The sequence below is a fragment of the Pseudaeromonas sharmana genome (genome assembly GCF_042649925.1).
In the GTDB taxonomy this organism is placed as follows: domain Bacteria; phylum Pseudomonadota; class Gammaproteobacteria; order Enterobacterales; family Aeromonadaceae; genus Pseudaeromonas; species Pseudaeromonas sharmana.
This window is the reverse complement of the sequence record NZ_JBHSAF010000014.1, coordinates 1-57671: the sequence shown is the minus strand read 5'-3', so window position 1 is coordinate 57671 and position 57671 is coordinate 1. Positions and strand designations below refer to the sequence as shown.

At 56.0% G+C, this 57671-nt stretch carries 50 protein-coding genes, 3 tRNA genes and 1 riboswitch (1 of these 54 running past the window's edge); of the genes, 23 read left to right on the top strand and 30 right to left on the bottom strand.

The window, feature by feature from the left end:
- The 3 genes from dinG to ACFOSS_RS10100 all read left to right on the top strand — a co-directional run.
- Positions 1–846, top strand: partial view of an ATP-dependent DNA helicase DinG gene (gene dinG, locus ACFOSS_RS10110; RefSeq protein ID WP_377152226.1) — the final stretch only. 1221 nt of this gene lie to the left of the window's left edge; 846 of the gene's 2067 nt are visible here — the last part of the coding sequence; its start codon lies off the left edge, out of view; its stop codon occupies positions 844–846.
- A 79-nt stretch (positions 847–925) separates the two neighbouring features.
- Entirely contained in the window at positions 926–1621 is a 696-nt protein-coding gene (locus ACFOSS_RS10105) for a YccT family protein (RefSeq protein ID WP_377152224.1), read from the top strand.
- A 65-nt stretch (positions 1622–1686) separates the two neighbouring features.
- Complete coding sequence (locus ACFOSS_RS10100; protein WP_377152223.1) at positions 1687–3009, top strand: SLC13 family permease; 1323 nt, start codon at positions 1687–1689, stop codon at positions 3007–3009.
- 511 nt (positions 3010–3520) lie between these two features.
- Here the strand turns inward: ACFOSS_RS10100 and mukB are convergent.
- The 4 genes from mukB to cmoM are packed head-to-tail and all read right to left on the bottom strand — an operon-like array spanning position 3521 to position 10806.
- Positions 3521–7966: a chromosome partition protein MukB gene (gene mukB, locus ACFOSS_RS10095; protein ID WP_377152221.1), complete on the bottom strand. Its 4446-nt coding sequence runs from the start codon at positions 7964–7966 to the stop codon at positions 3521–3523.
- A 2-nt stretch (positions 7967–7968) separates the two neighbouring features.
- Positions 7969–8688: a chromosome partition protein MukE gene (mukE, locus tag ACFOSS_RS10090; RefSeq protein WP_377152220.1), complete on the bottom strand. Its 720-nt coding sequence runs from the start codon at positions 8686–8688 to the stop codon at positions 7969–7971.
- The gene (gene mukF, locus ACFOSS_RS10085; RefSeq protein WP_377152218.1) at positions 8669–10009 is read right to left on the bottom strand and encodes a chromosome partition protein MukF; all 1341 of its coding nucleotides are present in this window, start codon (positions 10007–10009) and stop codon (positions 8669–8671) included. The genes mukE and mukF overlap by 20 nt, the downstream gene beginning before the upstream one ends.
- The gene (cmoM, locus tag ACFOSS_RS10080; protein ID WP_377152217.1) at positions 10006–10806 is read right to left on the bottom strand and encodes a tRNA uridine 5-oxyacetic acid(34) methyltransferase CmoM; all 801 of its coding nucleotides are present in this window, start codon (positions 10804–10806) and stop codon (positions 10006–10008) included. Before cmoM ends, mukF begins: the two co-directional genes overlap by 4 nt.
- A 93-nt stretch (positions 10807–10899) precedes the next feature.
- On the opposite strand from cmoM, the gene elyC reads away from it, so the two are divergent.
- The 3 genes from elyC to pfkA all read left to right on the top strand — a co-directional run bounded on the left by elyC (position 10900) and on the right by pfkA (position 13720).
- On the top strand, positions 10900–11664 hold the full coding sequence (elyC, locus tag ACFOSS_RS10075) for an envelope biogenesis factor ElyC (protein ID WP_377152216.1): 765 nt from the start codon (positions 10900–10902) through the stop codon (positions 11662–11664).
- Positions 11665–11801: 137 nt separating this feature from the next.
- Entirely contained in the window at positions 11802–12557 is a 756-nt protein-coding gene (tpiA, locus tag ACFOSS_RS10070) for a triose-phosphate isomerase (protein ID WP_377152215.1), read from the top strand.
- A gap of 200 nt (positions 12558–12757) precedes the next feature.
- Positions 12758–13720 carry a 6-phosphofructokinase gene (gene pfkA / locus ACFOSS_RS10065; protein WP_377152214.1) on the top strand — a complete coding sequence of 321 codons (963 nt, stop codon included), beginning with the start codon at positions 12758–12760 and terminating at the stop codon, positions 13718–13720.
- 110 nt (positions 13721–13830) lie between these two features.
- Here the strand turns inward: pfkA and ACFOSS_RS10060 are convergent, their stop codons facing one another.
- The 5 genes from ACFOSS_RS10060 to fadI form a co-directional block, all read right to left on the bottom strand.
- Positions 13831–14703 (bottom strand): DMT family transporter, encoded by an 873-nt coding sequence (locus tag ACFOSS_RS10060; RefSeq protein WP_377152213.1) that lies wholly within the window; start codon positions 14701–14703, stop codon positions 13831–13833.
- Positions 14704–14780: 77 nt separating this feature from the next.
- Positions 14781–15779 carry a tRNA dihydrouridine(16) synthase DusC gene (gene dusC / locus ACFOSS_RS10055; protein ID WP_377152212.1) on the bottom strand — a complete coding sequence of 333 codons (999 nt, stop codon included), beginning with the start codon at positions 15777–15779 and terminating at the stop codon, positions 14781–14783.
- Positions 15780–15783: 4 nt separating this feature from the next.
- Positions 15784–15996, bottom strand: a complete 213-nt coding sequence (ybcJ, locus tag ACFOSS_RS10050; protein WP_377152211.1) for a ribosome-associated protein YbcJ — start codon at positions 15994–15996, stop codon at positions 15784–15786.
- Positions 15997–16143: 147 nt separating this feature from the next.
- Positions 16144–18246 (bottom strand): fatty acid oxidation complex subunit alpha FadJ, encoded by a 2103-nt coding sequence (gene fadJ / locus ACFOSS_RS10045; protein WP_377152210.1) that lies wholly within the window; start codon positions 18244–18246, stop codon positions 16144–16146.
- Complete coding sequence (gene fadI, locus ACFOSS_RS10040) at positions 18243–19556, bottom strand: acetyl-CoA C-acyltransferase FadI (RefSeq protein WP_377152209.1); 1314 nt, start codon at positions 19554–19556, stop codon at positions 18243–18245. Before fadI ends, fadJ begins: the two co-directional genes overlap by 4 nt.
- A 181-nt stretch (positions 19557–19737) precedes the next feature.
- On the opposite strand from fadI, the gene ACFOSS_RS10035 reads away from it, so the two are divergent.
- From ACFOSS_RS10035 to ACFOSS_RS10000, 8 genes are all read left to right on the top strand, one after another.
- Positions 19738–20694 carry an AAA family ATPase gene (locus ACFOSS_RS10035; protein WP_377152208.1) on the top strand — a complete coding sequence of 319 codons (957 nt, stop codon included), beginning with the start codon at positions 19738–19740 and terminating at the stop codon, positions 20692–20694.
- Entirely contained in the window at positions 20691–21575 is an 885-nt protein-coding gene (locus ACFOSS_RS10030) for a DUF58 domain-containing protein (RefSeq protein ID WP_377152207.1), read from the top strand. The genes ACFOSS_RS10035 and ACFOSS_RS10030 overlap by 4 nt, the downstream gene beginning before the upstream one ends.
- Complete coding sequence (locus ACFOSS_RS10025) at positions 21575–22030, top strand: DUF4381 domain-containing protein (protein WP_377152206.1); 456 nt, start codon at positions 21575–21577, stop codon at positions 22028–22030. Before ACFOSS_RS10030 ends, ACFOSS_RS10025 begins: the two co-directional genes overlap by 1 nt.
- Positions 22018–22983 (top strand): VWA domain-containing protein, encoded by a 966-nt coding sequence (locus tag ACFOSS_RS10020; protein WP_377152205.1) that lies wholly within the window; start codon positions 22018–22020, stop codon positions 22981–22983. The genes ACFOSS_RS10025 and ACFOSS_RS10020 overlap by 13 nt, the downstream gene beginning before the upstream one ends.
- Complete coding sequence (locus tag ACFOSS_RS10015; RefSeq protein WP_377152204.1) at positions 22976–24448, top strand: VWA domain-containing protein; 1473 nt, start codon at positions 22976–22978, stop codon at positions 24446–24448. Before ACFOSS_RS10020 ends, ACFOSS_RS10015 begins: the two co-directional genes overlap by 8 nt.
- A complete protein-coding gene (locus tag ACFOSS_RS10010) occupies positions 24442–25989 on the top strand; it encodes a BatD family protein (protein WP_377152203.1) in 1548 nt (515 codons plus the stop codon). The genes ACFOSS_RS10015 and ACFOSS_RS10010 overlap by 7 nt, the downstream gene beginning before the upstream one ends.
- A 168-nt stretch (positions 25990–26157) precedes the next feature.
- On the top strand, positions 26158–27447 hold the full coding sequence (locus tag ACFOSS_RS10005) for an outer membrane protein transport protein (RefSeq protein WP_377152202.1): 1290 nt from the start codon (positions 26158–26160) through the stop codon (positions 27445–27447).
- Positions 27448–27635: 188 nt separating this feature from the next.
- Positions 27636–28850, top strand: a complete 1215-nt coding sequence (locus ACFOSS_RS10000; RefSeq protein WP_377152201.1) for an EAL and HDOD domain-containing protein — start codon at positions 27636–27638, stop codon at positions 28848–28850.
- A 17-nt stretch (positions 28851–28867) separates the two neighbouring features.
- Here the strand turns inward: ACFOSS_RS10000 and ACFOSS_RS09995 are convergent, their stop codons facing one another.
- Together ACFOSS_RS09995 and ACFOSS_RS09990 are read right to left on the bottom strand one after the other, a co-directional pair.
- On the bottom strand, positions 28868–29461 hold the full coding sequence (locus ACFOSS_RS09995) for a thymidine kinase (RefSeq protein ID WP_377152200.1): 594 nt from the start codon (positions 29459–29461) through the stop codon (positions 28868–28870).
- Between the two features lie 73 nt (positions 29462–29534).
- Complete coding sequence (locus tag ACFOSS_RS09990; protein ID WP_377152198.1) at positions 29535–31112, bottom strand: Na+/H+ antiporter NhaC family protein; 1578 nt, start codon at positions 31110–31112, stop codon at positions 29535–29537.
- Positions 31113–31204: 92 nt separating this feature from the next.
- A riboswitch (Lysine riboswitch) is annotated at positions 31205–31380 on the bottom strand.
- Positions 31381–31677: 297 nt separating this feature from the next.
- Here ACFOSS_RS09990 and ACFOSS_RS09985 point away from each other — a divergent pair.
- Together ACFOSS_RS09985 and rrtA are read left to right on the top strand one after the other, a co-directional pair.
- A complete protein-coding gene (locus ACFOSS_RS09985) occupies positions 31678–32082 on the top strand; it encodes an H-NS family histone-like protein (RefSeq protein WP_377152197.1) in 405 nt (134 codons plus the stop codon).
- Positions 32083–32134: 52 nt separating this feature from the next.
- Entirely contained in the window at positions 32135–32737 is a 603-nt protein-coding gene (gene rrtA / locus ACFOSS_RS09980; protein WP_377152196.1) for a rhombosortase, read from the top strand.
- Here the strand turns inward: rrtA and pyrF are convergent.
- The 6 genes from pyrF to cmk form a co-directional block, all read right to left on the bottom strand.
- A complete protein-coding gene (pyrF, locus tag ACFOSS_RS09975; protein WP_377152195.1) occupies positions 32715–33413 on the bottom strand; it encodes an orotidine-5'-phosphate decarboxylase in 699 nt (232 codons plus the stop codon). The genes rrtA and pyrF overlap by 23 nt on opposite strands.
- 11 nt (positions 33414–33424) lie before the next feature.
- On the bottom strand, positions 33425–34588 hold the full coding sequence (gene lapB, locus ACFOSS_RS09970) for a lipopolysaccharide assembly protein LapB (protein WP_377152194.1): 1164 nt from the start codon (positions 34586–34588) through the stop codon (positions 33425–33427).
- The gene (locus tag ACFOSS_RS09965) at positions 34588–34881 is read right to left on the bottom strand and encodes a LapA family protein (RefSeq protein ID WP_377152192.1); all 294 of its coding nucleotides are present in this window, start codon (positions 34879–34881) and stop codon (positions 34588–34590) included. The genes lapB and ACFOSS_RS09965 overlap by 1 nt, the downstream gene beginning before the upstream one ends.
- A 30-nt stretch (positions 34882–34911) precedes the next feature.
- A complete protein-coding gene (ihfB, locus tag ACFOSS_RS09960; protein ID WP_377152191.1) occupies positions 34912–35196 on the bottom strand; it encodes an integration host factor subunit beta in 285 nt (94 codons plus the stop codon).
- A gap of 86 nt (positions 35197–35282) precedes the next feature.
- Positions 35283–36953: a 30S ribosomal protein S1 gene (gene rpsA, locus ACFOSS_RS09955; protein WP_377152189.1), complete on the bottom strand. Its 1671-nt coding sequence runs from the start codon at positions 36951–36953 to the stop codon at positions 35283–35285.
- A 112-nt stretch (positions 36954–37065) separates the two neighbouring features.
- Complete coding sequence (gene cmk / locus ACFOSS_RS09950) at positions 37066–37755, bottom strand: (d)CMP kinase (protein ID WP_377152188.1); 690 nt, start codon at positions 37753–37755, stop codon at positions 37066–37068.
- A gap of 234 nt (positions 37756–37989) precedes the next feature.
- Here cmk and ribA point away from each other — a divergent pair, with 234 nt between their 5' ends.
- Positions 37990–38610, top strand: a complete 621-nt coding sequence (gene ribA / locus ACFOSS_RS09945; protein ID WP_377152187.1) for a GTP cyclohydrolase II — start codon at positions 37990–37992, stop codon at positions 38608–38610.
- Between the two features lie 46 nt (positions 38611–38656).
- Here the strand turns inward: ribA and ACFOSS_RS09940 are convergent, their stop codons facing one another.
- The 6 genes from ACFOSS_RS09940 to ACFOSS_RS09915 all read right to left on the bottom strand — a co-directional run bounded on the left by ACFOSS_RS09940 (position 38657) and on the right by ACFOSS_RS09915 (position 43946).
- Positions 38657–39406 (bottom strand): amino acid ABC transporter ATP-binding protein, encoded by a 750-nt coding sequence (locus ACFOSS_RS09940; RefSeq protein ID WP_377152186.1) that lies wholly within the window; start codon positions 39404–39406, stop codon positions 38657–38659.
- Between the two features lie 12 nt (positions 39407–39418).
- On the bottom strand, positions 39419–40513 hold the full coding sequence (locus ACFOSS_RS09935) for an amino acid ABC transporter permease (protein WP_377152185.1): 1095 nt from the start codon (positions 40511–40513) through the stop codon (positions 39419–39421).
- A 1-nt stretch (position 40514) separates the two neighbouring features.
- Positions 40515–41705, bottom strand: a complete 1191-nt coding sequence (locus tag ACFOSS_RS09930) for an amino acid ABC transporter permease (protein ID WP_377152184.1) — start codon at positions 41703–41705, stop codon at positions 40515–40517.
- 75 nt (positions 41706–41780) lie between these two features.
- Complete coding sequence (locus ACFOSS_RS09925) at positions 41781–42770, bottom strand: amino acid ABC transporter substrate-binding protein (RefSeq protein ID WP_377153890.1); 990 nt, start codon at positions 42768–42770, stop codon at positions 41781–41783.
- Between the two features lie 371 nt (positions 42771–43141).
- On the bottom strand, positions 43142–43807 hold the full coding sequence (locus tag ACFOSS_RS09920; protein WP_377152183.1) for a TIGR01621 family pseudouridine synthase: 666 nt from the start codon (positions 43805–43807) through the stop codon (positions 43142–43144).
- Positions 43808–43858: 51 nt separating this feature from the next.
- Positions 43859–43946 (bottom strand) — tRNA-Ser (locus ACFOSS_RS09915).
- Positions 43947–44132: 186 nt separating this feature from the next.
- On the opposite strand from ACFOSS_RS09915, the gene yccS reads away from it, so the two are divergent.
- Both yccS and ACFOSS_RS09905 read left to right on the top strand, forming a co-directional pair.
- The gene (gene yccS, locus ACFOSS_RS09910; RefSeq protein WP_377152182.1) at positions 44133–46283 is read left to right on the top strand and encodes a YccS family putative transporter; all 2151 of its coding nucleotides are present in this window, start codon (positions 44133–44135) and stop codon (positions 46281–46283) included.
- 39 nt (positions 46284–46322) lie between these two features.
- Positions 46323–46652: a TusE/DsrC/DsvC family sulfur relay protein gene (locus tag ACFOSS_RS09905; RefSeq protein WP_377152181.1), complete on the top strand. Its 330-nt coding sequence runs from the start codon at positions 46323–46325 to the stop codon at positions 46650–46652.
- Positions 46653–46681: 29 nt separating this feature from the next.
- On the opposite strand, the gene ACFOSS_RS09900 is transcribed toward ACFOSS_RS09905, so the two are convergent.
- The 5 genes from ACFOSS_RS09900 to sohB form a co-directional block, all read right to left on the bottom strand.
- Complete coding sequence (locus ACFOSS_RS09900; RefSeq protein WP_377152180.1) at positions 46682–46879, bottom strand: DUF2517 family protein; 198 nt, start codon at positions 46877–46879, stop codon at positions 46682–46684.
- Positions 46880–46989: 110 nt separating this feature from the next.
- A tRNA-Cys gene (locus ACFOSS_RS09895) sits at positions 46990–47063 on the bottom strand.
- A 5-nt stretch (positions 47064–47068) separates the two neighbouring features.
- A tRNA-Gly gene (locus ACFOSS_RS09890) sits at positions 47069–47144 on the bottom strand.
- A gap of 177 nt (positions 47145–47321) precedes the next feature.
- Positions 47322–49961 carry a type I DNA topoisomerase gene (gene topA, locus ACFOSS_RS09885; RefSeq protein ID WP_377152179.1) on the bottom strand — a complete coding sequence of 880 codons (2640 nt, stop codon included), beginning with the start codon at positions 49959–49961 and terminating at the stop codon, positions 47322–47324.
- A 163-nt stretch (positions 49962–50124) separates the two neighbouring features.
- Positions 50125–51153 carry a protease SohB gene (sohB, locus tag ACFOSS_RS09880; RefSeq protein ID WP_377152178.1) on the bottom strand — a complete coding sequence of 343 codons (1029 nt, stop codon included), beginning with the start codon at positions 51151–51153 and terminating at the stop codon, positions 50125–50127.
- Positions 51154–51379: 226 nt separating this feature from the next.
- On the opposite strand from sohB, the gene ACFOSS_RS09875 reads away from it, so the two are divergent.
- Positions 51380–52135, top strand: a complete 756-nt coding sequence (locus tag ACFOSS_RS09875; RefSeq protein ID WP_377152177.1) for a YciK family oxidoreductase — start codon at positions 51380–51382, stop codon at positions 52133–52135.
- 82 nt (positions 52136–52217) lie between these two features.
- Positions 52218–53174: a LysR family transcriptional regulator gene (locus ACFOSS_RS09870; RefSeq protein WP_377152176.1), complete on the top strand. Its 957-nt coding sequence runs from the start codon at positions 52218–52220 to the stop codon at positions 53172–53174.
- On the opposite strand, the gene ACFOSS_RS09865 is transcribed toward ACFOSS_RS09870, so the two are convergent.
- Positions 53136–54311, bottom strand: coding sequence for a sugar efflux transporter (locus ACFOSS_RS09865; protein ID WP_377152175.1), 1176 nt, complete (start codon positions 54309–54311; stop codon positions 53136–53138). The two genes, ACFOSS_RS09870 and ACFOSS_RS09865, sit on opposite strands and share 39 nt — an antisense overlap.
- 98 nt (positions 54312–54409) lie before the next feature.
- Between ACFOSS_RS09865 and ACFOSS_RS09860 the strand changes: the two genes are divergently transcribed.
- Together ACFOSS_RS09860 and ACFOSS_RS09855 are read left to right on the top strand one after the other, a co-directional pair.
- Positions 54410–55549 carry a MalY/PatB family protein gene (locus tag ACFOSS_RS09860; RefSeq protein ID WP_377152174.1) on the top strand — a complete coding sequence of 380 codons (1140 nt, stop codon included), beginning with the start codon at positions 54410–54412 and terminating at the stop codon, positions 55547–55549.
- 142 nt (positions 55550–55691) lie between these two features.
- Positions 55692–56684, top strand: a complete 993-nt coding sequence (locus tag ACFOSS_RS09855; RefSeq protein WP_377152173.1) for a TAXI family TRAP transporter solute-binding subunit — start codon at positions 55692–55694, stop codon at positions 56682–56684.
- Between the two features lie 94 nt (positions 56685–56778).
- On the opposite strand, the gene ppnP is transcribed toward ACFOSS_RS09855, so the two are convergent.
- On the bottom strand, positions 56779–57060 hold the full coding sequence (ppnP, locus tag ACFOSS_RS09850; protein WP_377152172.1) for a pyrimidine/purine nucleoside phosphorylase: 282 nt from the start codon (positions 57058–57060) through the stop codon (positions 56779–56781).
- Between the last annotated feature and the right edge of the window lie 611 nt (positions 57061–57671).

Sequence of the window (57671 nt, the reverse complement as noted above, 5' to 3'; positions counted from 1 at the left end):
CTGCTGCTCGCGGACTCGGACACGCGCCCGGTCGCCAAGTGGATAGCCCATCCCGAACGCAAAGAGTATCTGTTGCAGGCGGTACCACTGGAGATGGCCGCCTGGCTCAAGCATCACCTCTGGAACCGCTGTGCCGGGGCCATCGTCCTGTCGGCGACGCTGACGGCGCTGAACAGTTTTGACTATTTTTGCCGCCAGGCCGGCATCTACCCGGAGGACGACGCCCAGCTACTGAGGCTCAAATCACCGTTTGATTACCAACGCGCCACCCTGTTAATCCCACAGATGCGTTGTGAACCGACGGATGCCGAGTATACCCGCGAACTGATTGCGACCTTGCCGCGCTTTCTACATAAGCAAATGGCCAGTCTGATCCTGTTTGCCTCTTATTGGCAGATGCAGGAGGTGGCTGCTGGGCTTCGCGAAGCCGGCTTCAGCCTCCTGGTCCAGGGGGAAGCCTCCCGACAGGCATTGCTGCATCTGCATCGTGAGCGCTGCGATCAAGGCACCCCCAGTATCTTGCTGGGCACCGGCAGTTTTTCCGAAGGGCTCGATTTGCCGGGGCAGCAGTTAACCAACCTGGTCATCACCAAGCTGCCCTTCGCCGTTCCTGATTCGCCGATCGAAGCGGCGCTGGCCGAAGCCGTCACGCGACGCGGTGGTAACCCCTTCTTGCAAATTGCGGTACCAGAGGCCTCGCGCAAGCTGATTCAGGCCTGTGGCCGTCTGATCCGTCAGGAGCAGGATGAGGGGCGCATCGTTTTGTTGGACCGGCGGGTGCTGACACGCAGCTATGGTCGCAGCCTGCTTGCCTCGCTGCCGCCCTTCAAGCAGCAGATAGAATAAGCGCTCGGCCGGATTGCCGTCAGCGAGCAAAAAGGTAGAATCAGGGCAGCCGTTCTGGCCCCAGTACAAAGGAGTGTTTATGCGTTACCTTGTCATCCTCGTTACCAGCTGCATGGCGCTGCTATCCAGTCAGATCGCCAACGCCGCCAGTTTCGACATCGCCCGCCCCTATGTCTTGCAGTTAATCGATGGCAAGCCGACTGAAGGCAAACTGGTCAATGCGCGCCAATTGACCCTGGCCGCCGGCAAACACCAGCTGGTACTGCAGTTTGAAGGCAGTTTCCGCGATCAGAGCGAGACGCGACTCATCCGCGGCGAGCCGATTGTTTACAACCTCGACCTGCAGAGCGATGACATGCTGGCCATGCAATTTACCTATCCGCGCAACTATGAAGAAGCCGAGAAGTTTTTGCAGCAGCAAAAAATTGTGGTCATCAACAAAAAAACCAACCAGCCTGTCGCGGTAGACTCCTTCGTGATGCCAAAGAAACAGGGGTTACAGATTGGACGTGATTATCAGCAGGAGCTGACCGAACAGGGCAAGGCTTTCCAGCAGATCAGCGCGCCAACCGTAACGGCCACCACGGCTGCCGCCGCAACAGCGGGAACCACAGTGACCGCAGCCGCAGCATCGACGGCCACAACCGCAACGGTGCAACCTTCGGCAACGGTGCAACCTGCGGCACAAACGCTGGAGATGCTTAAATACTGGTACCTGCAAGCCGACGCCAAGACGCGTAAAGACTTCCAGCACTGGATTATCTCCGAGCAATAAAAGAGTCATACCCACAGTGCGGCGCCGGAAAGAGCGCCGCCTGACTATAACAAGGAGCAAAAAGCATGTTGCATCGGGTTGGTCGTCTGCTGCTGGCATTCGTCGGCGTCAGCTTGCTGTGTTCTGCCCCGGCCAGTGCCACGTCACTGGCCGATGTATTATTGGCCCCGGGCGGGATCCGCATCGAGTTCATTCTGTTCGCGCTGACGCTGCTGGGCGTGGCGCTGCTGCACCACTACACCATGTGGGTCGCGCTGGCTGGTCTCGGCACCATCCTGCTGGCCAAATACAGTCTGCTGGACAATTTCTCGTTCTGGCATCACCTGCTCGGTGGTGGCGGCAGCGAGGGTGAGTGGCGCATCCTGCTGAACCTGATCGGTCTGTTGTTCGGCTTTGCGATCCTGGCCAAGCACTTCGACGAATCCCATTTACCGAAGGTGTTGCCGAAGTTTCTGCCCAATGACTGGAAGGGCCCCTTCGTCTTGCTGGTGATGATTTTCGTCATCAGTTCGTTCCTCGACAACATCGCCGCGGCGATGATCGGCGGCGCCATTGCATTTGTGGTGTTCAACGAGCGGGTGCATATCGGTTATCTGGCCGCGATTGTCGCCGCCAGCAACGCCGGTGGCTCCGGCTCCGTGGTCGGCGACACCACGACTACCCTGATGTGGATCGACGGCGTCAGCCCGTGGGATGTGCTGCACGCTTATGTCGCCGCCGGTGTCGCGCTGGTGATCTTCGGCCTCATCGCCTCGTTCCAGCAGGATAAATACCAGCGCATCGTCAGCGATGCCCCGGCGAATCAACGCGTGGAATGGAAACACTTGCTGGTGGTTGGCCTGATCCTGGTGCTGGCGATTGTCACCAACTATGCCCTCGACTTCCCGGCGCTCGGCGTCTGGATCGCCCTGCTGCTCGGCGCCCTGTTCGTACGCACACCCTGGGAAGAGCTGAAAAACGCCTGGGCCGGCACCATCTTTCTGGTGGCGCTGGTCACCTGCGCCTCGTTAATGCCGGTTGACGAGCTGCCACCTGCCTCCTGGCTCACCACCTTCAGCCTGGGCTTTATCTCGGCGGTGTTCGACAATATCCCGCTGACCAAGCTGTGTCTGGAACAGGGTGGCTATGACTGGGGCATGCTGGCCTACGCGGTCGGTTTCGGCGGCTCCATGCTGTGGTTTGGCTCCTCGGCCGGGGTTGCCCTCTCCAACATGTACCCCCAGGCGCGCTCTGCTGTGCAGTGGCTGCGTCACGGCTGGCATGTGGCGCTGGCCTATGTTGTCGGCTTCTTCGTGCTGCTGGCCCTGGTCGGTTGGCACCCCCACGCGCCCCATAAAGACCATAATAGTGATGTGCAAATCAGCCAGCCGGTGCAGCGCGACGCCTGAATCGAACCTGACGCAGTCGCACGGATGCCAACGGGACCTACGGGTCCCGTTGTTTTAGCCGAGTTCAACGCCGATCAGCTCCTTATGTGCTCTGCACTCGTCTTGCCCTCCCCGGCACACCTGCGCGGGTAACCCTCGGGTCGAACCGTCCAGCCCGGCTACCACCGCCATGCCGCTGTCGATTCTTTAGCTACACTTCACCATCCCAAACCCCGTTGTAGCGACGGGAATAACCTGTTTGCACTGCACCAATATATTAATCTGCGTTGGACTCCTGGTCCGGCAAAATAACGCCTGCGCAACATAAAATAATAAATATCTTTATTATCAATTAGTTGAATAAAAGCACTGCACACCGGCACAGCAAATTAGCGCTGTGACAACATCAAGCTGATACACAGCCAAGGCAGTGCCTGCGCATTATTTCCACCCGCCTGTCATCGTTGACAGACAAAAAGGCCACCTTCACGGTGGCCTTCTTTGATGACCGGCTCAGTACGGTTTATGCCGCTTACGCGCTGATCCGTTCATCGCCGCTGACATAGCCAAAGCCACGCAGGCCGACGACATGCACATGCTCCTGCTTGCCATGCACCTTGCGGATCAGCTTGTAGGTGGTGCCCTTCTCCGGACTGATGTTCTCCGGGGCGGCAATCAACAACTGCATATCCTGGCGTTCGCACAGCTCGAACAGGGTGGCAATCGACTTGGCATCCAAACGGGCCGCTTCGTCGAGGAACAGCAGCCGGCATGGCTCTATGTCCTTGGCGCGCAGGCGCTTGGCCTCCTCTTCCCAGCTCTGCAGCACCATCAGCAGGATCGCCTGACCGGTCCCGATTGCCTCGCCGGTCGACAGGGCGCCGCTCTCGGCACGCAACCAGCCATCGACGCCACGCTGCACCTCGATCTCCAGCTCCAGGTAGTTGCGGTAATCGAGCAGCGCCTCGCCGAGCACCTGGAAGCTGCGCTCGCCCTGATCGATGTGCGGGTTCAGGCGCTGGAACAGCTTGGCCATCGCCTCGGAGAAGGTCATCTCGCCATCGGCGAACAGGTCCTGGTGCATCATCGCCTGATCGCCGAGCGCCATCAGCAGACGGGCATAGGCATCGCGCACATTGACGTTCAACCGCACGCCACGCACCTGGCCGAATGCGATGTTCTGCAGCCCCTGGTTCAGCACGCGAATACGGTTCTGCTCGCGGCGGATGATGTTGGTGATCTTGGCCGCCACTTCGGTGGAGCTCAGCGACAGATGCGCTTCACGCTGCTTGAGCTCGTCGGCCAGCCGCGACAGTTCGATCTCCATCTCCTCGATCGCCTCGACCGGATCGTCGGAGCGGATGATGTCGTGACGGATGCGATCCTTGAGGTAGCGATAGACGGTGACATAGAAGGCCACCTTCTGCTCGGTGTTGCGATTGCCTTCCGACAGCCGCAGCGCGTCGCGCAGTTCGTCCTCATGGGCCACCGCCTGACGCAAGGCCCCGAGCGCCTTGTCCGACATGGAGCGCAGTTCATCGGCATCCAGGTACGCCAGCTCGCGGCGATTGAGGCGTTTTTCGACATCGTTGTCGCGCGCCAGGCGCAGCACCCGGTTCCAGCTCTGCTTGTGGTTGACCAGCAGCTTGCGCGCCAGCTTGTAATCCTTGCCCTCGTGGGCCAGACGCCCCTGGATGCTGTCAATATCACGGCGACAGACCTGGAACTGGGCCTCGGCCTGGGTACGCCGGGAGCGGGTACGCACCAGCTGCTCCTCGACCTCGCGCTTGTGCTCGCGGGCCTTCTCTTCCATGTCCGGCGTTACCGTCAGCCCCATCAGCCCCAGCTCCTGCTCGAACTCGCCCAGGGTCTGGCGCTTGGCATCGAGACCGGATTGCAGTGCGGTGCGCACCTGCATCGCCTCGGTAAAACGTGAGCCAATCTGGTTGACCGCTTCGGTCAGCTGGCGGCGCGCCAGCTCGGCATCGGCCAGCTTGGCCTTCAGCCGCTCGCTGATCTCCGAGGTCTGGCCGAGCATCGCCTCGGCATCCTGATAGGCAAAGTGGCTGCTGCGCGCCAGCAGCTCATCCAGCGCAAAACTCTGCCGGCGCACCAGCGCCAGCTGCTGTTCGGCGTCACTGGCGGCGGCTTGCAACGCCGCCAGCTGCTGCGGATCTTCACGCAGCAGGTGCAGTTGCGTCGCCAGCTTATCCAGCGCGTCGCCGTGGCGGCGCAGGAAATCGCCGGCCTGCTGCCAGGCCTGATAGTCCGCCTGGGCGGCCTGCAACCGGGCCGGCAGATCATCGGTCGTCAGCAGATGCCAGCCGGCGCGCAGCCGTTGCAACAGCACCAACGCCTGGCGTGCCTGCTCCTGTGTCGACTTCAGTTGCGCCTGGCGTTGCTGCCACTGCTCCAGCTGGCCCTGCAGCTCGCGTTGCCGCGCCTGCAACAGTTCCAGTTCGGCCTCCGGGTCGGACTCGAAGGCTACGCTCAGGTGCTCGGCGATAAACTGGCTGAAATGGTGGTAAGTACGGCTGTGTTTTTGTTGTTCGAACGCGGCGGTGGCATAGGCATCGATCAGCGCCTCGCGCTCCTGCTCCAATGCGTCGACCCGCTGCTCGCGGGCGGCACGGCCAAACAGCGGTACCTTGGGGTAGCGCGAATAGCGCAGTTGCCGCTGGCTGCTGCGCACCACCAGCGCCTGGGTCAGCTCGGTCGCTGCGAGCAGATCCTCATCAAATGACTCCGGATTGCCCTGGATCAGGTAGAGATCATCCGGCACGTCGTCCAGGGCCTGCAGCCGCTCGACGGCGGCATCCAGATCGGCGACAACAATCGCCGCCCGCGCCGGCCCGTACAGCGCCGAATAGTAAGGCGCATCGTCGATACTGATGTCATCGTAAACATCGGCCAGCAACACGCCATCCAGCTGTTCGCTGACGCGGGAGAGGCGCTCATCCACTTCACCGCCAACATTCTGCAGACGGCGGATCTGCGCCTCTAGCTCCAGCTTGCGCTGTTGCAGCCGATTCTTCTCGGCTTCGGCTTGACGCTCCTGCTCCAGCGCCTTGTGCATCGCCTGGGAGACCGCCTGGGGATTTTCCAGCGGCTCGCCACTGAGTTCGCGCAGCTTGTCCAGTTTCTCCTGGGCCACCAGCCAGGCCGGAGCCAGCTTCTTCAACTGTTCGATGCGGCTGCGATCCTGCGTCACCTGCTGCTCGGACTGCGCCATCTGCTGACGGCCGGCATCCAGCTGATCGGCGGCCTCATCCAGACGCGCCTGTTGCTGCTCGGCGGCCAGCTCCAGCGCCGCGTCGTCGGCCAGATCCTGGTTAACGCTCAGCTGGTGCTGCTGTTGCAGACTCTGCTGCACCCGTTGCAGCTGTTGTAGCTGCTCCTGCTCGCGCTGCAGATCGCTGAGCGCACGCTGAATCGTCTCGCCGCGGGCTTGCAGATCCCGCGCCTGATGCCCCTGGCGCAGCACCTGCTCAGCACGGGCATACGCCTCATCACGCGCGACATCGCCGACGACACCGGTCAGCAGCGCCAGCGCCGCATCGTATTGGCCGGCGGCGGTGCGGGCCAGATTCAGGCGTTGCTGGGCTTGCAGCAGCGCCTCGGTCAACTGGCGCTCGCGCTCCTTGAACTGGCTCTGCTCACGCGCCACCCCGGTGACATCCAGATCGGGCCGCGCACAGAGCTCGCGCGCCGTGTCCAGCGCCTTGATCGCCTGCCGGTACTGGATGGCTCGGGTCTGCTGCACATCCAGCGCCTGCTGGTAATCGGCCAGCTGGCTTTTCAGGCTGTCAACTTCGCTGTCAGTCAGCTGTTTTTTCTGCTCCAGCTCGGCCTTCTGCTCGCCGATCTCCTCGACGATGGCCAACTGCTCTTCCAGCCGCGCCTGCAGCTCGCCGACATCTTCCCGGTACTGGCCGATCTTCTTGCCGAGGGCCACGGCGTTGATCACGCGGGCCAACTGCTCGGATGCCGCCTCCAGCTCGTCGGTCAGGTGCTTCTCGCGCGCCTGCATCTGCTCGGCCTCTTCGGCCAGATAGATGGCGCGCTGCTTCTCTTCGCGCAACAGGCGGTGCTTGTCCTGCAACTGACGACGCGCACCAAGTGCCGTTTCGGAGAGCCGGGACTTCTCGGTGCTGTTGCGCATGTAATCGGCCGCCACATAGTGGGTGGTTTCGGTGATCAGGTTGCGGAACAGATCGCGTTGCGACTGGGTTTCACGAATCGCATCCAGGGTGCGGCGGTTCTCGTAGATCGCCGCCTCCATGTCCTGGAACGCCTTGCGTACGCCGGAGTTCTCCGGCAGCAGGTATTCACGCAGTGAACGGGTGATCGACGACGAAATGCCGCCATACAGCGACGCCTCGATCAGGCGGTAGAAGCGGGAGCGGTCTTTTTGATCGCGCAGCTTCTTCGGCAAGATGCCGTACTCGAACATGAAGTTGTGATAATCGGTCACCGAATTGAACTTGGCGACCTTGAGGGCGCCGAGCTCGGCGGCGGCTTTGCGCAGATCGGTAAAGGCGCGCACCTTGGCCTTGTCATCGTCGAGGCGTTCCAGCAGCAGATCGGTGGGCACTATGCCCTCGGGGACCTCCAGCAGCGCAAATGGCGTGATGTTGACCTTGTTGTCACGGTTTGCCACCTGTTCCAGGTGCACCCCGACCCAGATGCGCTGGTCGCGGGAGTTGCGGACATCGATCAACGAATAGCAGTGGCCGCGTTGCAGCTTGCCATACAGCCCCTTGTCGCGGCTGGCACTGGAGCTGCCCGCCTCGGTGGTATTGCGAAAATGCAGCAGCGTCTGATCGGGAATCAACGCCGTGATCAGCGACGCCATGGTGGTCGATTTACCGGCGCCGTTGCCACCGGACAGGGTGGTCACCAACTGGTCAAGCTCGAAGGTCCGGGCAAAGAAGCCGTTCCAGTTGACCATGGTCATCGATTTAAACTTGCCGCGCATCGTCATACATCCAGTCCGAGTTGTTCTTCTTCGATCTCATCTTCACTGTCATCCAGCAGGTGCTCGCTGGTTGGCAGCTCGTCATCGTGCAATATCGCCTCGCCTTCGCGGATCATCCGCAGCTGGACGGCGCGCGGATCCTCATCGCTGCGCACATCGGCGCCGAAACGGAACACCGCCTCGTTGACGCGAAATTTATCGCCGCTGCCCAGCGGGGTCACCATGCCGAGCCGGCGCAGACGGCGCAGCGAGGTGCGCATCTTTTCCAGCAACTTGCGCTTGTCCAGATCCGAACCACCACTACGCTGATTGACCATGCGCAGCAGCTGGCGCTCGTCGGCCAGCGTCAACAACTCTTCTTGCAGATCAGCCAGCGCAAAGACCCCCTCATTGGCCAACCGCTCCGGGCTCAGATAGAGGTAACACAGCACCTTGCCGACCAGCATGTCCAGCTCGGACAGCACAGAGGTGCCGATCTCGGACGAGGCGCGCGGCCGCAGATAGAAGAAGCCTTCCGGCGCCTTGATCAGCTCTACCTGATAGCGGCCATAGAAACGTTCCAGCTCGTCGTGGTACTCCAGCAAGAAGGAGTGGTTGTCCAGGTCATCGGCGCTGATGTGGCGCCCACTGCGCAGCCAGGTATCAAGTTTCGGAAACAGCGGGTTGGCGATCGCCTGCGCCATGCGCAGCGCGAGCGGAAATTCAGTATTGATCAATGACATGGGCCTGTACCTTAGCTCCCGATTCGTTGATGGGTTTCCATTTGGGCTGCCGGCTGCTGTGTAATTCGGCGCTGGCATGACCCAGCCGCACCGCCGTGTCGATCAACAGGCGGGCGACATCGAAATGCTGATAGTCCGGATAGCTGGCCAGGTAGTCGCGCAGCACCTCGGCCAGATCCAGCGGCCGCTCGCCACTGCGAAACGCGTCCAGATGCAGCTGAATGCGCTCGGCCAGCTGGTTGTTGATATCGAGGATCTCGTGGTACTCCAGCTCGCTGGGTACCTCGCCGGTCACCTCGTCGCCGTGCAGCGCCAACGTCTCGTCGCGCAGCTCGAGCAGGCGGTGCTCCTGGGCCACCACCATCAGCCAGTTATGTTGTTCAAAGTCGCGGATCGAATCACGCAGGCGCTGGCTGAAGGCGCGGTTCTTGTCCATGTCAATGGCGGTACGGATGAACTTGTGCACGTGACGGTCATAGCGCGCCCACAGTTCGATGCACTGCTGGCCCCAACTGATGATGGCGTCGAGTCGCGCCTGCAGCGTGTGCGTCAGCGCTTCGATATGTGCCAGCTCATCGCGGCCCTGGGTCGCCTCCTGAATGTTGAGCAAGCCATCTTGCAGGTTGTGGCCGGCGGCATCCAGCGTGTCCTGCAGCTCGCGCAGCGTCTGGCCGGTTTCGCGCAGCAGCTTCTCGCAGCTGTGGATCGCCTCGGTCCAGTTCTGGTTCAACAAGTCAGCAATCTCGCTCTTGACCTGGTTTTGATGCTCATCCATCGCCCGCTGGGTCAGATCGATGCGCGCCAGGATCTCCTCCACCGAAAACTTCAGCCGCGGATAGACCTGTTCGTTCCAGTGGAGCAGATCATCCTGTTGCTGGGTTGCCTCATGGGCCTTGGTCAGCTCGCTGGCCACCTGCTCCAGCAACAGGGATAACTTGATGCTGCTGACCTCTTTTTGCTCGACATAGAACTCGACAATGCCCATCGCCAGCCGGGTCAACCGATACAGGCTTTCGCCCTCGACCGGATCGGCATTGAAGCGCGACAGCAACTTCTGCCGCACCAGCTCGTTGATCGCGTTGTTGGCCCTGTGGGTCAGTGTCTCGTCCATCTGTCCGAAGATCTGGCTGACATAGCCAAACGCATCGTGCAGCGCCGCTTCGGTCAGCTCATGGCTGCTGTCGTCACGCGACAGCGCAGCAATGGCAATCAGAAATGCCAGCCTGTCATTGGCCAGTTGCAGCGACAATCCTTCCTGTCGGACCCAACCTACCAGTTCGGGTAACGTGCGGTCTGCGGCACGGGAACTCTCTTGGCTCATGACCTCTTCATCTCACCTTGATTCTGCAATGGCCGCTGGGCCATCACATGGATATAACGTCCCAGCGCCACAAAGGGCTCCTGCCGGCAATAACGCTGTTCCATCTGCAACAGATCCTCAAATTTCTCGTGCTGATCCTGTTTATGGCGCATGTAATCGTGGATCACTCGCACCCCGGTCTTGCCGATCAGTTTGAGGCCACCACGTTGCAGCCAGTCGTACACCTCCTCCGGCAGTTGCGGATTTTCCGGAGTCAGCTTCTGCTTGCGCTTTTTCGTCAGGCCGGCACGGATGTAATCAAAATTGCCGACCACCAGGCTCTGGAACAGCAGCGCGTGGCGGTTGTAAAACAACAGCGACAAGATGCCGCCGGGAGCAAGAAAACCGAGCAAGGATAACAAGGTCTGCCGCGGTTCGGACAACCATTCGAGCACGGCATGACACAAGATGAGATCAAACTCACCCTCAACGTGCTGATCCAGGGCCTGAATCGGGCAGTGAATCAGTCGGATGCGATCAGAAAGCCCTTGTTGCTCAATCTGTTGCCGGCCCAGCTCCAGCATCTCGGCGGAGAGATCACACAACTCGATGCGGTGCCCCATTGCCGCCAGTTTCTGGGCAAAATAGCCAAAACCGCCACCGGCATCGAGGATCCGCAGCGGCCGGTCACCGAGCCGGCTCAGGCAGGAGAGCAGATCCTGCCAGACCACGGCGGCGCGGATCTGCCCCTTGGTGGTGCCATAAATGTTCTGGGCAAACTTGTCGGCCAGGCCGTCAAAGCTGTGATCAGCGCTCACGTCACGGGTTCCGTTTCTATCAGGGGACGGCTATTCTGGCACATCCACTTACCCCTGCAAACGGCGCGGCCAACGGTCGCTCAGAGATCACGCATGTTCTGGTTAAAAAAATGGCTCGGTGGCCTGTTGATGCCACTTCCACTCAGCATCTTGCTGATTCTGCTCGGTCTGCTGCTGTTGTGGCTCACCCGTCACCAACGCTGGGGCAAGGTGCTGGCCACGCTGGGACTGGCAGTACTGCTGTTGTTCTCCCTGCGCCCGGTCAGCATAGGGCTGCTGCGACCGCTGGAGCAGCAATACCCGCCGCTCCCGCGCACAGAACAGGTCGATTTCATCCTGGTGCTGGGGCATGGCCATGTCTCGGATCCGACCATTCCACTGACCAGTCAACCGGTCAGCAACGCCTATGCACGCATTCTCGAGGCCATCGACATCAAACGTCACAACCCGCAGGCCAAACTGGTGCTCTCCGGCAACATCAGCTCGGACCCCCTCTCCTGTGCCGAGATGTATGCGCGCATCGCCGAGCACTACGGCATACCGCGTAGCGACATGATTCTGATTGAAGATGCCTATGACACCCAGGACGAGATCGACCACTACGGGGCGATTATCGGCCAGCACAAGGCGGCACTGGTCACCTCTGCCAGCCACATGCCGCGCGCCATGGGGCTGCTACGCGGCGTTGGGCTCCGGGTCGTGCCCGCACCGACCGATTATATGGGCCGCGAGGCGCAACGGCCGATCCCCTCCTACGGCTATCTGCCGGAGGGGCGCTATCTGATGTATTCCGAGACGGCGCTGCACGAATGGATCGGTCAGCTGTGGCATCGTTTACGCGGCCAGTTTAAAGATTGAGCAGCGGCTAGCACAAAAACTGATATGGATCAGTAATTAGGGTAAAATAATCACCGCCGCGACTTGGCGCCGACTATCCGGCATCAGGTTGACCTCTTATAATGCCCGGCAGCAAACAACATCTGGAGGATGAAAGAATGAGACAACCACTGGTAATGGGTAACTGGAAGTTGAACGGTACCAAAGCGTCTGTAGAAGCCCTGGTCAAGGCCCTGATCGAGCCGGCAGCCAAGGCCGATGGCGTTGAAGTGGCCGTCTGCCCGCCGGTTATCTTCCTGGGTCTGGTGGAAAAGCTGGCTGAAGGCAGCCGTATCCAATACGGTGCACAAAATGCCGACGTCCACACCCAAGGCGCCTTCACCGGTGAGAACTCTCCGGTCATGCTCAAGGAATTCGGTTGCAAATACGCTCTGGTTGGCCACAGCGAGCGCCGTACCCTGCACGCAGAAACCGATGACGTCGTGGCTGCCAAGTTCGAAGCCATCCAAAAGGCTGAGCTGATTCCGGTACTGTGCATCGGCGAAACCCTGAGCCAATTCGAAGCCAACGAAACCAACGCAGTAGTGGATGCCCAGCTGAAGGCTGTTATCGACCGTTGTGGTATCGCCGCCATCGCCAACGCCGTCATCGCTTACGAGCCGGTATGGGCCATCGGCACTGGCAAGACCGCAACTCCGGAGATCGCACAAGCCGTTCACGCGCACATCCGCGCTTACCTGGCCGGTTTTGATGCCGACGTCGCTGCCAAGGTCCAAATCCTGTACGGTGGTTCAGTCACTGGCGCTACCGCAGCCGACCTGTTCGGTCAACCGGACATCGACGGTGGCCTGGTGGGTGGTGCATCGCTGAAGCCGGACGACTTCGCGCAAATCATCGCTGGCGCCAAGCGTTAAGATACAAAGAGGGCGTCTGATGGCGCCCTCTTCGTGTCCGATGATCAACCCGGCCTTGCCACTGTGACTCATCACTCAGTTGTTCAAGCGCCTACCCTGCCATACTCCTGCGACCCGGCAGCCCAAGGTTTATCGTCAGACACTCGGGGCTCGCCTGCCCCCGATTTTTACAAGAAACTTCGACTCTATAGAGGCACACTATGATCAAGAAAATTGGTGTTCTGACCAGCGGTGGTGACTCACCAGGCATGAATGCGGCCATCCGCGCCGTGGTTCGTGCCGGTCTGGCAGCCGGTCTGGAAGTCTATGGCATCCGTGACGGTTACCTGGGCCTGCATCAGGATCGTATCAGCAAGCTGGAACGCCACAGCGTATCCGACATGATCAACCGCGGTGGTACTTTCCTCGGCTCGGCCCGCTTCCCGGCGTTCAAGGAAGAGTCCGTCCGTCGCGAGGCGATCGAGAACCTGAAGAAGCATGGCATCGACGCCCTGGTGGTCATCGGTGGTGATGGCTCCTACATGGGGGCCAAGAAGTTGACCGAGATGGGTTATCCCTGCGTCGGTCTGCCGGGCACCATCGATAACGACATCGCCGGTACCGAATTCACCATCGGTTTTGATACTGCGTTGAACGTGGTCATGGAAGCCATCGATCGTCTGCGTGACACCTCCACCTCGCACAAGCGGATCTCGATTGTCGAAGTGATGGGCCGTCACTGTGGCGATCTGGCCATGTCTGCTGCCGTCGCAGGTGGTGCCGAGTACGTGATCGTGCCGGAGAAGGGCTTCGACAAGACTGCCCTGCTGGCGCAGATCGACGACGGCATTGCCAAGGGCAAGCGCCACGCCATGGTCACCATCTGTGAGCACGTCACCGACGTGAACGCACTGGCCAAGGAGATCGAAGCGCACACTGGTCTCGAAACCCGTGCCACCATCCTCGGCCACATCCAGCGCGGCGGTAGCCCGACTGCGCGTGACCGTATCATGGCCAGCCGCATGGGTGCTTACGCTGTTGAGCTGTTGCTGCAAGGTGTCGGTGGCCGCTGCATCGGCATGCTGCAAAACCAGCTGGTGCACCACGACATCATCGACTGCATCGAGAACATGAAGCGTCCGTTCGACGATGAAATGTTCGAGTTGAGCGACAAGCTGTTCTAAGCCTGCGCCGCTAGCCAGATAGATCAAACAGGAGGCCGATGGCCTCCTGTTTAGTTTGTGCTCCCAGTCAGACCGTCAGAGCTAGCCGTCAGCACAGAGGCCATCTTCGCTCAATGCGCACTGGCCGCAGTCCTGTGGCGCCGCGGCCAATGCTCGTTAAGAAACAGCGATAAGAAGATCAGCGCCCCACCCGCGCCCAGACGCAGCAGATCCGCCTGCTGATTCCAAATCAGCAGATTGACGACCAGTCCGGCGGGGATCAACGCATTGTTCATGACCGCCAGCACACCGGCATTCACCTGTGTTGCCCCCTTGTTCCACAAAAAGTAGCCTAAGCCGGACGCCCCGGCGCCCAACCACAGTAGCAAGCCCCACTGGATGCTTGTGGTCGGATAACGGGCGCTGCCCAGCCAGAACCAGGCAACTGCCGCCACACAGGCCGCGCCCAGAAAGAAGCAGCCAAACACCTGATGCTGTGGCAGCGTCGCCGGCTGGCGGGCCATCAGCCACTTATAGCCAACCTGGCCCAGAGCAAAACAGAGGTTGGCGCCTTGCACCACGGCAAAGCCCAGCAAGTAGTCCGATGTCAGGCGATCGTAGCGAATCACGGCCGCACCCAGTACCGCCAGCACAGCGGTCAACAGGTAGCGGCGGTGGAAACGGCCACAGAGCAGATCATTAAACAGCGTCACGTACAAGGGAGTAAAAATGGTGAAAATCAACACCTCAGGTACGGTCAGCAGCAAGAAGGAGTGGTAGTAGAACAGGTACATGACCCCCAGCTGCACGGCACCAATCGCCATCAGCATCGACGCCAGACGCCATTGTTGCTTCGACAGACGCATGAAGGGCAAAAAGACCACCAACGCCAGCAAGGTCCGGGTCAGGACCATGAAATAGGCATCAACCTGTCCGGCCAGATAGACACCGATGAAACTAAAAGAGAATGCCCAGAGCAGGGTCACGAACAACAAGTAAGGCATGGCAGCCACTCCCTATGCGAAAAACCATCATCATGATGGCGTAGTTAAGCCTGCGTAAACAGTGTCAATCTCAGGGGTTATTGCTCGCTATGTGCCGCAGCCGACGCCAGCAACGCCAGGATCGGGGGCGCTTCGGTACAGCGTCTGAGTTCGAGAAACAGCGGTTGTGCCTCGGCATACTGCTGCCGCAGGTAGCTGAACCACTGCTTGATACGATTCGGGAAATAGAGCCCCTTGTCACCTTTGACTTCCAGCTCGCCATAGCGCAGCAACAACTGCAAGACCTCGGTCCATGGCATGACGGGCTGCTTGTGCTGAATGACGGCGCCCAGGTTGGGAACATTCAGCGCACCGCGTCCGACCATCAAATCCGGACACCCTGTCAGCTGGCGGCAACGGGCGGCAGAGGCCGCATCCCATATTTCACCGTTGGCGATCACCGGGATAGACAGCCGTTCACGGATCGCGGCTATCCAGGGCCATTTGATTGCCTCGGCGCGATAACCATCGACTTTGGTTCTGCCATGCACGGCCAGCTCACTGGCACCGGCCGCCGCAACAGCGTCGGCAATCTCCAGGCAGTGCTCGGGGGCATCCCAGCCTAAACGGATTTTGGCGGTCACCGGCTGATCGGCCGGCACGGCGTCACGCACGGCGCGGATGATGCGATACATCAACTCTGGCTCCTTGAGTAACACGGCGCCGCCCTTGGACTGATTCACCAGTTTTGCCGGGCATCCGAAATTCAGATCGATGCCGGGCGATCCCAGCTCCACTGCCCGTACCGCATTTTCGGCTAACCACTGCGGCGACTGCCCCAGCAGTTGTACCCTCACCGGCGTTCCACTGGCCGTACGACCGCCATGGCGTAACTCTGGCGCCAACCGATAAAAGCTCCGTTTCGGCAACAGCATGTCGATGACGCGCACAAATTCGGTAACGCACAGATCATACGGGTTGATTTCGGTTAGCAACTGACGCATCAGGGGATCGAGAACCCCTTCCATCGGCGCCAGGATCAAACGTCCGGCAACCGGCGATGCCTCACCGGTGCTGGTCAATTCAGCGCTGTTCATCTGCTCAGGCTTCGACCTTAACCTGTTGACCGTCGTAACTAATAACCTGATCGGCCAGGATCTTGCAGCGTTTACGGGTTTCCACCACCCCATCCACGGTCACCAGACCGGCATCGATCACCGATTTGGCCATGGCTCCACTGTCGGTCCAGCCTTGCAGCTTCAGCAGGTCACACAATGCAACATGCGGGTGGCCTTCAAGTTTGAAAATTTCCATGATTGTCTCCGTGATGGGTGCGGGTATTGCGCGGGGGCGCATCTATCGCATAAAAGCCATCAGGTGTCGACTACTTTATGTCTATAGCGCCCCGCGCAGACAGCAAAAGGGCCCATCAGGGCCCGAATGCCGTGCCAAGCCGCACGACTAGTAGAACGACGCCTGGCGTTCCACGCGCGCCAGTAACCCGGCACAGGGGGCAAACCGTGGGCCATAGGCCTGTTCCAGGCGCCGCAACTGGCGTACCACCTCATCCAACCCGAGCTGTTGCATCTGCCAGAAGGGCCCGCCGGTGAACGGCGGATAGCCCAGCCCGTAAATGGCCGCCAGATCACCATCGGCCGGCGAAGCAATGACCCCCTCATCCAGACAACGGACCGCTTCATTGAGCAACAGCCACTGACACCGTTCGGCCATCGCCGACAAGGGCACCAGCCGGACGGGCAGCACCTGCAACAGATCGTAGACCTGCGCGTTCACTTGCTTGGGCCCCTTGTGCGGATAGCGGTAAAAGCCGCTGCCGCTTTTGCGGCCCTTATTGCCCTGCGCCAACAGGGTTGCCAGCGCCGGTGAGGGTCTAAAGCGCTCACCGTGCGCAGCCACCAGCACAGGGCCTATCTTGTCGACGACATCGAGCCCCACCTCATCCAGCAGTGCCAATGGCCCGACCGGGAAACCGGCACTCACCAGTGCCTTGTCGATCTCCTCTATGGCCTCACCCTCTAACAACAGGGTTACCGCCTCCTGCAGATAGGGCGCCAGAATACGGTTTACGAAGAAGCCGGCCACATCCTTGACCACCACAGGTGTCTTACCCTGGGCCCGCGCCAGCGCCAGTACGGTCGCCACCGCCTGCGGATCTGTGCCCGCATGGGGGATCACCTCCACCAGCGGCATTTTTTCCACCGGACTGAAATAGTGCAGCCCGAGCACTTGCTGCGGATACGGCGCCCCCGCGGCGATCTCATGGATCGGCAAGGACGAGGTGTTGGACGCAAAGACCAGCCGCTCCCCGCACCGCTGCTGTACCTCGCTGACCATCTGCTGCTTGAGGGTTAACTCCTCGAACACCGCCTCAATCACCAGATCCAGTTGTTGAAATCCGCTGTAATCAATACAGCCACTCAGGCGGGCAGCCTGACGCTCCAGCTCGCGCGGTGACAGCTGGCCACGTTTCACCCGTTGTTGCAGCGCCTGGCGCAGATGCGCCATCACCCGTTGCAGCGGCGCATACTGGGTCTCTTTCACGCGCACGGCGGTAGCAGCGCGCATGACAGTCACGGTGGCAATGCCAGCCCCCATCAAACCGCCGCCCAGCACACCGACTGCGCCCACCGGGTGCGGCGTCAGATCGGCATACGGCCCCTGCCGGCGCTGCTCGCGGCCGAGGTGAAACAGATGCCGCAACGCACGCGACTGCGAGGTACAGACCAGTTGACCAAAACAGCGGGCCTCAGTCGCCAACCCCTGCGCCATCCCCTGCTGCAGTCCGTCGCTGACCGCCTGTAACAGGGCCGGAATCGCCGGGTATTGCCCCTGGGCCTTGCGCTCGGCGTTTGCGCGCGCCTTGCGCAGCACCCAGTTTCGTAGTGGTGCCAAGCGCAGCAGCCCCTGTTGATACCAGACTGGACGCCGCTGCCGCTTGCCGGAGTGCAACCAGCGCCGGGCGGCGACCAGCAGTTGCTCCATCGGTACCACCTCGTCCACCAGCTTGCAGCGCAAGGCGGCACGGGCGGACAGTTGCCTCCCACTCAGCATCAAATCCAGCGCCAGTGGCAACCCCAATTGCGCTGGCATGCGTTGGGTTCCACCCGAGCCAGGAATGAGACCCAGCTGAATTTCCGGTAAGCCCAGCCGAGTGACGGCAGCCGAGCTGGCAATGCGCGCATCGCAGGCCAATGCCAGCTCCAGTCCGCCGCCCAGACAGCTGCCGTGGATAGCCGCGACCACAGGGCAAGGCAGGGCGGCCAATCGGGCGAACATCTGTTGCCCCTGTTGCGCCAGGGCAGTGGCAGCATCGGTATCTGCACACTGGTCCAGCATGTGGATATCCGCCCCCGCAATGAAACAATCGGCCTTGGCGGAGGTCAGAATGATGCCTGCCGGTGGTTGCCGATGCATGGCCTCCAGCCACGCCGCGAACTCGGGGATCAGCGCCTGGTGCAGGGTGTTCACGCGCTCGTTTGGCGCATCAAAGGTCAACACCTCGATATCGCCATCCTGCCTGTGATGATTAAAAAAATGGCTCATGCCGGCACCTCCCAGATCATGGCGGCGCCAAGGCCGCCGGCAGCACAGGCGGTGGTCAGGGCCAAGCCCCCGCCACGCCGTGCCAACGCATTGACACTCTGCAAGATCATACGCGCCCCGGTGGCCGCGAAGGGATGGCCATAAGCCAGCGAGCCCCCCAACACGTTAAAACGTTGTAGATCTATCTCTCCCGGCGCTGCGGCCAATCCCAGCTGTTCCTGCGCAAATTGCTCATCCGCCAGCAGTTGCAGATTCACCAACACCTGGGCGGCAAAGGCTTCATGCATGTCGATTAGCGCCAGATCGGATAGCCGGCATCCGGCATGGGCCAGCGCTCGGGGAATGGCATAAACGGGCCCCAACAACATGTCTTCTTGTACCGGTAGCGCCGCAAACGCATAGCCGCGCAGAAAGGCTATCGGCGCGTAACCCAACGCGCGGGCCCGGGACTCCGTCATCAACAGCAGGGCAGCCGCGCCATCGGTGAGTGCCGACGCATTACCCGCGGTCACTGTGCCATAGCGACGGTCAAACGCTGGTTTGAGACGGGCATACGCTGCCAGCTCCGAATCGGCACGGAAGGTGTTGTCCTGTAACAGCGGCGCTTCCGGGCCACCGCTTAGTAGCGGCGCGACTTCAGCATCCAGTACACCTGAGGCCCAGGTTTGCGCCGCCAGCTGATGCGAGCGATGGGCATAGGCATCCTGATCTTCGCGTTTGATCCGGTATTTGCGGGCCATCTGCTCCGCTGAATCACCCATGCTGAGCCCGGTAGAGTACTCGGCGACTGCCGGGGCTTGCGGTAGCAAATCCCGCCACCCTAGCCGCCGCAGCAACCCCAGCCGCTGGCGCCAGGAACGCGCCCGGCTGAGCAGTAACAGCGTCTGCGCCATGTGGGGAGTCACCCCTACCGGCAGACATGATGACGAATCGGCGCCACCGGCAATCGCACAGTGGAGCAGACCAGCCTGCATCGCCTCAGCCACATTGGCCACCGCCTGAAAACTGGTGGCGCAAGCCCGAGTGACACTATAGGCATCGGTTTGCACCGGCAGACGTGAACCGAGGACGATCTCGCGGGCTATGTTTGGGGCAGCTGGCGTCTGGATCACCTGGCCGAAGACCAGGCGCTCTACGGCCGACGGGGGTAATGCCTGTCGCCACAACAGTTCATCGACCACATGCCGTCCAAGCGCCAGCGCGCTCACACCCAGATAGGATGTGGCCTGGCGTGCAAATGGGGTTCTCACCCCGCCAATCAAGGCAATGCGATCGCCGTTGGGGGTCTGCACCTTATGAGGGGATGGCATCTTATCGCTCCTTGCTGTCGCAGCGCCAAACTCATGGACCTGATTCAAATTTAACGTGTTTTTTACAACCATGAGCGTCGATTGCTTCACATTGTCACGCGCCAAAATACACAACCGCTGCCCAAGCCGGACGCGGCAAGGTAAGATCGCCGCTCACAAGGACAGGTTTTAAGGCGTTGATATGTCAAGACAAGCGCTTAATGCGGTGCGTTCCTACCTCAACGATCAGGTCATTGGACAACCGGATCTGGTAGACGGGTTACTGACGGCGTTACTGGCCGACGGCCACATTCTGGTCGAAGGGCCGCCAGGACTGGCGAAAACCCGTGCGGTCAAGCTGCTGGCAAACTGTATCGAAGGACGCTTTCACCGCATTCAATTCACGCCGGATCTGCTACCTGCCGATCTCACCGGTACCGACATTTACCGCCCGCAGGATGGCAGCTTTGTCTTCCAGCCCGGCCCGCTGTTTCATCATCTGCTGCTGGCCGATGAGATCAACCGCGCCCCCGCCAAGGTGCAAAGCGCCCTGCTCGAAGCCATGGCCGAGCAACAGATCACCATTGGACGCAAAAGCTACCAGCTGCCGGAGCTGTTTCTGGTGATGGCCACCCAAAACCCCATCGAGCAGGAAGGCACCTATCCCCTGCCGGAGGCCCAGCTCGACCGCTTCATGCTACATCTTGAAATCGGCTATCCGGATGCGATGACCGAGTTGGCCATCCTGCGGCTTAATCACAGCGAAAATACCCAGCCGCGCACGCCCGAGCCACCCGCATTGACCCAGCAACAGCTGTTTGCCTGTCGCCAGGAGGTGCTGGCCGTCAAGCTGGCACCGGCCATCGAAAATTACATTGTCAGCGTGGTGATGGCGACACGTCGCCCCCTCGGCTATGACGCCGAGCTGGCACGCTGGCTCAGCTACGGTGCCAGCCCGCGTGCGACCATGGCATTGGCGCGGTGTGCCCGCGTCCGTGCCTGGTTGCAAGGGCGTGAGTTCGTGACACCGGATGATGTGCAAGCCTGCGCCTATCCGATCTTGCGCCATCGCCTGATCCTCAGTATGGAGGCCGAGGCCGATGGCGTGGACGCCAACAAAGTGATTCAGCGGCTGTTGCAGAAGGTTGTGGTGCCATGACACCCGGAGTCAGCCTGGAGCTTGAGCAGTTGCTGCAGGTGCCACCATTGAGCCAAATGCTCGCAACACGCCAGGTCAGCAACCATAAGACCGGGATCAATCAGGCCAGCAGTAAAGGACGCGGCATGGAGTTTGCCGAGGTTCGCCCCTACCTGGCCGGCGACGATGTACGCAGTATCGACTGGCGTATCACCGCCCGCACCGGCAAACCCCACACCAAGCTGTTTCGTGAAGAGCGCGACCGATGTGTTTATGTGCTGCTGGATTTAGACCCGGGTATGTATTTTGGCTCTCATGGCCAGCTCAAGGCCCGATTGGCGACCCTAGTGGCTGCCGCCGCCAGCTGGCAGGCATTGGCGCAGGGCGACAAGATCGGCGGCATCGTGCTGATCGGCGACGAGCCGGTTCGCCAGCCGCCTGCCGGACGGCGGCGCGATCTGCTGACCTGGTTGCACACGCTGCATCAGAGCTACCAACAGGGATTGAGCAGACATCCGGTGACACCGCGGTTGTGCGACGGCCTCAAACTCTTGTCCCAGACCATTCGCCCCGGCAGTCTGGTCCATATCATCAGTGATTTTTACCGCACCTCGGATGAACTGTGGCTCTGGTTGCGGCGTTTGCATAAATCCCACCATGTCCGATGTTATCAGGTGCTGGATCACCTTGAGCTAACGTTGCACGGCAAAGGCTCGCTCGCTGTCGACAATGGCCGTGAGGAAGGCTTCCTGACCAGTTTCGACAGCAAATTCGCACAGCATTACCGTCAAGTCGCCCAGCATCGCCAACATCAGGTGCAACGACATCTGCACGAGTGCTGTCAGCGGGCCTATCAGTTGGATGCGGCACGAGCTCTGGGCTCGAAACGGGGGATCGGCTGATGTCCTATCCACTGCACTTGCTGCGGGATATTCATACCAGCACCCCGCCGGCATCCCAGTGGTGGAGCCATGTTTGGCTCTGGAGCGCGGTCGCGGGTTTAACCCTGCTGGTGCTGCTGATTTGGCGTCTATGGCCACTGCTGCTCGCGGCATTTCGCCTGAGCCGACTCTGGCGCCTGCACCGCCAGGCGGACTGGATCCAACGGCTCAATCTCTGGCTCAAGCAGACCAGCCTGCTGTTATTACCGCGAGAACAGGTGGCGCCGTTATCCGGCGAGGCGTGGTTGATCTGTCTTGATCAGCTGGGTCACAGTCAATGGCAACGCTGGGGGGCGCAGTGGTCGAGCTGGCTTTATGGTGGTGAAAGCGTACCGGATGCTATCTGTGCACAATTACATCGCCAGTGTTGGCGCTGGTGGCGGCAACTGCTGTGGAGGCGTTTATGCTCACGCTGATCTGGCCATGGGCACTGGGCCTGCTGTTACTGCCAATCTTCGTTCGCCTTCTTCCGGCCTCGGTGCAGTTGGCCAGACATGCGGTGCGCATCCCGACGCTGCCACACCTGAGCATGCAAGGCGGTCAACGGGATCCGGGCATGCTGATGGCCGCCTGGTGCTGCTGGGCCTTATTCACGCTGGCGTTATCGCGCCCGGTGTGGCTGGACAAACCGGTGCCGCTGGAGCGGCCGCACCGCGATATTCTGCTGGCAATCGATCTCTCCGACAGCATGCGGATCCCGGATATGATGCAAAACGGCCGCCTGGTCAATCGGCTGACCGTCGTCAAACAGCAGCTTCGCGACTTTATCGGTCAGCGGGCCGGTGATCGTATGGGGTTAATCCTGTTTGCCGATCACGCCTATTTGATGTCTCCCCTTACCCCGGACTGGCAGACACTACAGCACTTTGTCGATGAACTCGATTTCAGCATGGCCGGTTCATTAACCTCCATCGCCGAGGCCATCACCCTGGCACTGCATCGATTTGAAGTGCAGGGGTCGCGGCAGAAGATCCTGATCCTGCTCAGTGATGGACGCGATACGGTAGAGGGTGTCAGTCCGGTTGCGGCGGCACGGTTGGCCGCCAGCAAAGGCATGCGCATCTATAGCATCGGCTTGGGTGCCGCTGTCACCATGGTCGATCCCATCACAGGTGATCAAATTGATCCGGGGAATGATCTGGATGAAAAGACGCTCAATGAGCTGGCCATCCAGACCCAGGGCCAATATTTTCGTGCCCGGGATCCGGAATCGCTAGCCAGCATTTATCACGAAATCAGCGCTCTGGAAGCCGTTGAGAAGAGCCAGCGCCACTACCAGCCGCGTACCGAGCTCTATGCGTGGCCGTTGCTGATGGCCAGCCTGTTGTCACTGCTGCTGATGGTGCTGTATCGGAGGAGACATGGCTGACTGGACACTGTTGCGTCCCTACTGGGGCTTAATCTGGTGTGTGCCCTTGGTGCTGCAGCTGTGGCACTGGCATCGGCAGCACAGCGGGCAGAGTTTTATCAACAGTCGCCTGCTAGGCTACCTGCGCCAACAGGGCGAACAGCAGGCGTCCCGGCCATTGCGCTGGCTCTGGCTGCCCTGGACCCTGCTGATCCTGGCCTTGATGGGACCGGCGCATCGTCAGCCCAGCCCGCTGTATCAACGGGACGATATCTGGATCTGGATGCTGGATGTCTCGCGCTCGATGCAGGCCGACGACCTGCCGCCGAACCGCTTGTTACAGGCCCGTTACCGGTTGATGGAACTGCTCGCCCTGGCCGATGGACGGCGCATCGCCCTGATCGCCTATGCCGGTGATGCCTACCTGATCACGCCCCCCACCGACGATGTCCAGACCCTGTCGCACATGTTGCGGGAGCTGGAACCGGATGTGATGCCGGTTGCCGGCTCGGCACCTGAACGCGCTGTGCAGCTGGCCTTGGCCCTGCAAGCCCGCAATGCGCAGGCCAGGACCGAACTGCTGCTGATCACCGATGACATGACGGCGCCCCAGGCCAACCGCATCAGCCAACTGCTCCGGCCGACAGGACAGCCGCTGGATATTATGGCGGTCGGGACGCCACAGGGCGCCGCGATTCCGCTTACCGGTGGCGGCCTGCTGCGCGATCGTCACGGCCAGGTCGTTATCGCCCGCACGCCGCTGACGCAACTGGCTCAACTCGCGGCCGACACTCAGGGGCGCATCATAGATACACAGGCGGATGTCAGCCTGTTGCAACACTTTGCCGCACAGGCACAAGGATCCGCCCACCGACTCGATCTGCACAACCAGCAATGGCAAGATCTGGGCTTCTGGCTGTTGCCTGCCCTGCTGCCCCTGGCCTGGTTGTTCCGTCGGGGCTGGTTGTTTGTCTGTCTGCTGTTACCCGCTGTTTGGCATCCCCACTCCGCCATGGCAGACAATCTCGCCGCCAGCCAGGCCTATCGGCAAGGCGACTATGTCAGTGCCGCCCGCCAGTTCGACGATGCACGCTGGCGAGGACACGCCTTGTACCGGTCGGGCGATTTTGCCGGCGCCATCCTGGCCTACCGCGACGCCCAACCCGATGCCGAGACCTGTTATAACCTGGGCAATGCCTATGCCCAACAGCTGGCATTCGAAGAGGCAATAGCCGCCTATGATCAGGCGCTGCAACTGGACCCCAGCCTGCAGGATGCCCGCCTGAACCGCGAGCTGGTCCTCGCCTGGCTGGCCCAGCAAACGACGACGCAACCCGCTCGTAAACGGCCCACCCCCACACCCGCCGTGCCGGATGATACCTCTTTGCTGCCAAACCAGGCGGCTGACCCGGGTAATCTGATGCGCAACCGGCTGCAGTTGCAACAACAACGTCGGCAGACACGCGAGGGGGCGCAACCATGGTGAAAACGCTACTGCAACTGTGCGTGCTATGTGGTTGCATTTTGTGCCAGGTGCAGGCCAGCAGTCGTGTCACAGTGGATAAAGCCCGGCTGTATGCCGACGAAAGTGTTAACTTGACCGTCATCGCCAATGACCGGTTAGGTGTAGCGGCGTTAGACATCCGCCCCCTGTTACGGCAGTTCATTGTAGGTGAGATTCGCTACCGGGAAAAAAGTGTGGCCAACGCACTGCAAAGCATCTGGCAAATTCCGCTTATCCCACGCCAGACCGGTACACTGCTGATTCCGCCACTGCCGTTGGCCAACCAGAAGACAACGGCGTTACCACTGGAAGTCATGGCCAGCCCTGCCCCCGCAGGTTATGGCGTGCCGCCGTTGATCACGGTAAAAATCACCCCCGACATCTTGTATCCAGGGGCCGTCGCCCTCTATCAGCTTGAGGTGCGGCAACCCGTCGGTATCCGTCTTGAGTCTCTCACCCCCCCGCAGTGGCATGATCAGCCCCTGACACAAGTTGGAGACGACGAGGTAGAGCAACGCAGCCAAGCCGGCACATCGTACCGGGTACTCCGTCGTTATTACCGGTTGCTGGCCGATACTGCCGGTAGCAGTGACATTGTCGGGCCACTGCTACAGGCCAGCCATACCGATGCCACCACACTCAAGAGTCAGAACTTCATGCAGCAGGCACCGACACAGAGTCTGACCGTCCGCCCCTTGCCGGCGCAGGCGCCACGTCTGGTCAGCCGCCAGCTCAGCAGCCGCGTGGAACTGCAACCGGCGAGCGGTCCCTACCCGGCAGGAGTGCCAATTCTGGCGATTGTGAGCTGGCAGGCCATCGGCAATACCCTGTCGCAACTGCCTGCGCCTGAATTGCCGACCATCCCGGGAGTGCGCGTCTATCTGGATGGCGTAACAGAACAAGAGATCATCCGCCAGGGCCAACTGGTCGCCGAGCGGAGTATCCGCTACGCCTTTATTCCGCAGGACTCGGGGCGATTGCAAATTCCGCCCTCACAGCTGTCCTGGTTTAATCTGCTCAGTGGCCACAGCGAGCTGGCGCAGGTGAATTACCCGCAGCTGGAGATTGCCGACAACAGCAGCGTGATCTCCAGTCAGCCTTTAGCGCAACCGACCCGCTCGAGTCGCGCGATTTGGCCCTTTATGGCGGGTGCCACCCTCCTCCTGGGTGCCGGCGTGGTCGGCTATCGACGCTATCGCCCCAACTGGCGTGCACTGCCTCTTTACGCCCGACTGCATCACAGCGTGCAACTCAGGCGTGCACTGCGCAAGCATGATGCCCCTGCCACCCGGCACGCGCTGATTGCCTGGGGGCAGATCCGATGGCCACAACAGAGCATCACCGGCATCGAAACCCTGCCGTGCTACCGGGCGCTGGCGGCAGAGCTGGATGCATTGCAAGCGGCCTGCTATGCCGGCACAACCCTCGACTGGAACAGCCGCGCCTTGGCAAGAGCCTTGCGTACATGGCGACCACCACGACCGCATAACTCGGTAAAACTGAACCCTGATAGCGTGATTTAACCGCGAACGTGCGCCGAACTAGAAGATTTCATGTGTTTTTTCTGCATTTTTGAGAGCCGTCACTCCAGATGTCATCTGGTCAGATTTGTCACCTAGTGATTGCTCAGTAAGATGGCGCGCCTTTTACCTGCTAACCCTCTTATCAGGACAAAATAAACAGGAAAAAACATGAAAATGACCCGAATCAGTCTGGCGCTCTGCAGTGCAATGGTCGCGCTTAGTTACAACCAGGCCTATGCATCCGCATTCAATTTGAACGAGCACTCAGCCACCGGTCTGGGCCGAGCCTTTGCCGGTGAAGGCGCCATCGCCGACAATGCGGCGGTTCTCGCCAGAAACCCGGCTGCCATGACGCGTTTTGACAGCATGGCCGTCTCCGTTGCCGCCACATACGTCAAACCCAATATCGATATCAAGGGCCGTGATAACCTCACTATCCCGACCGGGAGTGGCGCCGCTACCCTGCCCAGCAGCTCGCTGGATGCCAACGACATTGCCCCGAGTGCCGTCGTACCCGCGTCTTACTTCATCCAGCCGCTGAATGACAAGTGGAGTTGGGGCCTGGCCCTGTTTACCAACTATGGTCTCTCCACCAAGTTTGATGAAAATTATGCCGCCGGCATCATCGGTGGTGAGACCGAGCTGACGACGTTCAACATCAACCCGAACTTTGCATACAAGATCAACGATCAATGGAGCTTCGGTGCCGGAATCAACGCCATCTATGCCGATGCCACGCTGATTCGTCGTGCTGGTGCGGTCTCGATGCTCAATCCGCAATTGCAAGCCAGTACCCCATTGGTCAACCTGTCGGGTGACACCTGGGACTGGGGCTGGAACACCGGCGTGCTGTTTGAGCTGAATGAAGATCATCGTTGGGGCCTCAGCTACCGTTCTGGCACCACACTGACCTTCAAGGGTGACTTCACTGGTACCAGCTCAGGCTATCAACAGGTTCCTGGTGCGCTGGACCTCGAATTGCCGGCCTTGGCCGAATTCTCTGGTTACGATCGCCTGAGCGAACAATTTGCCGTGCACTATTCAGTACAGTGGACGGGTTGGGATGTCTTCAAGGAGTTGAAGGCGACCAGCAGCCAATGCAACAACGGTGTCTGCTTCCAGAAGGATCAAGACTTCTCTGACAGCTGGCGCTATGCCATCGGCGGCACTTACTACGTCAATCCTGAGTGGACGTTGCGCGCCGGTTTTGCCCTGGATCGTCAAGCCGCACACGATGTGATCAGTATTCCGGACACCGAGCGTATGTGGTACTCGCTGGGCGCCAGCTACCAGGTGAACCGCAATTGGAGCATCGATCTTGGTCTGGCCTATCTGGATGGCAAGGACGTCAATATTGATGAACCGCTGACAGTACCAGGTGTCGGCACCCTGACGGTTCCTTACACATCCAGTGCCTCAGCATTTTTGTCAGCCGCTCAGGTCAACTACTTGTTCTGATTCGCGTCTACAAGCTCAAGGCCCTGCGGGGCCTTTTGTTTTTGCTTCTTTTTTCTGCGAACACTTGCACAATGTGCTGCAGAGCTCGCTATTTCATATCCCTACTGTTGCCTGACGCGCCAAGCTGCTGCACATTGTTGCCGAGACGGCTCGAAACCACCGGTTTCGGATGTGATAGGGATGTGAAGATGTACTCTTTTGTGGCAAGGCAACCCATTCTGGATGAGCACCAACGCCCGGTTGCCTATGAACTGTTATTTCGCAAAGGGCTGAGCAATGCCTTTCCGAATGTCACCGCCGAACAAGCCACCACGTGCCTGATAGCCGAACAGTTTCTTAGCCAACCCATACAGCAGCTGGTCGGTGATCATCGTTGCTATATCAATTTCCCATATAGTCTGCTGCTCAACGGGCTTGCCGATTCCCTGCCCCGTGAGCAGGTTGTTATCGAGATCCTCGAGGATGCCGAGCCGGACCAGCAGCTGTTTGACTGTGTTCGCGGCTTGAAGGACAAAGGATTTCGTCTGGCACTAGATGACTTCACCCTGGATCCGCGCTGGGAACGTTTCTTACCCTACATTGACATCATCAAGTTTGATTTTCGGCTGACATCACACGACGAAATGGCCGCCTATATCGCTGCGCACAAGCATACACCGCTCATCTACCTGGCGGAAAAGGTGGAGACACAGCAGGAGTTCATGGCCGCGCGACAGATGGGATTCACCCTGTTTCAAGGCTACTTCTTCAGCCGACCAGAAATCGTGCAGCGCAAGACGCTCTCCGAGAGCCAGTTGACAGTGATGCAACTGCTCAAGGAGGTCAATGCACCTGAGCTGGATTATGTCCGCATCGAAGAGCTGTTGAACCGCGATCTGTCTTTGGCATACAAACTGATGCGCTATGTCAACAACCTGCGCTATCGCGCCGCGGACCCTATCACCTCATTCCGGCATGCCACCGTGTTTCTCGGCCAGCAGGAGATGCGTCGCTTTGTCTCGCTGGTCAGTGCCACCAGCGGCGGAGAGAACAAATCCACCGAACTGTACCGGATGAGCCTGATCCGCGGCCGCTTCTGTGAACTGCTGTCATTGCACCGTCAGGGCTGGACCGATCCGGCGGAGGCGTTTTTATGCGGACTGTTCTCGCTGCTCGAGGCCATCCTCGACCAACCGTTTGTCGACATCCTCGCCCAGATCCCGCTCTCTGATCAGATCAAGCAGGCCTTACTGGAGAAACGCGGCGAGCTGGCGTTCTATCTGGCCTTCGTCACAGACTACGAAACCCTCAACTGGGACAGACTTAAACTCCGGGCGGAGAAAATTCAACTCAGCGAGGAGCAGACAATCAACCTGTTCCTGGAGGCATCCAAGTGGGCCGATCAGGTGATGTCCTCGCACTGAGCGCATCCAGCTTCGCGTTACCCCTGCCCCTGTGGTAATGCCACGCCTTGCAGATAGTGCTTGCGGCACAAGGACACATAGCGATCATTGCCACCGATCTCGACCTGGGCTCCTTCCCTGAGCACTGTGCCATCCGGTGCCAAGCGCGCGTTCATATGAGCCTTGCTGCCGCACCAGCATATGCTCTTGAGCTCCTCCACCTTGTCCGCCAGACACAATAAATGGTATGCCCCTTCGAACAGTTCACCACGAAAATCGCTTTTGAGACCATAGGCAATGACCGGAATATCCAGCTCATCAACCACCCGCGCCAGCTGGTAGACCTGCGCGCGGGTTAAAAATTGGGCCTCATCAATAATGCAGACATGCAGCGGGGTCGCCTGATGCCGGCTCAGCACAATGGCGAACAGATCGCTTTGCGGTGAAAACACATCCACCTTCAGCTCCAGGCCTACGCGCGCGGCGATAACCCCGACACCAAACCGATCGTCAATCGCCGGGGTCATGGCATACGGCGTCATCCCTCTTTCGCAATAATTGAAATGAGCCTGGATCAGTTGGGTGGATTTACCCGAGTTCATTGCGGCAAATTTGTAATGTAGCGAGGCCATGCTGTCTCCTGAAAAATAACCGCGACATAATGCCAGAAAATGAAAAGGGGCCGAAGCCCCTTGATCATGCGGTTTAAGCCAGCGACGGCGCTATTGCTCGCTGTCGACCGAGTAAAATCGTCAGGCCGATGGCAAACCAGATCCCGGCACCGATGTAGGCCAGCCAGGTGCTGCCCGAGAGCCCCATCAGCAGATACGCAACCAGGGCTCCAAAGGCTACAAACAGCGCATAGGGCAGTTGTGTCATCACGTGATCGATATGATGGCAACTGGCACCAGTCGACGAAAGAATCGTGGTATCCGAGATCGGTGAACAGTGGTCGCCAAAAACAGCTCCGGCCAGCACGGCGGACAGACTCACCATCAGCAAACTTGGCTCAGCCGCCACCACCATGTCGGCGGCCAAGGGCAGCATGATTCCAAACGTACCCCAACTTGTTCCGGTCGAAAATGCCATGGCACCAGCCAGAACAAACAGCATGGCCGGCAACATCCAGGTTGGCACCCCGAGGCTGACCAACGAGGAGAGGTATTTTCCGGTTTCCATATCGCGGATCACGGCACCGATGGCCCAGGCCAAGACCAGAATACGAATGGCCGGCCACATGGCTTGCACACCGTGCACGGCAACCTGAGTCCACTGGCGAATGGTTAGACGCAATCGCAACGCCAACATCACGGCACTGGCCAACGCCAAGGCGCCGCCTTTTACCAGCGAGCCGCCGACATCGGTATTCTCAAAGGCCTTGAGCAGCGAAAACGGCTCGCCTGCGGCTGTCAGTTTGAGCGCCCCGCTATAGATCATAAAGAATACGGTCGCGGTCACCAGAAACAGAATGGGAACAACCAAATCCCACACCCGACCACGAGACGAAGGGGCCAGCGAAGAGGTTTCGCCAGGCGGAACGCCTTTTTGCGCATCAAACAGCTGCCCTTCGCGCGCTGCGGCTTCATGCCGGGCCATCAGTCCCACATCCTTTTGGAACAGGACGATCGCCAGCACCAACAACAAGGTAAACACGGCGTAGAAATTCAGTGGAATCATGGCAAGAAAGGCCGAGAATGCGGTCACCTGGGTCATGCCATGGGCAGTTAAGATACCGCCAATCAGCGCAATGATATAAGCGCCCCAGGAAGAAATTGGCATCAAGACGCACACCGGCGCGGCTGTCGAATCGAGCAAATAGGCCAATTTGGCCCGGGATATCTGATAGCGATCGGTCACGGGCCGGCAGATGGTCCCTACCGCCAGACTATGAAAATAGTCATCAATAAAAAACAGAAATACCAGCAATCCCGTCATCAACTTGGCTTGCCGGCGTGTCTTGATGTGTTGCTCCGCCCAATCAGCGAAAGCGCGGGTGCCGCCAGAAAGTGTCATCAAACTGATCAGGCAGCCAAGCAACAATAAAAATAACAGGATATTTACGTTCCACAGATTCCAGTCATTATCCTGCCAGAAAATGCCCTGGAAGAGCTTGCCCAAATAGACTGTAGTGCCCACAGGCTCGCCGGCCGACAGTAACAATGCGCCAGTGACGATGCCTGCACCGAGGGATAACAGAACTTTGCGAGTGGCAACGGCCAGGACTACCGTCAACAGTGGCGGAATGATGGAGAGAATTGAATCGGAATAGTGTGTGATACTCATGATCTCGGGTCACCTATAAACATCAGGTGGAGATCTACCGAAGAGGAATAGAAGACAAATATCAGGAAAAATATTCCTGTTGAGACTCCTGCCCTTTCAGTAGCGCTCCATAGTTTGCTCAGACTATGGCAGTGACATTCCTGTTCGAAATGCCCCCAGCAAACGCTCATGACGGAACGTTTACTTCGGCGCTGACGCCTTTCATCGGACTTCACAGGTGTCACCCTCGTCCCAACTACTCTTCGGCAGCGCAACCTCTACTCAAGGTAAGTCGAGCATCTTACTGACATTGGCGCCAAGGTCAATATTTTTATCCGGCAACCTAGCAAAAACCAGCGAAATCGATTGACATGGCAGATTGAAACACAACCCCATTGAGTGTGTTTGCGATAATGATATTTGACTGACGCGACCCGCTGCAGAAAATATCGCATTATTTATTCGTGACGATATTTATTATTTCCAGCCAGCTTGACAATTTTTACTAGCCTATTAAATTAAAAAAAGGTTAATAGTCACAATAAAGAAATCACCACCCAATACCCTCGGATTAAGTGAGACGAACATGAGTGAATTTTTGAAGGTGTTTTTAAATATTCGGAGCCTGCGCGCCGTGGCTCGGGATCTGACGCTGGAACAATTGGAAGAAGGGCTGGCAAAACTCACCAGTATTGTTGAAGAGCGCCGTGCCAATGATGAAGATGAGCGCAAATCCCGTGAAGAGCGTCTGCGTAAAATCAACGAATACATGAATATGCTTCGCGCCGATGGCATTGATCCAACTGAGCTGTTTCCAGCGGCGGCAAGCGATGTAGAAAAAAGCAGCAAGCGTGCACCACGCCCGGCGAAATATCGTTATCTTGATGAAAACGGTCAGGAAAAGACCTGGACCGGTCAAGGCCGCCAACCCTCTCCGATCCGCAAAGCCATAGAAAACGAAGGCAAAAGCCTCAACGATTTCTTAATTTGATATCTAAGAAAATGAAAGAGGGGCTGACGCCCCTTTTCTTTTAGTGACCATCATGATTAAACAAGGCACTGCATTCTGGTGTTTCTTGCTATTGGCTCTGGTTTTTTCCTGCGTAGTTCAGAGCTTCGGTAATGACTCGCTATTATCCTTTGACCGTAGCGCTATTTTGTCTGGAGAGTATTGGCGTCTCATCACTGGGGGCTGGCTGCATCATAATGCTCCCCACATGTTAATGAATCTGCTGGCATTGAGCATATTATGGTGCCTGTTGATTCCGCCTCTAACCGATGGCTTCTGTTTATTACTCTTGGTGTTGCTCGTGAGTCTGGTTGATCTGGGAATATTGATCCTGGTTCCTAAAACGCAACATTACTGGGGGCTATCAGGTGCCCTGCATGGTCTGTTCGCCATCGCAACCTGTCTGCAATTTATTGACAAGAAACGCCTGGCCGCACTCTGGTTAATCGGGCTGATATTAAAACTAGTATGGGATACTGCGCATCTCGACGATACGACAGCCCAGCTAATCGGGACTCGGGTTCATGTCGAGTCACATATTTTGGGCAGTATGGCTGGGCTGGCTATCGGGCTGGCGCTGCTGTTATGGCAACGCCAGGCCCAACGAAACAGGGTTAACCTAACAACGAAAGATTAATGCGCGCTAACGTGGCAGCAGGATCGACCGACTGGGTGATCGGTCGACCGATAACCAGATAATCCGAACCCTGACGACATGCCTGTTCGGGGGTCAGCACACGACGTTGGTCTCCCAGCTCGGCATCAGCAGGGCGTATACCCGGGGTGATCAATTTGAATTCGGCACCCAGCGCCGGTTTTAACAACGGCGCTTCCTGTGCAGAGCAGACGACACCATCCAGACCACAATCGCGAGTCAAAGTAGCCAGCCTTAATACCTGCTCCTGAATCGGAGTTGCAATACCGATAGCCTGTAATTCAGGCTGCTCCATGCTGGTAAGTACCGTGACGGCGATCAGCAAGGGTTTGTCATCCCCATATCGTTCGAGCGCCTCTCTGGCTGCAACCATCATGCGCGGACCACCACTGGCATGAACATTCACCATCCAGACACCCAGCTCGGCGGCAGCAGTTACCGCTTTTGCGACTGTATTGGGAATATCATGGAATTTCAGATCCAGAAACACATCAAAGCCGCGCTGTTGTAAATTACGCACCAACTGAGGACCGAACAGTGTAAACATCTCTTTGCCTACCTTGAGACGACAGGCCTCGGGAGAAACCTGATCGACAAACTGGTAAGCATCCTCTTCACGCGCATAATCCAGCGCCACCACAACTTTAGGATCCAACATTCTTACTCCCGTTACTCGCCATCCAGACCACGGATGGGCTTGATCGTCGCCCATTGCTTGCACGATGGGCACTGCCAGAAAATCAAACGTGATGTAAAGCCACAATGTGTACAGCAGTAACGAGGCTTGGCTCGAATCTGCTCCTCCACCAACTGCTTAAGCAGGCCTATGCTCTCAACGGCTCGCGGATTATCTAACTCAGAGAGTCGATAATCCATCAGTTTGGCAAACGACTTCATCGTGGGATGCCGCTTAAGCTCTCGCAAAACAAAAGATTCTGCCTCGGCGCTCTGCCCTTGCGCTGTCATCAGGTCCGACAACGCAAGGGCAACACTGGCCGAGCCACTCGCGTCCAACCATTGTCTTAGAATGCTGGTATAACGCTCATCCGGATTGCTAAAACAGCGAGCAAGCAACGGCAACGCCTCACTGACCATATCAGGTGACTGTTGTCCCAAGGGCGCCAAGACGACAACCGCACTGGAAATATCGTTTTGCTGAAGATAAATTTCGGCAAGACGCAAACTGGCTCGCACACAATCCGGTCTAATCTGTAGCGCTTTGCGTAACCGCGTAATCGCCTTGCGTTCCTGACCAGACTGCAGATCCATCTCAGCCAATTCGCAATGGAATTGCGCCAATGGCATCTGGATTTTTTCACCCAGCTTTTTACTGTTGCGCTGCGCCACCTCGATGGCACGCTCCCAGTCTCGAAGTTGTTGATACAAGTTGATCAACAATTCAGCCGCTTCGATTTCATGTTCATCATGCCGTACCAGCTCGACCAGGATCTCCTCGGCCCGATCCAGCAACCCAGCCGCAACAAAATCTCGCGCCAGTTCGAGCATGGCCCAATCGCGTTGCTCAAAAGTCAACGACGGTCTGGCGACCAGGTTTTGGTGGATACGAATGGCCCTGTCTACCTCGCCACGTTGGCGAAATAAATTACCGAGCGCCATGTGAGTCTCAAGCGTCTCTTCGTCAACTTGCAGAAGTTCAATAAAGAGATCGACCGCCTTATCAGGCTGGTCTGAAAGCAGAAAATTGATCCCGGCGACATAATTGCGGGACAACTTGTGGCTCGACTGCTGATTATCGAGACGGACCCCCCGCTGCCCCATATACCAACCATAGGCGGCGGCAATAGGTAACAACAGAAACAGTAGTTCAAGCATTAATCATTTCTGCCCGAGACAGCCGATTCTCCGTCATTGCGACGATGCTGTTCTTTCACCAACTGCTTACGCAAGGAACGCCTGGTCATTCTTAGGCGGACAATCCAGAAAGCGGACATGAGCCAAGCCAGAACAAACCCGGATAAAAACCAGAAAACCATCAGGCTGGATAGTCGATATTCACCCTGTGCCAGCAAGAAATTGAATCGGACATAGCTGCCATTTTCTGCACCTAATGTCAGCCCCACGGCGGCAAGCATGATCACCACCAGAACAGTGACTAATGTACGCACCCGTCGTCTCCGTCTGTGTGTTTACGCGCGTCAAATGGACTCATTGACGCGTTCACGAAGCTCTTTGCCTGGCTTGAAATGCGGAACAGATTTGCCAAGCAACTCCACTTTTTCACCAGTTTTGGGGTTACGGCCAACGCGTGGTGCACGGTAATGCAGAGAAAAACTGCCAAAGCCTCGGATCTCGATACGGTCACCGCTTTGCAGCGTGATCGCCATCTGTTCAAGAATCTCGCGGATCGCCGCTTCAACATCTTTGGCTGAAAGATGGGCATATTTGCCAGAGAGACGCTCTATCAGATCAGACTTGGTCATTATCCCTACTCCAATATGAAAACTCTGCGATAAAAAACAATAAAAAGGGCGGTACAGGACCGCCCTTTTTGCCTCACCGGGGAGAATTACTCGCCCTTAGCGGCCTTGAACGCTTCAGCCATGGCGTTGCTGAAACCAACTTCTTCTTGCTGGTTCAGGTTGTCCATGACAGCCTTCTCATCAGCTTCGTCCTTAGCACGGACCGACAGACTGACGATACGGTTCTTGCGGTCAACACCCATGAACTTGGCTTCAACTTCGTCACCAACAGACAGCACCAGGGTGGCGTCTTCTACACGGTCACGAGAAACGTCAGAGGCACGAATGTAACCTTCTACGCTTTCTTCCAGTTCAATGGTGGCGCCCTTGGCGTCAACGGCGGTTACCTTGCCCTTAACAATAGCACCTTTCTTGTTATCAGACAGGTACTTATTGAAAGGATCTTCTTCGATTTGCTTCACGCCCAGAGAGATACGCTCACGCTCCGGATCGACTTGCAGAACCACGGCAGAGATTTCGTCACCCTTCTTGAACTCGCGAACGGCATCTTCACCAGAAGCGTTCCAGGAGATGTCAGACAGGTGAACCAGACCATCGATGCCGCCATCCAGACCGATGAAGATACCGAAATCGGTGATGGACTTGATCTTACCAGATACGCGGTCACCCTTAGCGTGGGTTTCAGCGAACTGCTGCCACGGGTTAGCCTTGCACTGCTTCAGGCCCAGGGAGATACGACGACGTTCTTCGTCGATGTCCAGAACCATGACTTCAACAGAGTCACCCACGTTGACAACCTTGGACGGGTGGATGTTCTTGTTGGTCCAATCCATTTCGGATACGTGTACCAGACCTTCAACGCCCTCTTCGATTTCAACGAAGCAGCCGTAATCGGTCAGGTTGGTCACGCGGCCAGTCAGGCGAGCGCCTTCCGGGTAACGCTTGGCGATAGCAACCCACGGATCTTCGCCCAGTTGCTTCAGACCCAGAGATACACGGGTACGTTCACGGTCGAACTTCAGAACCTTAACCTGGATTTCGTCACCAACGTTGACGATTTCAGACGGATGCTTGACACGCTTCCACGCCATATCGGTGATGTGCAGCAGACCATCAACACCGCCCAGATCTACGAATGCGCCGTAGTCAGTCAGGTTCTTGACGATACCCTTGACTTCCTGGCCTTCTTGCAGATTGGCGAGCAGGCTGTCACGTTCGGAGGTGTTTTCAGTCTCGATCACAGCGCGACGGGACACAACAACGTTGTTACGCTTCTGATCCAGCTTGATCACCTTGAACTCAAGCTCTTTGCCTTCCAGGTGAGCGGTATCACGAACCGGACGAACATCAACCAGAGAGCCCGGCAGGAATGCACGAATGTTGTTCACTTCGACAGTGAAACCACCCTTGACCTTGCCGTTGATCAGACCAACCACAGTAGCCTGTTCTTCGTAAGCCTTTTCCAGTTGCAGCCAGGCTTCGTGACGCTTGGCCTTCTCACGAGACAGTTGAGTCTCACCGAAACCGTCTTCTACGGAATCCAGAGCAACGTCAACAGTATCGCCGACGTTGATTTCCAGCTCGCCAGCCAGGTTCTTGAACTGTTCTACCGGAATAGCAGACTCAGACTTCAGACCGGCATCGACCAGTACAAAGCCGTTTGCGATAGAAACGACAGTACCCTTAACGATGGCGCCCGGGCGGGTTTCGAGTTGTTTCAGAGACTCTTCAAAGAGTTGAGCAAAAGATTCAGTCATGTTTGATAACTTGTAAAAGTAGATAACATCCACTCGGCAATCCGGCTTGAGCGGGGTTGTTTGCGTTCGCCTATTCCATCCTTGGTACAGACGTATTGCAGCTGACCTTAAATCAGGCCAGCCCGGCAATCTTGGCACAGACATAGCGATGGATGGTTTCAACCACTTCATCGATTGTCATGGCAGTGGAATCTACGACTAACGCATCGTCGGCAGGGCGAAGCGGAGCGACAGCGCGATTCCGATCACGATCATCGCGTTCGCGAATCTCGTTTAAAAGGTGATCAAAATTAACATCAAAGCCCTTTCCCTGCAACTGTTTAAGCCGCCGGAGCGCCCGTTCTTCGGCGCTGGCATCCAGGAAAATCTTGGCCTCGGCATCCGGGAAAACAACCGTTCCCATATCCCGTCCATCCGCAATCAATCCTGGCTGTGTACGGAAGGCTCGTTGACGTCGTAGCAGGGCTTCGCGGACACCGGGCAACGCTGCCACTTTGCTCGCAGCATTACCGGTTTGTTCCGTACGCAACGCCATGGAGACATCTTCACCCTCAAGAATGACCCGAACACCTTCTGCCGTACTCAGAAAGTGCACATCCAGATGTAACGCCACGGTCACCAGCGCCGCTTCGTCGTCAAGCGAAACATCATGGTGTAATGCAGCCAACGCCAGCACACGGTAAATAGCACCCGAGTCGAGCAGCGGCCACCCGAGTCGCTGCGCCAGATGCTGACAGACGGTGCCCTTGCCTGCCCCACTTGGGCCATCAATGGTAATCACAGGGCTGATAATTTCTGACATGAACTCCTCCACCATTTGCCGATTTCAGGTGTCAACCTCACTCGGCGGGTGAGTATACCCAATTTAATAAGCCTTGGCCTATAAGTGACTGTCCGACAATCTCTTTTCCGTAAAACACACTTTGTAGGGTTGCCACAACCAGGAGAATCGAGTCAAAATCGCGACATGCATCAAATTCTATTCGTACATCTCTTTCGGTTATTGCATCAAGCCTGATGCCAGATGAGGACCTAGATGAGCAGTGTTTCTTTGGTAGCCTCTTCCAAGCTACCGACACCATGGGGCATTTTTACTATGGTTGGCTTCCGTGAAGAGGTCAGTGGTAAAGATCATGTGGCACTGGTGATGGGAGATATCACCAGCGACGAACCAGTCTTAAGCCGGATCCATTCTGAATGCCTGACTGGCGATGCCTTATTCAGCCTGAGGTGCGATTGCGGCTTTCAATTGCAAGCAGCGCTCCAGCGTATCGCCGAAGAACAGCGCGGTGTCCTGTTGTACGTACGGCAAGAAGGCCGCGGGATCGGACTGCTGAACAAGATACAGGCTTACCATCTCCAGGATCAGGGGGCTGACACGGTTGACGCCAACGTTGCATTAGGTTTCGCCGCCGATCAGCGCGATTACACCATCTGTGCCGATATGCTTCAGTTGCTGGGGGTGCGGCAGTTGAAGTTGATGACTAACAATCCCCGCAAGCTTGATGCTATGGCCAAACTGGGCATTGATGTGGCCGAGCGTGTCCCGCTACAAGAGGGCAAAAACCCCTACAATGCTTTTTATCTGGAAACCAAGGCCGGTAAGTTAGGACACATGCTGGAGCAGGATGATGACGATGCCGACCTGCAGCTCTAGGTGGTAAAGCCAAGGGGCGCTGCTGCGCCCCTGGTTGTGTTTTGCTTCAATGTTGCAGGATCTGACTGAGAAACAATTTGCCACGCTCAGACTGTGGGTTTAGAAAAAATGCGTCTGGCGTGTTCTCTTCAACGATTTGCCCCCGATCCATGAAAATCACCCGGTCTGCTACCTGCTTGGCAAAGCCCATTTCATGGGTTACGCAGAGCATTGTCATGCCTTCTGAGGCCAACTCCACCATGACATCCAGTACCTCGCGCACCATTTCCGGATCCAATGCCGAGGTGGGCTCGTCAAATAACATAATCTCCGGATTCATGCACAGACTGCGAGCAATGGCCACCCGTTGTTGCTGACCACCCGAGAGTTGACCCGGATATTTCAGTGCCTGATCCGGGATCCGTACCCGTTCGAGAAACTTCATTGCCGTTGCTTCTGCATCCTTGCGCGGAATTTTCTTTACCCACATAGGTGCTAAACAACAGTTCTCCAATACCGTCAGATGAGGGAACAGATTGAAATGCTGGAACACCATGCCCACATCACGACGCACCGACTCGATATTCTTGATATCCCCGGTCAACAGCGTGTCCTTGACAATAATATCACCACGCTGGTGCTCCTCCAGACGATTGATACAGCGGATCATTGTCGACTTTCCTGAACCCGATGGGCCACAGATGACGATTTTTTCGCCTTTGCGGACCTTGAGATTCACGCTTTTGAGCACATGGAATTCGCCATACCACTTGTTGACATCGCGTAATTCAACCACGATTTCCTGATTTTTCTCCATTTATGCAAATCCTCAATGCTTGTGCCCGGTATGGAGCTGACGCTCCAGGTGCTGGGAATAACGCGACATGCCAAAACAAAAAATCCAAAACATCAAGGCGATAAAGGTGTACGCCTCGACCGAATATCCAAGCCAGTTTGGATCGGCCAATCCGGCCTTTCCGACAGCCAACAGATCGAACAAACCGATAATGGTGACAAGGCTGGTATCCTTGAACAGCGATATGAAGGTGTTGACGATGGAAGGAATCGTGATTTTCAGCGCTTGCGGTAAAATCACCAGCGCCATACTGCGCCAATAACTGAGCCCCAGTGACTGTGCGGCCTCATATTGACCTTTCGGAATGGCCTGCAAACCACCGCGGATCACCTCAGCCATATAGGCTGACTGGAATAAAATAATCCCGATCAGCGCCCGCAGCAGTTTGTCCATTTCGACCTGTGCCGACAAAAACAGCGGCAGCATCACCGATGCCATAAATAGCACCGTGATCAAGGGCACCGCACGCCAGAACTCAATAAAAACGACACACAGACTATTAATCACAGGCATCGAAGAACGACGACCCAGAGCCAGCAAGATCCCGATGGGTAATGCGGCTACGATACCCACTATCGCCAGCACCAGGGTCAGCATCAGGCCGCCCCAGAAATGGGTCTCCACCACGGTGAGACCCATGCCACCATACAGCAGCCAGTAAGCAACAAATGGGAATAGCCCAAAAAATGAGATTGCAAAAAAGCGCTTGCCCGGTATGCGACGGATCATCAGCCCCATCAGGTGCAACGCCGTCAGCGCGAAGACAATGTCGACCCGCCAGCGCAGATCCTCCGGGTAGAAGCCATATATGAACTGGGCAAAACGCACCTTGATGAAAACCCAGCATGCGCCGCCAGCCACGCAGGCATCTCGAGTCTCACCTTGCCAGCTAGCCTGGATGAACAGCCATTCTATCGCTGACCAAAGCGGGGGAACGACAGCACAGAGCAAGACCAGCGTCATTACACCGTTAAGCGGAGTGGAAAACAGCTTATTGCGTACCCAGCTCAGCCAGCCCTGTTGACGCGAAGGAGCCTCAGAGGCCGGAATCATCTCGTATACAGCCATATCAACGCTCCACCAATGCCATTTTGCGGTTGTACTGATTCATCAAGAATGACGTCAACAGGCTGATGGCCAGATAAACGAGCATGGTCATCGCAATGATCTCGATGGCTTGCCCAGTCTGGTTCAAGGTCGTCCCCATGAAGACCGACACCAGATCGGGGTAGCCAATCGCCGTAGCCAATGACGAATTCTTCGTCAGATTCAAGAACTGACTGGTCAGTGGCGGCACTATTACACGCATCGCCTGCGGAAGAATGACCAGTCGCAAGGCCTGCATGCGAGACAATCCCAATGCAGACGAGGCTTCACTCTGGCCAGCACCGACGGCATTAATCCCAGAGCGCACGATTTCGGCAATAAACGCCGCAGTGTAAATAGTCAATGCCACCAGCAACGCCGCCAGTTCCGGAATGACGGACATGCCGCCGCGGAAATTGAATCCTTGCAAATGAGGGATATCAATTGCCATCGGGCGCCCCAGCAGCAAGAACACCGCAGAGGGGACCAAGACAATCACCAGCAACAGATATGGCCAGACACAGATGTCACGCCCCGTTTCAATGCGATTTTTTCGCACCCGCCTGGCCGTCCACCAGACGGCACTCAGCGTCACCGCAAATGCGGTCAGGACCCAACCCATTCCCTGCTCAAAAATCGGAGCAGGAAGATACAAACCGCGCACGTTCAGAAACACGGCATCGCCCAATACAAGACTTTGCCGCGGCGATGGCAGCGTGCGCAGAACGGCGAAATACCAGAAAAAAATCTGCAGCAGCAATGGAATATTGCGGAAGGTCTCGATATAGACCGTGGCCAGACGCGACAACAACCAGTTTGAAGAAAGGCGGGCAATACCAATGATAAAACCGAGTACCGTCGCGCAGAGAATACCCAGACCGGAAACCAACAGCGTGTTCAACAACCCGACAAAAAATGTCCGGCCATAGCTATCGGCTTCATCATAGGGTATTAACGATTGCAGTATGCCAAAGCCGGCTCGGTGTTGTAGAAAATCAAATCCCGAAGCGATGCCACGGGTCTGCATGTTGCTCAATGTGTTACTGATGATGTAGTACAACACGGCGGCCAACAGACCGGCCACCAAGAGCTGGAAGGCGACGGCACGCTTGGCTTCATCATGGTACCAGGGGGTTCCGCCATCCGGGCGGCGTTTAACTAAACCAAAGGCCATAATCACATCCTGGGCGGTTGGTTAATATCGAACATCAGAAGAAAACGGGAGGGTCGCCCCTCCCTGAACCCGTGATTAGCGGATAGGCGGTGCGTACATGAAACCACCCTGGTTCCACAATGCGTTGACACCGCGATCGATGCCAAGCGGCGAGCCCTTCCCGACCGTCTTGTCAAACACCTCACCATAGTTACCAACTTGTTTTACGATCTGGTAACCCCAATCCGGAACCAATCCCAACACCTTGCCAGAGGGCTCTTCCAGCCCCAACAGGCGACGGACATCCGGATTCTTGGAGGAGGCCTTCATCTCATCGACATTCTTGCTGGTTACACCGTACTCTTCGGCGTTAACCAGTGCGTACAGAGTCCACTTGATCAAGGTAGACCACTGTTCATCACCCTGACGCACGGCTGGGCCCAACGGCTCCTTGGAAATCACTTCAGGCAACACGGCCGCATCATCCGGTTTGGCCAGCTTGATCTTCAGGGCATACAGCTGCGATTGGTCCGACGTCAGCACATCACAACGCCCCGACTCGAAGCCCTTGACGGTCTGGTCTGACGTATCAAATACCACTGGCGTGAACTTCATGCCATTGGCTTTAAAGTAATCCGCCACGTTGAGCTCAGTGGTAGTCCCCGCCTGAATACAAATTGAGGCGCCATCCAACTCTTTGGCACTCTTCACGCCCAACTCTTTCTTAACCAGGAAACCTTGTCCGTCATAGTAAAGCGTTGCGTCAAAACTCAACCCCATGGTCGCATCGCGCGTGAGGGTCCAGGTGGTATTGCGTGACAACACATCCACTTCACCTGATTGCAGCGCCGTAAAACGCTCCTTGGCGTTGAGCGGGATAAACTTGACTTTATTGGCGTCCCCGAAAATACCTGCGGCAACAGCACGGCAGAATTCAACGTCAATGCCTTCCCACGTCCCCTTGGCATTTGGATTGGAGAAACCAGGCAAACCATCGCTGACGCCACATTGCAGTTCACCCTTCTTTTTGACCTGAGCCAGGGTATCGCCAGAGGCCGCATGAGCCTGATTGACCAACAGCAGCATGGCAGCAGAGGTAGCAGCCGCTACCATTTTGATTTTCAACATAATTTCTTCCCTGTTTGTTATGAGACGAACAATGAAAGGCGTTCCATCCGTGACAACTGGCATGATGACCATGCAGCCGACTCCGCATCTGCACGCCGTAACACTAAACAGCAAGAGATATGCCAATACGAAATAGATTGTAATCAATACAAAATGCGCGCGTTAATCTGCCCAGCGAGCCTGCGCGCACCAAAACAAGGCACCAATTTGGCGGTACTGTGGTTTCTCAAGCCCTGAAATAGTCCGGGAGCCGCAAAGAGAGCGACATTCACGGTTTATGGCGAAGCAATCGTAGAGAATGAAGCGGAAAGGAATGGGCCGTGCGACTTTTAGCCAGGTAGAAGCTGCTGCCAGGCCTTTGGGGTTGCGGGGAGCAAAAAGCTGACACCGCTTGTCGGCATCAGTGAAAAGTGGTGGTTGGTGCCGGCGAATGAAAAGGCCAGTTCTGCCGCGTGGAGATAAACGCGATCGGCGGCGGCAGCCCCATATAGGCTATCACCCAGGATCGGCGTCCCCAGGCTTTTGAGTGCAACGCGGATTTGATGCGTTTTACCCGTATGAGGACGAATCAAATACACGCGTAACCCGTCACCAATGCTCTGGCTATCAAACCAGGTAATAGCGGGATTAGTCATCTCGCGAGTCAGCATCCAGCTACCGCGGCGACTGCGGATCATATCGCCTTTGACCCAGCCCTGTTTTTTGCGCGGTTTACCCGCCGCGACAGCCATGTAAGTTTTGCTCATTTCCCGTTTGGCAAACAACTGACTTAACAGAGAATTTGCTTCGGCATGGCGAGCCATCAGGACCAGTCCCGACGTGACTTTATCCAGCCGGTGTACCGGATAGAGTTCGAGTGATAACTGCTGACGAGCCAGAGAGACGAGCCCTGGAGTACCATCTTCGTCGTGCATGCCAACACCAGGCGCCTTGTCCAGCACGACGAAATCATTATTGCACTGTACCAGCGCAAAACCTTGGTAGCTCTCGTTCATATTCCTGCCGCATAAAGTAAAAGAGCGAGACTTTCGTCTCGCTCTTGCATCTGGCGGAGGGGGTGGGATTTGAACCCACGGATGGTCGCCCATCGACGGTTTTCAAGACCGTTGCATTAAGCCGCTCTGCCACCCCTCCGTTTCTGAAGCGCATACTACAAGAGGGAGTTTACGTTGTAAATACCTCATCGAAAACGATAAATTTGTTTGTTCAGCAATTAAGCAGCCCGCCTGATCGCTATACCAAAAACCATTTCTCCGGTTCGATTCCCTCTGCTTTCCAGTATCATAAGGATCTGATTTCTGGTTTGGGATTCTTCTCGTCATGCCATTGAAAGCGGAATGGGTTGCCACCCTGCAACGTTTTTTCAATAACACCCATGTCTTCTTCGCCTTAAAAGTGCTGGTTGCCATGCTGGGCTGCCTGCCTCCGGTGCTGCTTGGACACAGTGATGCGACTGTACTGATGACACTGGGTGTGGTCGCAGGTGCGATTGGTGAACCTGATGATAGTGTCCCGGGCCGTGCCAAAAATCTGCTGATGACTATGGGTTGCTTTGTGATCGCAACCGCGTCTGTGCAGTTGCTTTATCCGTATCCCTGGCTATTTGTGCTCGGCCTGTTCGCCTCGACGTTCGGCTTTATCATGCTCGGCGCTTTGGGTCCGCGCTATGCCACCATCAGCTTCGGCTCATTACTTGTTGCCATCTACTCCATGCTGGGTGCGGCCCATGCGACCAATCTGTGGTTTCAACCCTTGTGGTTATGCATCGGTGCATTTTGGTATGGCTGCGTCTCGTTGTTGTGGCTCAAGTTGCTACCGCATAAGCCTGTTCATGAACAGCTGGCGCTCTTGTACTTAAGTCTTGGCGATTACCTTGATGAGAAGTCACGCCTTTTCCCAGTGCCACCCGGTGAGCTGATCGCAATTCGCCACAAACTCGCATTGCTTAACAGTCGCAGTGTCCGAGCCATGGAGGTGACGCGCACCATGTTAAGCGGACGCTTGAGTGCCGGTTGGACGCCACACCTTGAACGCCTACTACAGCTATACCTGTTATCGCAGGAAATCCATGAGCGGAGTGTGGCCAGTCATTGGCTATACGACAAACTTGCTGACCAGCTGGCACAACATGCCATTTTAGGAGGCTTCCGTGAGGCATTACGTCAGGAAGCCCAAAATGTGCATCAGTTAGGCTATGCAATTTTGTTGCATCGTGAATTCACCCCTACAACGAGCCTCGACTGGCTGATCCAGGCGTTGGCCGATCAACAGGTTGTTTTACGACAACAGCAGGCGTTGCCAGCAGAACTGGCCAGTGCACTGGAATTCTTACAACAGAACCTGGCGGCAATCTTGGCACTGCTTCATGATGCGGCCAAGCTCACAGGCCGTTTTGATGACCCCGTTGACTCCGTAACCCAGCGCAAATTGGCTCGCCCCTATCAAGCTGTGCTCAGGGATGTGGAACAGCATATCCGCCAAGCCTCGCCACTGCTGCGTCATGCCTTACGAATGGCCACGATATTGAGTGTCGGTTACGGACTGCTGCAATGGTTTGATATCAAACAAGGATTTTGGGTATTGCTAACCTGCCTGTTTGTCTGTCAGTCCAGCTACTCCGCAACACGTCGCCGAGTTTTCGAACGGATCGGCGGCACCCTGCTCGGGCTGTTACTCGGCGCCCCCCTCTTCTGGTTTGGCCTGCCTCCTGGCATTCAGGTCGCGGGCATGATAGTGGCAGCGGTATTGTTTTTCAGCCAGCTACGCAACAATTACAGCGCCGCCGTCACCTTCATAACCCTGTATGCCCTGACGGCGTTCAGTTTGTTAGGTAACAACAGTCAGCTGCTGATGCTCCCGAGGTTGGTGGACACCCTGCTCGGTTCAACGTTGGCTTTCATTGCCGTCTTATGGCTGTGGCCAGAATGGCAATTTCGTCGGCTGCCGGCACTGATCATCGACACCCTTCAGGCCAATCGCCGTTACTTGCAACAGGTGCTCGAAAATGGTCCAGATGAACAGCAGGAACTCAGCTATCGCATCGCACGTCGGCAAGCCCACCTCGCCGATAGCGCACTGGCTGAAGTCTGGCAGAACATGCTGGTCGAACCACGCAGCAAACAGAAACTACTGACACTCTGCGCCGCCATGACCCAGCGCAGCCATACACTGCTCTCGTTTATCTCGACACTGGGAGCCCATCGACAACGTATCCATGGTCAGCTCACCTGTGAACAGCAACAGTTGGCCAGCGCCATTGATGAATTGCTAACTGATGCTGCCAGTTTGTTGCAAGGCGGTGAGATAACGAATGGCAAAACCCTGGTTCTCAGTCAATGGCAGAAGCCATTAGGTCACGATAGCGCGGCATGGCTTATACAACAGGAGCTGGAATTTATCGCAGAACAGGCCAATGAGCTGTTACGACTGAGTTGGTTGATTCCCTCGTTAATGTTGGCGAACCAACACTGAATTCGTATACTCGCCGCGGTTATCTTGATGGATATGAACATGCTTCAACTTGCAGACAGACAGATTGAAACGGATGCACAAGGGTATTTAATGCGGCTCGACGATTGGAGTGAACCGCTAGCCGAACTCATTGCCCAGCAAGAAGGTATCCCGCTCACTGCGGCACATTGGGAGGTTATTCTCTTTGTGCGAGCCTTCTATCAGGAATATAAAACCTCCCCTGCTATCCGTGCCCTGGTGAAAGCGATGGAGCAAAAATACGGGCAGGAGAAAGGAAACAGCCGCTACCTGTTTAAACTCTTCCCCAAGGGCCCAGCCAAACAGGCGACCAAGATCGCAGGCTTACCCAAACCGGCAAAATGTCTATAAACCAAGCCCCGCTAACTGCGGGGCTTGGTTTAGCAAAGTTCTTGATAGCTTGCCGAACTGCGGGTCAGCCAGAGCGGTTCAGGCCCCGTTTTAAGCCAAATTCGACTCAGATAGCTATAGAAGCGCTTTCGTTGCCACAAGACACACACGAATGGGAACAGGAGTATACCGAGCAAAATAACGCAACTGCGGCGCGCAAGGATATGAGCATTGGAGAAGCGATTCATCTGTTACCTCATCAGTCTGTGCTGGACGTGGATAAGGTATTTTTACTATGCGTGACCATCATCACACAAGTAACATTTTCGTTTCAAAAAATGTGAACAGAGATGAAAAGTGGAGGCGCGTTCCGGAGTCGAACCGGACTAGACGGATTTGCAATCCGCTACATAACCGCTTTGTTAACGCGCCATATTTGGAGCGGGAAACGAGACTCGAACTCGCGACCCTAACCTTGGCAAGGTTATGCTCTACCAACTGAGCTATTCCCGCTTTAAAGACAGTCTGCGGTGCAGACAGCGCGCATTATACGTAGCAGGCATACAGTTGCAAAATACTTTCTTCTACTTTTGATTCAACTGCTTAGCAAACCAACAATTGGACCATTCAGCACCGAACGAAATACCAAACGGGGCCTGCTCAGGCCCCGTTGCTATTCAAGATGTTCGATTATGTGTTCTTGCGGGTTGATTTTGTCTCCTGCTCTACCCACTTGCCATCCTGATAATACGCACTCCACCCCGTGGCCTTACCATCGACCTCGGTCATCACATACTGCTCCTTGGTTTTGCGACTGAAGCGTACGACTGCCGGGTTACCAGCAGGGTCCTGTTGGGGGGCATCGGCCAGATAGCGATGCTTGGGCGCCAACCGATCCTTGAAGAGGAACAATTCAGCGACCAAAGGCGCACGCGTTTCTCGTGATTTGGGGAAGGTACTCGCCGCCAGGAACAAGCCAGCGGCACCATCACGCAGCACAAAATGGGCATCCGATTTACTGCACTTGAGCTCAGGTAATGCGATCGGATCCTCTTTGGGCGGGGCAATCTCGCCATTACGCAGAATCTTGCGCGTGTTTTTACAGGCGTCATTCGTACAGGCCATGAACTTGCCGAAACGACCTGTCTTTAACTGCATCTGACTACCACAGCGCTCGCAATCAATCACAGGGCCATCATAACCCTTGAGCCGGAACTGCCCCTTTTCGATGACATACCCTTCGCAATCCGGGTTATTACCACAGACGTGCAGCTTGCGAGTCTCATCGATGACGTACGAATCCATAGCGGTGCCACACACTGGACACCGCCGCATGGCGCGCAGTGCGTCGACTTCCCCCTCTTCCGAGTCAGCGGCGATAAACTCATCGCCGTGCACCAGATTGATGGTCTTTTTGCAACGCTCTTTCGGCGGCAAGGCATAACCAGAGCAGCCAAGGAATACCCCGGTCGTGGCGGTCCGGATCCCCATCTGTCGGTGGCAATCCGGGCATTCAATCTCGGTCAGCACCATCTGGTTGCTGCGCATCCCGCCAAGACCTGCTTCCTGTTCCGCCTTGTGCAAGGTGGCCTTGAAGTCGGCATAAAAGTGATCAAGCTGGTCACGCCAGTCGAGGCGCCCCTGGGCAATGATGTCCAGCGAATCCTCCATCTGCGCCGTAAAGTCGTAGCTCAGCAGCTCAGGGAAACTCTCAACCAGACGCTCAGTGACAATTTCACCCATTTTTTCGGCATAGAAACGTCGGTTTTCCACCTTGACGTAGCCACGCTCCTGAATCGTGGAGATGATGGCCGCATAAGTGGAAGGACGGCCTATGCCCCGCTTTTCCAACTCTTTTACCAAGGCCGCTTCGGTGAAACGTGCGGGCGGTTTGGTGAAGTGCTGTTTCGGGTCCAGAGCCTGCAATTGCAACTCATCGCCCGTGACTACCGCTGGAAGTTCGATGTCCTCACCTTTGCGGCCCATTGGCGGCAGTACCTTGGTCCAACCGGCAAAACGTAAAATTCGCCCCTTCGCCTTGAGCTCAAAGTTAGCCGCTTGCACTGATAGCGTGCTCGAATCGTACTGGGCCTGCGTCATCTGGCAGGCAACAAACTGACGCCAAATCAAATCATAGAGACGGACTGCGTCCTGCTCCATATCCTCTAGCCTATCCGCCACAGTATGTACGCTGGATGGACGAATCGCTTCGTGCGCCTCCTGGGCATTGGCTTTGGCGCCATAAACCAAGGGCTCGCTGGGGAGATAGGCGTCACCAAACCGCTCAAGAATATAGTCGCGCACCGCAGTGACTGCTTCCTGGCTCAAGTTGGTCGAATCGGTACGCATGTAAGTGATATAGCCCGCCTCGTACAACCGCTGAGCCAGCATCATGGTCTTTTTCACGCCGTAACCCAGGCGTGTGCTGGCTGCTTGTTGCAATGTCGAGGTTATGAACGGCGCAGAAGGTTTGCTCGTAGTCGGCTTATCTTCGCGAGACAATACCCGGTAACGAGCCTGTCCAAGCACATCACACGCGGCTGTCGCCTCACGCTCCGTGACCGGCGAAAAAGCGACACCGTCTTTTGCCACCACCTCCATACGCAACGCTTTATGAGAGGGCGTCAATAAATCTGCGTGAACGTCCCAATACTCTTCCGGTACAAACGCCTTGATTTCACGCTCTTTCTCAACGATGAGACGGACTGCGACCGACTGCACTCGACCGGCCGACAGGCCTCGAGCCAATTTCTTCCACAGTAACGGTGACACCATATAACCGACAACACGATCCAAGAAGCGACGCGCTTGTTGCGCATTCACGCGATCAGTATTCAGCTCGCCCGGTGCAGAAAAGGCATCCTTGATGGCACTCTTGGTAATTTCGTTAAATACCACCCGCTTGAAGCGAGAGTCATCGCCACCGATCAGCTCTTTAAGATGCCAGGCAATCGCTTCCCCTTCTCTATCCAAGTCGGTTGCCAGATAAACGGTATCCGCTTTTTCTGCCAGTGACTTGAGTTCATTCACCACTTTTTCTTTACCCGGCAGGACCTGATAGCGCGCGGCCCAACCGTGTTCAGGATCGATACCCATCCTGGTAACCAGTGCCTGGTATTCCTTTGCAGCCTTCTCCTGCTCACTGAGACCTTTGCTGCTTTTCCTAACCGGCTGCTTCTTTTCTTCCTTCTCATCAGCGCTGCTGGAGCCGCTGGTTGGAAGATCGCGAACGTGACCGACGCTGGACTTTACGATGAAGTCCTTGCCCAGATATTTATTGATAGTCTTGGCCTTGGCCGGAGACTCAACAATCACCAGAGATTTGCCCATAGACGCTTGCTCTGCCCTTATGAAGAGACGGGTTAAAACGAGAGGATGCCGCAATCAAGCGGCATCCTATATTTATTAAAATGAAAGGCGAATCGTCCAGACGCAACCTTTTTATTTTTCAGTGCAAAATTCAACCACACCAAAAACCATGAAAATGCAGTGTTTAGCCACCCTGAAACGGGCTGCGAATGCGTTGCAAAATAGACTCGATGCCGTGCACAAAAAACACCGCAGCCTGCTGGGCAAACCGGTCACCTAACCGTTTGGGCTGTTTGAAGTGCAAACGGATCACCTGCCGTTGTAAGTAGTATTGCTGCAGATAGTCATCGCTGGTCTTTAACTCATCAACCAGATTTAATGCCATGGCCTCTGTTGCCAGCCAGTGTTCACCCGTTGCTACTCGGTCAATGTCGACTCGCGGTCGGTGTTCGGCCACAAACTGCTTGAACTGCCGGTGAATGGACTCCAGCTCCTCACGGAATTTTTCCCGCCCAGCCTCGTCATTTTCACCAAACAGTGTCAAAGTGCGTTTGTACTGTCCTGCCGTGTGCTGTTCAAAATCAATATCATGTTTTTGCAGCAGACGATGGAAATTGGGAAGCTGTGCCACCACACCGATCGAACCGATGATGGCAAACGGCGCGGCCACAATATGCTGCGCCACGCAGGCCATCATGTAGCCCCCGCTGGCAGCCACCTTGTCTATCGCAACTGTCAGACGAATCCCCCGGTCGCGAATACGTTGCAACTGTGAGGCACACAGTCCATAACCATGCACTACCCCGCCGCCGGACTCCACGCGCACCAATACCTCATCTTCCGGCTTGGCAATCGCCAGTACTGCTGTGACTTCCTCTCGCAAGGCCACCACTTCTTTGGCATCGACACTCCCTTTGAAATCGATGACAAATAAGCGCGCGGCCATCATGGTCTCGGGTAGTGACTTGCGCGCTTTAGCCTCTTTCTTCTTTTCCTTGGCCAGTTGTTTACGTCTCGCTTCCGGCAATAGGTGAGCTTCAAGCTGTGCGCATGACTGTTGGTATTCGGCGGAGAGATCTTCACACTCCAGGTGACCCTTTTTCCCTTTTTGTTTGGCCGCAGCCAAAACAATCACCACCACACCCAGCACGACAGCACCGATTAATGTGATACTTTTCGCCAAAAAGAGCAGAAAATCGTACAGATAGTCCAATTCAGCCTCCACAGCAGATAAACGACGCATTCTAAGGAGTTTTTACTATTGGAAAAAGCAATAATCACCAACAATTCCCTCCCGTCACGCCCAACAGCATCTCCCATCATGGCATCTTGATCGTCGTAGGGTGTTTTTGCAATCCAGAGGTCCTTGTGTGACGGTCACTGGCCGATTCGGTAGCTTCTGTATACACTGTGCCCATTGCGGCAGGAGTATGCCTAACATGTTGAACTATAAGGCACCAGAGAATTTACTGGCTGGCAAGACGATTCTCATCACCGGCGTCAGCTCGGGGATTGGGCGTGTTGCTGCGCAAACTTATGCGCATTACGGCGCCAACGTGGTGTTGCTCGGTCGGTGCAGCTCCACACTGCAGGCATTAGAAACACAAATTCACAGCGAACAGCATGGCAGAGTCTGCAACACGCTGTGTTGCCGCTTTGATTTGCAAGAAAATGATTATTCAGCCTACCAGGCATTGGCCGAACAGATTGCAACCAGGTTTAACGCCCTTGATGGCCTTCTGCTCAATGCCGGCATTTTGGGCCAATTGCAACCGCTGGAACACCTTCCGCTCTCAGAATGGCAACAGGTCCTACATGTCAACCTGACGGCGAACCTGTTATTGGTACAGGCCTTATTACCGCTACTGCGTCAAAGTCAGGCGGCCTCGATCATTTTCACCTCCTCCGGTGTCGGACGTAAGGGGCGCGCGAATTGGGGAAGCTACGCCATCTCCAAATTTGCAACTGAAGGCATGATGCAGGTCCTGGCGGATGAGATGTCCGATACCACCATTCGTGTCAATGCCATTAACCCTGGCGCGACAAGAACCCGAATGCGCGCCCTGGCACGTCCGGATGAAGATCCACTGCGGCTAAAAACAGCAGCCGAAATTATGCCGCTCTATCTCTATCTAATGGGCGATGATAGTTCAGACTGTCACGGCCAAAGCCTGGATGCCCAACCCGCACGATAGTCAAACAAGCCATAGGAAATTGGCACAGGTTTGCTAGCATAGAGTGAATCGGCCCATATTGAGACAGGAACACGAACCAACAATGTTTCGACCCAAAAGCACCCTGGAGCAATGGCGAATCTTTCAAGCTGTCGTCGAGTTTGGCGGTTATGCACAGGCGGCGGAAAAGCTTAATAAAAGCCAATCATCACTCAACCATGCCGTTGCCAAATTGCAGCTCACGCTGGGGGTTGCCTTGCTTGAGGTCCGTGGACGCAAAGCCTTTTTGACCGAGGAAGGCGAAGTGTTCTTGCGGCGAGCCAAACAGTTGACTCAGCAGATGGAAGAGCTGGAGTTGCTGGCCTTCAACATTCACCAGGGATGGGAGGCAGAGGTTGCTATCGCCATCGAGTTGGTCCATCCCCGGCCGTTGTTAAATCGCGCCCTGCAACACTATTACCCCAAGTCCCGTGGTACCCAGCTGTTGTTGACCGATACAGTCCTGACCGGTTCGCAAGAGGCCATCATAGAGCGACAAGCAGATATTGTAATTACCGGTATCGTCCCCAAAGGCTATCTGGGAGAGCCGCTGTCGGAAATTACCATGCTGCCGGTATGTCACCCGCTTCATCCCCTGGCGCAAATTCAAAACGAGCTGACTCAATCCGATCTAAGCCATCAATTGCAAATCGTCATTCGAGACACTGGCAAGGAACCGCAAGAGGTTAGTGGCTGGCTTAAGGCAGACCAACGCTGGACCGTTAATAATTTTCACGAAGCCATCGGTGTTTTACTCTCCGGGTTAGGTTTTGCGTGGTTGCCACAACACCTTATAGATCCGCTTTTGCAGCAAGGCCGTCTTGCACAGCTCGCCCTGACAGAAAGCAGCGCTCGAAAGTTTTTTACCCATCTAGTGATCCCCAACCCGGAGCACCTTGGCCCCAGTGCCCGGTTGCTGGTCGATTGTATCCGCAATAGCCATAAATCGTTGGCCACCACCACAGGTTCAGGGACAGGCTCTTCAGTGGGTAGTACGCTCGATCCTGCCCACGTGCCATAGACACATCAAGCCAATGATGCTCATCAGCAGCGCCGCAATGAAAACTGCGTGGTAATCATAATATTCTGCTATACCGCCGGCTAAAGCGCCGGCGAGAATTGCACCACTGCGAATACTGTTCGTGAACAACGTGGTAGCAACCCCCGCCTGACCAGGCAACATATCCTGAAAGTAAAGCATCCCCATCCCTGCCAGTATGCCGATGAACAGAGCATTCCCCACTTGGCTCAGTAACAGCAAAAATGGCTCAGTTTGGGTTAACATGGCGACATAAAAGCCAATTGCGGCAACACCACTGATCATCAACAACGAATGTTTGCGCCAACGCGAACACAACCAGCCAGCAATCAGCATAATCGGGATCTCCAGTCCGGCAGCCGTCCCCATCATCCAGCCGGCCAGCCCTTCGGTGCGCCCCAATTGAGATGTCACATACAGCGGCATAGCAATCAGATACATATTGTTGCATGTCCAGAACAACGTGGAGGATGCGAAAAGCCAGCGCACTGTCTGATTGTTTTGCACCGGGCCCATTTCCAGATTCGCGCTTGCATCGCGATGAACCACTGGCAGCCCCAAATGGACAACTAGCGCACTCAGCAAATAGATACCAAGCCCAAACAAGAAAAGATGCATAAAGCCGTAATTGAGGCTCACGGCAAAGGCTATCGGCGGCCCTACGACCCAGGCCAGAGAGAACATGGCACGCATCCAGGAGGTAAACATCACACCGGAGCGACCTAAGCGATCCGAGTATTCCCGCGCCAGGGCAAAAATTTGCGGTGACGCCGTCGCACCGATACTCATAAGCAGTATGCCTGCTGTGATCAGAAGCCAGTAGCTGCGAGTGAACGCAAACAGCAGACAGGATGCGGCACCTGCCAGCATACAGAGAAAAATCAATTTTCTACGCTGCCCTTTGCGATCGGAGCGCCGCGCCAGAAATTGGCTTACCATAATCCCGCACACGGCATTACACGTGAAAAAGATACCGACAGCAAAGGGAGATACCTTAACTTCCTGACTTAAAAACAGGCTCATCGTTGGAACAAACAGCGCTGCCGCACATCCAGAAAGGAATGTGATCAGCATAAACGGCGCTACAGAGCGTAAAAAAGAACCCACCCGAGCATTCAAACAACACCTCCTGCTCCACTGTTTACTACCGCTTTCGGTTGCAGCAGATGACAATAATTCTTACATTGTTCCTTCCTTCTTCAGGCAGGATGCTAAGAATGTTTGATTTTGATGAAGATATTGACCGCAGAGGCACACAAAGCCTCAAGTGGGACAAATATCGCGACCAGGACATATTACCACTTTGGGTAGCTGATACTGATTTCAGATCGCCTCCCGCTGTGATTGAGGCGCTTCAGCAACGCATAGCCCATGGCATTTTTGGGTATAGCCGCCCCTCGCCCCGTCTGATCAACCTGATAATTCAGCGCATGCAAACTCGCTATGGTTGGTCAATCGAGCCTGAATGGCTTTTATTCATGCCTGGCGTTGTCCCTGGGCTTAACTTTGCTTGTCGCGCTTGGTGCCGGCCAGGGCGCACTATACTGTCACCAACCCCCGTTTATTACCCCTTTCTTCATGCCCCTGAACATAATGATCGGCAAATTGCGGCCATTCCGATGCGCCTTGGTCTGGATGATCGCTGGATACCCGATTTCGAGGAACTGGAACGACAAGCCAGCGATGCCGATCTGTTATTGTTATGTCATCCCCATAATCCAGGGGGCACTGTGTTCAGTCACGAAGAGTTGGAGCGAATTGCAAACATCGCACAACGTCATGACTTGGTAGTGTGCTCTGATGAAATTCATTGCGACTTACTACTCGACCAGGACGTGCGACATATTCCATTTGCGAGCCTGAATAAGGATGCGGCGCAACGCAGCGCTGTGCTGATGGCGCCCAGCAAAACGTTCAATATTGCCGGTCTGTGCTGCTCATTTGCCATCATTCCAAACCCGCAGCTGCGCACAGCATTACAACGCTCTATGCGTGGATTGATGGCGGATAATAATCTGCTTGGTTTCATTGCTGCTGAAGCCGCCTATGAACACGGAGAGGCATGGTTGAGCGCCCAACTGGACTATCTTCGTGGCAACCGCGACCTTCTGATGACAGAGCTCAATGCCCTGCCAGGGGTGCATGTTGCAAAAATTCAAGCCACGTATCTAGCCTGGATTGATGTGTCTGCGCTGCAACTGGCAGACCCCATCAGCTTTTTTGAACAAGCAGGAGTGGGTTTATCTCCTGGAGCGCAGTTTGGTGACAAAGCGTTTGTTCGCCTCAACTTTGGCTGCCGTCGCGAATTACTTTCTGAAGCCATACGTCGCATCAAACAGGCCATCATCAATAGATAATTCATAACCAAGTCAGGGTGTATTGCCCTGACTTGGTTCTCTTTTCTGCTCTACATAGCGCCGCATCGGTTGCAACCTCAATACGCTAACATTAAGGTTAATTGGTTCGTCACACGCCTAGGCATCAAGCAAGGAAAGGGACATGCATTTTTACGCGACAGCTCAGCTAGCACTTGCCATGACCATCGCTCTTGTGCTGCCCCCACAAGCACTCGCAGCACCCGTAACACAACTCGTCATTGGCACTGGAAGCGTTACTGGAGTCTATTACCCTGCCGGCGGAGCCATATGTCGATTGATTAATAAAAACCAGAAAGAACGCACGATACGCTGCTCTGTTCTGGCAACTGAAGGTTCCATCAGTAACCTCCATGCCCTTGACGATAACCAAATTAATCTGGCAATCGTACAATCTGACGCCCAACTGGCCTATTTAAGAGGAAGTGGTGAATTTTCATCAAAAGGCGCCAATCCACACCTTCGCTCTCTTTTTAGCCTCTATGTCGAACCCTTAACAATTGTTGCAAGAAAAGACTCAGATATAAATGGATTGACAGATTTGCTGGGTAAGCGTCTCGATATTGGTAATCCTGGCTCGGGTGATCGAAGCACTATGGAGTTGTTAATGCAGGCCGAAGGATGGGCCGCAAACAGTTTTGCGAGTGTTAGTGAACTAAAAGGGGCAGAACGAGCACAGGCATTATGCGATAACCAGTTCGACGCATTTGTTTACGTCGTTGGACATCCTAGCGGCACGATAAAAGAAGCCAGTGGGAATTGCGATATCAATTTAGTTCCTGTTGCTGATGATACAGTAACTAAATTATTGGAAGAACATCCAGAATATACGAAAACCATTATACCCGGCAGACTATATCGCGGTGTAGATAAGGATATTCCTTCTTTTGGTGTGGTGGCCACCGTAGTCACGACCGATACTCTTTCTGAAAATATAGCTTATGCGATCGTGAATGCCATATTCAGTAACTTTGAACAATTCAAGCGCCTTCATCCAGCATTTTCTACATTAAACAGAAAAAACATGGTAATACAAGGATTAACGGCACCACTACATCCCGGCGCACTTAAGTATTATCAAGAAGTTGGCCTGGTCACTCGAGAACAGCAAAAATAGTTTTAACTGAATGCGAGTCGAACAGAGAAAATTATCACTGTTCGACTCATTTTGAATTTCTTACTGCAAATGCAAGTGCACCTAGTGACGGAATTTATTTAAATTCACACAGGTACGCAGTGTCTACATCAACTTTAAGCTGGAATGAGCTGTTTCCTGGCACATCAAATTGCTGCCCAGAAGCATATGTCGACCAGTCATCCTGCCCAGGCAACAGCACAGTTAGTGCACCGCGAATAACAACCATCAACTCCGGAGCGCCAGTATTAAACGTATATTCGCCCGGAGCCATTACACCGACAGTAGCCTTTTCAGCTCCATTTGAAAAACCAATAGATTTCACTTTACCTTCAAAATATTCATTAACATTCAACATGTTTATACATCCTTGCATTATTTGACTGTCATGTCAGCCATCAACATTAATGGGTATACGTGCCATTACTTTACCTGTTTATGCGGAAGGAATCATCAGCATGCACGTATAATTTATCACCCACATCCGATGGATGAAATCACCTGACGGCAAGCCAAAGCATGATCGAGGTCGAAACTACAAAGTTTCATAATGGATCGCTTTGGCACACATCAGTGTGCTGTGCTACCTTGAGTAAAGTATGTGTAGCAAGGTTGAAAGATGACAACAGAGGAGGAAGCAATGGACCATCACCTGACTGAGATCAGTAATTCCTATCTGTTTAGTGAGTACCTCCTATGCTTGGGGATATCCGTTCCCAAAATGCGAGAGAATTGGGAGTTCACACATAAGGACAAGGTGGTAGCACGAGTCAGGATTGGTCACGAAGGGCAAGCCAGGTTTTACATCGCCGCCGCTGAAATGTGCAATCGCTCATAGTTTGGAAGAACATATAACAAAAGGCCCTGAATTGCTTCAGGGCCTTTGTCTTGGTGTTGGGTGCCTGGCAGTGTCCTACTCTCGCATGGCGAATGCCACACTACCATCGGCGCTACAGCGTTTCACTTCTG

Coding starts and splice junctions, on each gene's coding strand:
- ACFOSS_RS10105 (WP_377152224.1), top strand. CDS start 926: ATGCGTTACCTTGTCATCCTCGTTACCAGCTGCATGGCGCTGCTATCC.
- ACFOSS_RS10100 (WP_377152223.1), top strand. CDS start 1,687: ATGTTGCATCGGGTTGGTCGTCTGCTGCTGGCATTCGTCGGCGTCAGC.
- mukB (WP_377152221.1), bottom strand. CDS start 7,966: ATGCGCGGCAAGTTTAAATCGATGACCATGGTCAACTGGAACGGCTTC.
- mukE (WP_377152220.1), bottom strand. CDS start 8,688: ATGTCATTGATCAATACTGAATTTCCGCTCGCGCTGCGCATGGCGCAG.
- mukF (WP_377152218.1), bottom strand. CDS start 10,009: ATGAGCCAAGAGAGTTCCCGTGCCGCAGACCGCACGTTACCCGAACTG.
- elyC (WP_377152216.1), top strand. CDS start 10,900: ATGTTCTGGTTAAAAAAATGGCTCGGTGGCCTGTTGATGCCACTTCCA.
- tpiA (WP_377152215.1), top strand. CDS start 11,802: ATGAGACAACCACTGGTAATGGGTAACTGGAAGTTGAACGGTACCAAA.
- pfkA (WP_377152214.1), top strand. CDS start 12,758: ATGATCAAGAAAATTGGTGTTCTGACCAGCGGTGGTGACTCACCAGGC.
- ACFOSS_RS10060 (WP_377152213.1), bottom strand. CDS start 14,703: ATGCCTTACTTGTTGTTCGTGACCCTGCTCTGGGCATTCTCTTTTAGT.
- dusC (WP_377152212.1), bottom strand. CDS start 15,779: ATGAACAGCGCTGAATTGACCAGCACCGGTGAGGCATCGCCGGTTGCC.
- ybcJ (WP_377152211.1), bottom strand. CDS start 15,996: ATGGAAATTTTCAAACTTGAAGGCCACCCGCATGTTGCATTGTGTGAC.
- fadJ (WP_377152210.1), bottom strand. CDS start 18,246: ATGAGCCATTTTTTTAATCATCACAGGCAGGATGGCGATATCGAGGTG.
- fadI (WP_377152209.1), bottom strand. CDS start 19,556: ATGCCATCCCCTCATAAGGTGCAGACCCCCAACGGCGATCGCATTGCC.
- ACFOSS_RS10035 (WP_377152208.1), top strand. CDS start 19,738: ATGTCAAGACAAGCGCTTAATGCGGTGCGTTCCTACCTCAACGATCAG.
- ACFOSS_RS10030 (WP_377152207.1), top strand. CDS start 20,691: ATGACACCCGGAGTCAGCCTGGAGCTTGAGCAGTTGCTGCAGGTGCCA.
- ACFOSS_RS10025 (WP_377152206.1), top strand. CDS start 21,575: ATGTCCTATCCACTGCACTTGCTGCGGGATATTCATACCAGCACCCCG.
- ACFOSS_RS10020 (WP_377152205.1), top strand. CDS start 22,018: ATGCTCACGCTGATCTGGCCATGGGCACTGGGCCTGCTGTTACTGCCA.
- ACFOSS_RS10015 (WP_377152204.1), top strand. CDS start 22,976: ATGGCTGACTGGACACTGTTGCGTCCCTACTGGGGCTTAATCTGGTGT.
- ACFOSS_RS10010 (WP_377152203.1), top strand. CDS start 24,442: ATGGTGAAAACGCTACTGCAACTGTGCGTGCTATGTGGTTGCATTTTG.
- ACFOSS_RS10005 (WP_377152202.1), top strand. CDS start 26,158: ATGAAAATGACCCGAATCAGTCTGGCGCTCTGCAGTGCAATGGTCGCG.
- ACFOSS_RS10000 (WP_377152201.1), top strand. CDS start 27,636: ATGTACTCTTTTGTGGCAAGGCAACCCATTCTGGATGAGCACCAACGC.
- ACFOSS_RS09995 (WP_377152200.1), bottom strand. CDS start 29,461: ATGGCCTCGCTACATTACAAATTTGCCGCAATGAACTCGGGTAAATCC.
- ACFOSS_RS09990 (WP_377152198.1), bottom strand. CDS start 31,112: ATGAGTATCACACACTATTCCGATTCAATTCTCTCCATCATTCCGCCA.
- ACFOSS_RS09985 (WP_377152197.1), top strand. CDS start 31,678: ATGAGTGAATTTTTGAAGGTGTTTTTAAATATTCGGAGCCTGCGCGCC.
- rrtA (WP_377152196.1), top strand. CDS start 32,135: ATGATTAAACAAGGCACTGCATTCTGGTGTTTCTTGCTATTGGCTCTG.
- pyrF (WP_377152195.1), bottom strand. CDS start 33,413: ATGTTGGATCCTAAAGTTGTGGTGGCGCTGGATTATGCGCGTGAAGAG.
- lapB (WP_377152194.1), bottom strand. CDS start 34,588: ATGCTTGAACTACTGTTTCTGTTGTTACCTATTGCCGCCGCCTATGGT.
- ihfB (WP_377152191.1), bottom strand. CDS start 35,196: ATGACCAAGTCTGATCTGATAGAGCGTCTCTCTGGCAAATATGCCCAT.
- rpsA (WP_377152189.1), bottom strand. CDS start 36,953: ATGACTGAATCTTTTGCTCAACTCTTTGAAGAGTCTCTGAAACAACTC.
- cmk (WP_377152188.1), bottom strand. CDS start 37,755: ATGTCAGAAATTATCAGCCCTGTGATTACCATTGATGGCCCAAGTGGG.
- ribA (WP_377152187.1), top strand. CDS start 37,990: ATGAGCAGTGTTTCTTTGGTAGCCTCTTCCAAGCTACCGACACCATGG.
- ACFOSS_RS09940 (WP_377152186.1), bottom strand. CDS start 39,406: ATGGAGAAAAATCAGGAAATCGTGGTTGAATTACGCGATGTCAACAAG.
- ACFOSS_RS09935 (WP_377152185.1), bottom strand. CDS start 40,513: ATGGCTGTATACGAGATGATTCCGGCCTCTGAGGCTCCTTCGCGTCAA.
- ACFOSS_RS09930 (WP_377152184.1), bottom strand. CDS start 41,705: ATGGCCTTTGGTTTAGTTAAACGCCGCCCGGATGGCGGAACCCCCTGG.
- ACFOSS_RS09925 (WP_377153890.1), bottom strand. CDS start 42,770: ATGCTGCTGTTGGTCAATCAGGCTCATGCGGCCTCTGGCGATACCCTG.
- ACFOSS_RS09920 (WP_377152183.1), bottom strand. CDS start 43,807: ATGAACGAGAGCTACCAAGGTTTTGCGCTGGTACAGTGCAATAATGAT.
- yccS (WP_377152182.1), top strand. CDS start 44,133: ATGCCATTGAAAGCGGAATGGGTTGCCACCCTGCAACGTTTTTTCAAT.
- ACFOSS_RS09905 (WP_377152181.1), top strand. CDS start 46,323: ATGCTTCAACTTGCAGACAGACAGATTGAAACGGATGCACAAGGGTAT.
- ACFOSS_RS09900 (WP_377152180.1), bottom strand. CDS start 46,879: ATGAATCGCTTCTCCAATGCTCATATCCTTGCGCGCCGCAGTTGCGTT.
- topA (WP_377152179.1), bottom strand. CDS start 49,961: ATGGGCAAATCTCTGGTGATTGTTGAGTCTCCGGCCAAGGCCAAGACT.
- ACFOSS_RS09875 (WP_377152177.1), top strand. CDS start 51,380: ATGTTGAACTATAAGGCACCAGAGAATTTACTGGCTGGCAAGACGATT.
- ACFOSS_RS09870 (WP_377152176.1), top strand. CDS start 52,218: ATGTTTCGACCCAAAAGCACCCTGGAGCAATGGCGAATCTTTCAAGCT.
- ACFOSS_RS09860 (WP_377152174.1), top strand. CDS start 54,410: ATGTTTGATTTTGATGAAGATATTGACCGCAGAGGCACACAAAGCCTC.
- ACFOSS_RS09855 (WP_377152173.1), top strand. CDS start 55,692: ATGCATTTTTACGCGACAGCTCAGCTAGCACTTGCCATGACCATCGCT.
- ppnP (WP_377152172.1), bottom strand. CDS start 57,060: ATGTTGAATGTTAATGAATATTTTGAAGGTAAAGTGAAATCTATTGGT.